The organism is Saccharothrix stipae, assembly GCF_054781895.1.
The window spans coordinates 114,945-172,442 of the sequence record NZ_BAAGTN010000027.1 but is presented as its reverse complement, the minus strand read 5'-3'; the positions used below and the strand labels follow the sequence as shown (position 1 = coordinate 172,442).

Below are 57,498 nucleotides of genomic sequence, written 5' to 3'. Positions count from 1 at the left end.
CGACGTCGTCACCACGGTGGGGTACAGCAGTGTCGGCACGTTCACCACGAGGTTCACCCGCGCGGTGGGCGTCTCGCCGACCCAGTACCGCGACCCCGAGATCAGCGGGCTGCTGGCGGCCACCGCGCTGCCCGACCTCGACGGCCCGGCGAGCGTGGGCGGCCACCAGGTCCCGATGCCCAGGCAGGGCGGCAGCGGGTCGATCGTCGGCACGCTGGCGATCCCGGCCCAGGCCGACCCGGCGGAGATCACCATCGGGCTCATCGACGACCTCATCCCGCAGAGCACGCCGGTGCACACCACGCTCGTCGAGGGCCCGATGGAGACCTCGCTCGTGGTGGGCGCGTTGCCCACCCGCTGCGTCGCGGTCGCGATGTACGGGCGCAACCCGCGCGCGTCCCGGTGCGCGATGAAGTTCGCCGGTGGTCGGAGCCACCTGATCGCCGTCGACCCGGGACAGCACCTGCGGGTGGACGTCCGGCTGCGCGAGCGGTCGGCGGGTCGGCCGGTCGCCGCGGTGACCGCGTGGTGAGCGGCCGGACCGCGTGCGACCACGGCATTCGGCGTGCACCCGCACCGCAAACGTGAAGTAGACCCACTGCCCGGAGAGGGGCACGCTCGACCCGACTGTCACACGTGAGCCCGGATGTCGACGGAGGAATACGTTGGCCAGCATGTACCGCACGCTGCGGCGCCGCATCCTGACGCCCTCCATGTCGGAGACCAAGCCTTCCGTGCGCGCCTTCCACGAGAAGACCGCGGAATCGACCGAACTGCTGGAGACGATCGGTCGGATGTTCCTGACGGGGTACGGGTACGCGGCCGAGTCGCGCCGCCCCCTCGACGTGGAGCCGCTGCTGGAGGAACTGCCGGTGCGCTTCCGCGGGTTCGCCTACGAGGGCGCGGCGATGGGGTTCGCGGTCCGCGACGGCCTGCCCCTCGGCGGCCGGCGCTGGGTGCGCGAGTTCCTCACCGGTCGGGCCGCCGCGCACGACTACATGGTCTACGTGGGGGTGGGCTGGGCGCTGGCCCGGGTGCCGAGGTTCCGCTGGCAGGCCGTGACCGCGAGCGTGTCCGACGACCTGCTGCGCTGGCTGGTCCTGGACGGCTACGGCTTCCACCAGGCCTACTTCCGGCCGGACGAGTACGTGTACGGGCACCACCGGGAGGCTTCGTTCCCGTGGCCGGCCGACGGACCGCAGTGGTACGCCGACCGGGTGATCGACCAGGGCATCGGTCGTGCCCTGTGGTTCGTCGCCGGCACCGACCCGACCGTCGTCGCCGACCTGATCGACAAGTTCCCGGAGTCGCGGCACGCCGACCTCTACAGCGGAGCCGGACTGGCCGCGACCTACGCCGGTGGCGTCGACGAGGACGAGCTCCGCGCGTTCTGGGACCGTGCGGGCGAACACCGCCCGCACGTCGCGCAGGGCTCCGCGTTCGGGGCGGGCGCGCGGGTCCAGGCGGGCCTCGTCGTGCCGCACAACGAGCTGGCGACCAGGATCTTCTGGGGGATGGGCGTGGAGGAGACCAACGACGTCAGCGTCCGCCACCGACCGCTGGGTCCGGTCGGCGGCGACGTGCCCGCCTACGAGGTGTGGCGTCGGCGGATCGCGGACGAGTTCCGCGCTCTCGGCCGAGGTTGACGGTGACCGCCGTCGGTCCTCGGCCGCGGCGGGTCGCCACCGCGGCGCCCGGTGCCAGGACGAAAGGTGCGCACCTTGCCGCGCGAGGTGCGCACCCGTTGGCGGCGTACCGCCGTCGTCGCTGCAGCGAGTGGAATGGGGGAATGTCGTGCAGGATGCGGTAGAGCGCGCGATCGACACGATGTGGAGTCGCTACGACGAGCCACTGTCGCTGGCCGACATGGCGGACATGGCGATCCTCAGCAAGTTCTACTTCTCCAGGGTCTTCCGGTCGCTGACCGGGACCTCGCCGGGGCGGTTCCTCACCGCCATCCGGCTGATGAAGGCCAAGCAGCTGCTGCTCGACACGTCGCTGAGCGTCACCGAGATCTCGTACATGGTGGGCTACAACAGCCTCGGCACGTTCACCAGCCGCTTCACCCGCAGCGTCGGGGTGCCACCCGCCCGCTTCCGCGCGCTGTCCTCCGAGGGGGAGCTGTCGCTCCCGGCGTTCCCGGGGTGCGCGCGCGAGCCGCGGTCGGGCGCGGTGTGCGGCTGGATCGGTGTGCCGGAGACCTCCATGCCGGTGCGCGTCTACGTGGCCGCGTTCAAGGACCCGATCGCCCAGGGCGTCCCGGTCGCCTGCGACATCCGCGACGGTTCGGGGCCGTACCGGCTCGACGCGGTGCCGGAGGGGCAGTGCTTCATCCGGGCGGCGGTGGTGGCGGTCGAGGACCTCGACCCCAACCCGTCGAGGCGTCGGCCGCTGTTCGTGGGCGCCGCCGCGCCGGTCCCGGTGCGGGCGGACCGGACCGTCGAGGCGGACATCGAGACCAGGACGTCCTGCCTGCTCGACCTGCCGATCCTGCTGGCCCTGCCCGAGCTGGACAGCCGCGAGGTACCGGCCGTCGCCCTGACCGCGGCGGCCAACCGCTAGCAGTACCGCCGGCACCGAGTCGGATCGGACGCGCCTGGTGCGCGGTCCACTGGGGTCGACCGTGGGCGCCGTGCCGCAACGGGCGCGTACACGGTGCGGCACCACGTTCGCCGGGCCGATCGAGCCGAGCACCCACGTCCACCACGCCGGCGGCTCCGTGATCGAGCGGAGCCGCTGGCGTGGTGCGTGGTGGTCGGTCTTCGTGATCCGGAACATGATCTGCCGGTCGGGTGGACCCGGTCAGCCGGTCCGGGGCGCGGGCGGCAGGGTCTCGGACGCCGCGGCCTCGGTGCGGACCTTCATCCAGCTGCCCACGCGCCGTGCCGCGGCCATGCTCGCCCAGGACGTGATGTCGATCAGCGACCGGTCGTCCGTCCGGAACGCGCGGAAGCGGTCGATCACCGACTGGTCGATCTGGTAGGAGGACAGCGCGGTGAGCAGTGCCAGCCGCCCGGCGTCCTGCTGCGCCGCGGGCAGCACGGCGATCGCGTCCTCCACCCACGCGCGGCTCACGCCCATCGGCTTGCCGTCCCACTTCGCCAGGTGTTCCAGCACCAGCTCCCGCACCTCGGTCGGCACGCAGCGGCGGCCGGCCTCGTCGAAGACGGCGACCGCGCGTGCGAACGCACCGGCGATCGCGTCGTGCCCCCGCGCCCACGCCAAGTCCTCGGGCAGCGGCGCGTCGGGCAGCAGGTCGAGGGACGCACCCGGCCGGGGGCCGCCGCGTTCGGCCGACTTGATCAGCCACACCAGCACCCGGCGCACCACGGTCATCGAGGCGACCGGTGCGCCCGGCGGCAGCGGCAGCTCGCCCAGGAAGATGTTCACCATGCGGTTGAGGTACTGCAGCACCACCGCGGTGCCGACCATCTCCGGCGCCTGGTCGACCGGGAACGGCACCGGGTGCGCGGCGGCACCGTCGACGGTCGCGTTGGCGGTGGCCCACTCGCCGGCGGCACGCGCCGCGGGCTCCGGGATCGCCCCGTCCTTGTAGCCGACCAGGTCGATCAGCATCGAGGAGTGCATCGAGATGCAGAACGGGCAGTTGTTGCCCACCGACACCGCGGTGGAGACCGCCTCCTTGTGCGCCCTCGGCACCGTGCCGGGCACGAGCAGCGTCTCGCGCAGCACCAGCCAGGCCGCGGCCAGCACGTCGGGTGAGGACGCGTGCAGCGCGATCGGCGGCGCGAGCACACCGAAATCCCGTTCGAGTTCCCGGTAGACCCGGGCCACGTCTTCATCGGCCGCGCCGTATCGCACCGCGCGCACCTGCCGGACCTGCGCGGTGGAAAGGCCGCGCAAGCCGGCCTGTACCAGTGTCGCTCGCATTGAAATCGATTCCTCCGCCGGCGCTTCAGGGATCGGGACGAGAAGGAACAACAGCGTAGTGGCGGCCCCGGCCGTTCCGGCACGTTTCGGCAGGTTCGAGGTCGGGTCCGGCCCGCTGTCGCTTCGGTGGCCACCGGGACGCGCATTCCCGGCGGCCACCGTCGGTGATTTCCCGTGTCCCGCCGCAACCGCGGGACGTGTCTTCGCACGACCCCGGCCGGTCCACGACGCGCCCGCCGTCACGTGGACGTCGGGACCCGCGTCGCGGTCAAGCGGTCTCCGGCGCCGGGGTGTCGGCGGCGCCCTCGCGCGCGGCGCCGACCGGCTGACGACCGCGGTCCGGACCGGGAGCCGCACCTGCCGGCGCGAGCCCGGAGCCGAGGCTCACGCGGCGGACCGCACGGTCATCGGCAACCCGCCGCGCACGCGCAGCGTCAGCATCGGCTCGGCGCGGGCCTGGTACCCCGGCAGCGTCGACAGCCGGAGCTCCCGCACCACGCTGGCGGTCACGATCGTGGCCTCCATCATCCCGAGGCCGCTGCCGACGCACACGCGCGGACCGGCGCCGAACGGGATGTAGGCGTAGCGCGACCGCCCGGACATGCGGCCGGGGGAGAACCGGTCCGGGTCGAACCGGTCCGGGTCCTCCCAGAAGCCGGGGTGCCGGTGCAGCGTGTAGGGGCAGATCAGCACGTCCGCCCCGGCCGGCACGTGGTACCCGCCGATCTCGTCCTCCTCGCGGGTCATCCGCGGCAGGATCCACACCGGCGGGTACAGCCGCATGACCTCCTGGATCACCATCGTGGTGTACCGCAACCGCGGGATGTCCTGGAACGTCGGCTGCCGGTCGCCCAGCACCTCGACCGCCTCGGCGTGCAGCCGCTCCCACACCTCGGGGTGCTTGTCGGCCAGGTAGAACGTCCAGCTGAGCGTGCTCGCGGTGGTCTCGTGCCCGGCCAGCAGCAGCGTCACCATCTCGTCGCGCATCCGCTGGTGCCCGGCCACCTGGTCGGGCTCCAGCCTGGTCGCCTCCACCAGTCGGGACAGGACGTCGTCGCCGTCGCCGGTGGGGTTCGCGCGGCGTTCGTCGGCCAGCTGGGCGACGATGCGGTCCAGGTCGGCCCTGGCGCGGTGGAACTTGCGCTGGATCGGCAGCGGCACCCAGTGGGGCACCGTGCTCAGCGACATCATCTCGAACATCGCCTGGTTCTGGACCGCCTCGAACGAGTGCCCGATGGACTCGAACGCGCCGAGGTCGGCGTCGAGCAGGGCACGCCCGAGGACGCCGAGCGTCAGCCCGGTCATCTCCTCGCTGATGTCGATCGGGTCACCGCCGCGGTACCCGCGCAGCTTGGCCACCAGCCCGGCGGCCTCCTGCGCGATCACGTCGGCCTTGCTCGCGATCCGCTTGGCCTGGAAGACCGGTTGGATCGTCTTGCGCTGGGCCTTCCACAGCTCGCCCTCGCTGGTGAGCAGGCCGTCGCCGAGCGCACGGCGGGCGTGCACCAGGCCGATGCCCTTGAGGAAGTTGCCGGGGTTGTCGGCCAGCACGTACTTGGCGTGCTCGGGGTTGTTGAAGAAGTACATCGACTTGGGCCCCAGCCGCAGCCGGACCGCGTCCCCGTACTGCTGCGACACCGAGGTCATCACGGCGAGCCGGTCGCGGACCATCCTGGCCAGCAGGCTCATCGTCTCGCTGCGAGGCGGTCCGGGCACTGCCCGGCGCGGGCTCGCCATGTCGATGGTGGTCATGCCGTCACATCCGCATCGGTGGTGAACGTCGCGGTGATGCGCCTGCGCCACACCTCGAAGGCCGGGATCCCGGGGTGCTCGGGCAGTTCGGCGACCGCCGGGGGCCGCGTGTCGTGGCACAACCGCGCCGCCTCTTGGGGCGTCATGTCGCAGAAGACGCCGGTCGCCACCGCCGTGTGGTCGACGACCAGGCCCTGGTCCACCCGCGCGGTGGCGGCGAACGCGCTGCCCTGCGCGACGTTGGGCAGGTAGGGACCGACCCGGTCCGCGTACCACCGCAGCTCGCTCTCGGGCAGGCCCCCCGCGTAGGTGGCGGCCAGCCCCGAGCCCGCGAACAGGTCGGCGTGGCGCTCCTGCGGGAACTTCTCGATCAGGTCCGCCACGACCTTCGGGTCGGCGCCGCCCACGAACCACATGGCCCGGCCGATGCCCTGGTCGATGCCGCGCGGCGAGTACCACGCCGAGCCGTCGGTCGGCCACGGGAAGCTCGGCTCGCGGTACTGCCGGCGCACGTACTTGTCGGTGTGGAAGTACGCCTGGTGGAACCCGTAGCCGTCCAGCGCGAGCCAGCGCAGCAGCGGGTCGTCCAGGCCGAGCTTGGACCAGCGGGACCGGGGCACCCGGGCCATGGCCCAGCCGACGCCCACGATGACCATGTAGTCGTGCGCCTTGGCCCGGCCTTGGAGGAACCGCCCGGTCCGCCCACCTCGACCGAACGGGAGCGCGTCACGTACCGCGAAGCCCATGCCGGCGCCTTCGTAGGCGAAGCCGCGGAACTTGTGCGGCATCTGTTCGAGCTTGTGCTCGGCCTCGTCCGGCGTGCGCGATTCCGCGGCGTAGCCGTAGCCTTCGAGGAAGGAGCGGCCGACGGTTTCCAGCAGTTCCTTCGCGGTTTCGTCCTTGTAGTGGAAACCGCGCACGTCGATTTTCGTGTTGGAAACGCTGGGCGTCAGGATGCGGCGTCTGAGCGCACGCCACGGGCTGGACAATGTGTGCTCCCTTCGTCCCGCTGCGGATGGCCGCAGCGATTCGGACTTAATGGAAATGGTCGGCGCAGCCGTCGGGGGTTGCCTACTCCCAACGTGCCCACCGGGCCGTGAAGTGGCGCTGGGGCAGGGAAGTCGGCATGATCGGAGAAGGCGCCGTGCGGGCGGGATATTCGTGGTGAGGGGTCCGATCCCGAGCGTCGCTCGGTCGGTGTAACCGAGCGGTACTCCCGTTGTGCCGCGCGATCGCGCGCGTGGAACACCACGCGGGGCAACGCGCGAGTAGCAAGGTCATCGCAGCCGGTGCGACGCTCGGCGGGTGGGTCGCAGAACCCTGCGGCCGAGGCGCCCAATCTTCGAGGACTGCTTATGACGGCTCAATATGACGACATCATCGTCGGCGCCGGATCGGCCGGTGCGGCGCTCGCGGCCCGGTTGACCGAGGATCCCGCGCGGCGCGTGCTGCTCTTGGAAGGCGGCCCGGACTACGCCGAGCCGGAGGAGCTGCCGGAGGAGATCTTCTACGGCCGTTCGATGTCGTTCGTCGGCAACGACTGGACCTTCCGGGCCGACGTGCACGACGGCCGCCGGATCCGCTACCCGCGGGGCAAGCTCGCCGGCGGTTCGTCGGCGGTCGGCGCGACGGTCGGCCTGCGCGGCGTCCCGGAGGACTACGACGACTGGGCCGCCGCCGGCAACCCGGGCTGGTCCTACTCCGACGTGCTGCCCTACTTCCGCAAGCTGGAGAACGACTACGACTACGGGGACAGCGAGTTCCACGGCCAGGGCGGCCCGATGCCGATCCGCCGCTGGTCGCCCGAGGAGCTGTCGCCGGGGCAGACGGCGTTCGTCGAGTCCTGCCTGGACGCGGGTTTCCCGGAGGTCAAGGACCACAACCACCCCGAGGCGACCGGCGTCGGCTCGATCCCGTCCACCCGGCACGACTCGGTGCACCGGGCCACCACCGGCACGACCTACCTGCGGATGATCCGCGGCCGGGCGAACCTGGAGATCAGGTCGCTCACGTCGGTCGAGCGGGTGGTGTTCGACGGCACGAAGGCGATCGGCGTCATGGCGGCGGCGCAGGGGGGCTCCTACGAGCTCGTCGAGGGCCGCCGGATCATCCTGGCCGCCGGCGCGGTCGCGTCGCCGGCGATCCTGCTGCGCTCCGGCATCGGCCCGGCCGAGGACCTGCGCCGGCTGGGCATCGACGTCCGCGCGGACCTCTCGGGGGTCGGCGGCAACCTGGTCGACCACCAGCGCACCGGCGCGTTCCTGGTGCCGCAGCCCGGCGTGGTCGACCCGACCGAGGCGTTCCTCCAGGAGATCCTCCGCACCACCTCGCCGATCTCCGGCGAGTTCAACGACCTGCAGTACTACATGGTCAACCACTTCTCGTTGGACCACTTCCCGGAACTGCAGATGTTGGCGGGCACCACCGAGATCCTCGGCGTGATGGTGGTGGCGCAGCGCCCCGGCTCGCGCGGCCGGATCACGCTGCCGTCCGCCGACCCGACCGCCCAGCCCCAGATCGTGCTGAACTTCCTCGACGACGAGCGCGAGATGGACATCCTCGTCGACGGCGTCCGCACGGCGTGGAAGCTGGCGCACCACCCCGACATCATGAAGCTGGGTCAGGGCTTCGTGGTGCTGCGGGACGCCATGATCGACAACGACGACATGGTGCGGCAGTTCGTGAAGACCAGTCTGGACAGCGCCTACCACCCGGTCGGCACGGTCCGGATGGGTCCGGCCTCGGACCCGGACTCGGTCGTGGACGAGCGGGGCGCGGTGCACGGCATCGAGTCCCTGTACGTGGCCGACTCGTCCATCATGCCGAGCACGGTGCGGGCCAACACCAACCTGTCCTCGATCATGATCGGCGAGCGGGTGGCGGACCTGCTGCGCGAGGGCTGATGCGCTCGCGACGAAGGGAAGCGGCTCCGGACCTGAGGTCCGGAGCCGCTTCGTCGTGCGGGTGGAGCGACGATCAGGGTTGCGGGAAGAACTTGGTGACGAACACCTCCCAGGCCCGGTCGCCGAAGATCGCCCGCTGCGGCTTCAGCAGGTGGGTCGGCAGGCCGAGCCGGTAGCGGATGCGCGGGTTGGGGTCCGTGATCGCCTTCTCGATGGTCTCCGCGACCTTGCCGGAGCGCACCGCCGTGCGGCCGCGGCCCTTGGGCTTGTCGACCTCGCGGTAGGCGCCGTGCCAGACGACGAAGCGCTCCCAGAAGTCGGCGTACAGGTCGCTGTCGGTGTCCAGGCCGAGGTCGCCGACGGTGGTCGGCACGAACGAGCCGAGGATCGGTGACGGCTCGATGATGGACACCTTGATGTCCCAGGGCTTCACCTCGAGCCGCAGCGAGTCGCTGATGGCCTCCAGGGCGTGCTTGGTCGCCTGGTAGTAGCCGCGGCCCGGGGTGGCGAACAGGCCGAAGATCGACGACATCATGATGATCCGGCCCGACCGCTGCTCGCGCATGCCGGGCAGCACCAGCTGCGTCATCCGGGACAGGCCGAAGAAGTTCGTCTCGAACTGCCGGCGCACCTGCTCGATCGGCGTCTCGCCGATGGTGCCGTTGAGGCTGTAGGCGGCGTTGTTCACCAGGACGCCGACCGCGCCGTGGTCCTCGGTGATCCGCTTCACCGCGGCGGCCATCGACTCCTCGTCGGTGACGTCGACCTGGAGCGTGGTGATGCCCTCGTCGGCCAGGTCCTTGAGCCCGTCCAGGTCGCGACCCGTGGCGTAGACCGGCCAGCCGGCGCGGTGCAGGCGCAGAGCTGTCGCCCGGCCGGTGCCGGACGACAGCCCACCCGAGGAGTTCACCCCGGTGATCAGCACCGCGCGGGAGGCGGTCACGCCTCACCCCCAGCCGGAACCTCCTGCTGCGACACCCGGCTCGCCGCCACCGAGAAGCCCAGGCCCAGGCCGTCCACCATGCGGGTGATGAAGTTGAACATGCCCGCGATGAAGAAGCCCTCCAGCAGCTCCTCGGAGGTCCAGCCGGCGTCCGTGGCCACCTTCCAGTCGGCGTCGGTGATCTTGTACGCCTCCTTGCTCAGCTTGGTCAGCAGGCGCAGCAGCACCTTGGTGCGCTCGTCCACCGGCAGCTCTTCGACCGACGCCGCGCGCTCGACGGCCTCGGCGGTCTCCTTGGGGCCGCCGAACGCCTGGAAGAAGAAGTTGTGCGTGCCCACGCAGTACGGGCACTCGTTGACCTTCGACGTCCACGCGGAGATCAGCTCCCGCGTCTGCCGCGGCAGCACACCGCCGAGGAACATGCCCTTGTACCCGGCCACCACGGCTTCGAGCAGGTCGGGCCTGGTGGACATCAGGCGGAACATGTCCGGCACGAACGGCAGGTTGGTGGACTGCTTGATGTTGTCGTACAGCTCGGCGAGGCGGCCTTCGGCCTGACCCTCGTCGACCAGCGGAACCCTGACGTGGGTGGTTGCGTCCATGCTCGACTCACCTTTCAACAGCGGTTTGAGCGTCACGAGGGATGTTGCGGCGTCGCAGGACCGGGATGGCCTCGGCCTGGAAGTCGAGATCGGAGTCGAAGCCCTTGATCATGCCCTCGATGACCAGCAGCGAGAGCAGTGGGAAGGCGAACTCCGGGGCGGGGAACAAGCCGAACCGGCGTTGCAGGTCGAACAGCCGGCCGGCGAAGCGGGCCAGGTCGAACTCGCCGGACTTCGCGCCGGAGGTCTCCGCCACGAGCTCGCCGAGCGCGGTGCGGAACCCCTCCAGGTCGCAGTCGTCGGCGACCTCGGCGGCGCTCTCGATGACGATCTGGGCGCACGACCAGCCGTCGCCCATCGCCATGTTGATGAAGAAGTCCGCGAACGACCGGCGCACCGGGTCGGGCAGTTGGATGACGAAACCGGCGTCCAGCATCACCAGGTCGGCGTTGAGGTCGAAGTAGAGGTTGCCCGGGTGCAGGTCGCAGTGCACGAACCCGTCGATGAACAGCATCTCGTAGACCGCACCGAGCACCGCCCGCTGGACCGAGCGCCGGGTGTCGGCGTCCAGCTCGCCGGGTTCGAAGCGCCTCAGGTCGCTGATGAAGTCCATCACGACGGTCTCCGTCGTGCACAGCTCCGGCAGCGGCGCGGGGATGGTCACGGCCCGGCCCGAGCGCACCAGGTTGGCCCGCAGCGCGGTCAGCGACGTCGCCTCGGCCTCGAAGTCGAGCTGGCGCAGGATCGCGCCGCCGACCTGGCCGTGCATGAGCTTGAACGGCATCTTGCGCAGCTTGGGCAGCAGGCCCATCATGCTCATCGCCGAGGCGGTCAGCGTGAAGTCCTGCCACATCACCTTCTCGATACCGGGACGCCGCACCTTGACCGCCACGTGGCGGCCGTCCAGCGTCACCGCCTCGTGGACGGTCGCGATGCTGCCCGAGGCGACCGGCTCCCACGAGAACTCCCGGAACGGCCAGGGCCGGTCGCGGTAGGCGTGCCGGACGGTGCGCTCGATCCGCCGCCTGCTCGGCGGCGACGCGCCGTCGGTGAGCCTGCCGAGCGGGGTGGTCACCTCCTCGGGCAACAGGTCCCGCCGGGTGCTCAGCAGTTGGCCGATCTTGATGTAGGAAGGCCCCAGGCGGGTCAGCATCCTGACCCAGCGGTCGCCGTCGCGCAGGCCACGTCCGTCCTTGGAGCGCCGGAAGCGCGCGCCGACCGCGGCGCCCGCGATGGCCAGGCTGTAGCAGAACACGATGACGCCGACCCATGCGCAGCGCAGCACCAGACCGGGCAGCTGCACCAGGCGGCCAGTGATCTTGTTCAACCTCGCCCCCTGTCGTTGGACTCGCGGGGACGGCACGACGCCGTCCGCCCTGATGGTGTCGACGCCGATGCCGCGCCGACTACTCCCTCCGTGCCTCGCCGGAGTGATTTGTCGAGGAAAGGGGCCGGGTTCGACCGAAACGTCATCGCGGGGGGCCGCCTTTCCGGAGGGGACATCGCCGGAAGCATTACACCGTTACGTGTAGGTGTCCCTCTTCTCGAATATTGCTTTTCGCGCCAACCGGCCGAAAAGTCCTGTGTGGACGGTGCCGGGCCGGTCGATCCGAGTGAGGTGGGAAAGGCCCCGGACGCGACGACGCCGGGCCTCCGTGCGGGTCGAAGGCGCCTCCCGTGGGAGTGCGTCGACTTCGGCCCGCGCGGCTGCCCGGCGTCGTGGAATTGCGCGATCAGACCCCGAGTTCGGCGGCGGCGAGCTCCGTCCCCCGGACCCTGGCGGCGATCTTGGCGAACGCCGTGTCACGCGTGGTGGACGTGTCGTCGGCGAACGGGGCGAACCCGCAGTCGTCGCAGGTGCCCAGCTGCCCGACGGGGATGAACTCGGCCGCCTCCAGCACGCGGTCGCGCACCTCCTCGGGCGTCTCCACGCGCGGGTCGATCGGATCGGTCACGCCGATGAACACCCGCGCGTCGGCGGGCAGGTGCTCCTTGATGATCGCCAGCACCCGACGGGGGTCGGACTCGCTGGCCAGCTGCACGTAGAACCGGCCGGCCTTGATCCGGAACAGGTCCGGCAGCAGGTCGGCGTAGTCGACGTCCGCGCTGTGCGTGGAGTCCCAGTCGCCGCCCGGGCAGGTGTGCAGGCCGATCCTGGCGCGCTCCTCGTCGGAGAACCGCTCCAGCACCGCGTTGTTGAGCGCCACGAAGTCGCGCAGCAGCCCGCCCGACGGGTCGAGCTTGAGCGACAGCCGCCCCTCCGTGAAGTCCAGCTGCACCGAGGCCGCCCCCGCGTCCAGGCAGGCGCGGATGTCGGCCTCGGTCTCGTTGACGAGGTCCGCGATGAACTCGTCGCGCGAGTAGCCGTCGATGCCGTCCGCCGGGTAGAGCAGGCTCAGCGCCGACGGGGCGATCACCGGCTGCTTCACCGGCAGCGACGTGAGCCGCTGCGCGGTGCGCAGCAGGTCGACGGCGCGCGCGGTGTAGCGGAACGGCCCGCTCGTGAGCACGGGCAGCTCACGGGTGTGGCCGTCGGCGAACGGCACGACCGCGCCGCCAGGCGCGAGGTCGGAGATGCCCGCCACCGGGTAGGTCAGGAAACTCGGCTTGTCCTGCTCGCCGTCGGTGACCACCGGCGAACCGGTGGCCTCCAACCGGCCGACCGTGTCGGTCAACGCCTTGTCCGTCAGCTCACGCAGCGCGGCCGCGTCGATGCGCCCCTCCGCGTGGTCCTTGAACCCCTGCACGAGATCCGCCGGACGCGGGATGCTGCCGATCGGCTCGGTCGGAATGCCCATTGCCCCCTCCAAGGGTTTGCTGCCTACTCAGTGTGATCAGGACCAGGGCGCCGTCGGGTACCACGGGATGATCTCCCGCCGGGCCAGGAGCCTGATGTCCCAGTACATGAAGGTGAAGACGCCGGCGACGATCAGCGCGACGGCCGTGAGGGTCGCGGCCCTCGCCGGTTTGGCGGCGAGCCACCGCTGCAAACGGCCGCCGGTGAAGTACGCCAGCGCGAGGAACAGTAGGGCCATGATGATGATGTTGCCTACCGACTGAAGGGTGAACGCCGCAGCCCCGTACAGGGGATTGTGGCTCTCCGCAGCGTCACGGAACATCTGCCGGAATAGCCCGAACGGGCGACCGATGAGGAACCCGCCGATCAGCACGCCCATGAACACCATCGGGGCGTTCGGGAAGCGCTGGGAGATCTTGCGGAACGGGTCCCGCACCAGGCCGAGCGCGGCGAGCCCCAGGTAGAACATCACCAGCCCGATGACGCCGAACACGATCAGCGACTGGATGCTGCGGCTGCTCAGCGTGCCCGGCGTGTTCGCCGCGGTGGAGAACTGCGGCATGCGCGTGCCGATGATCCCGACCAGCACGCCGTACAGCGCGGCCACCGGGATCATGCCCACCGAGAGCCACCCGATCGGCTTGAGCGTGTTGACCAGCTTCGCCCAGCGCGACCCGGCCGAGCCGAGCATCGGCGCGACGGCGCCGAACGCGGCGATGTTGCACGCGGTGAACGTGCCCGCGACACCGGTGGCGAACGCGAAGGCGATGCCCGCCGCGATGCCCTGGATCGGGGTCTCCTTGGCGTTGTGACCCAGCAGCGTGTTGGCCACGCTGTCGCCGATCACCGAGTCGACGAAGTGCGCCGACCACACCACGGTCAGCAGGAAGCCGGCGATCGAGCTCAGCAGGACGATGAGCCCACGCCTGCGCGGGAACTCACCCGTGACGAAGAGCGACGTGCCGACCGCCGCCCTCCTGGACTTCTCTTCGCGACTCTCGTTGGTTCTGGCGCTCGTCATGTGATCCCCCTCGGGAGTCGTGCGGGTCGGCGTCGTCAGGCGTCTTCCGGGCACGTTCTTGTAGGGCCGGTAAAGCATCCCAGGGTGTCCGGCATCTTCCTTCTTCAAATGTGCGGAGTTGCTGGGCCGAACGGGCCCCATGTCACCGGAGGCGAGCCGGCGCGCCGCCGGACGCCGGTTGACGGCGTCCGTGTCCGCAGGTCTGCGGTCTGCCGGAGTCGACGGGCCGAGAGGTCGCGTTGGTTCGCCGGGTACTCGCGCGAGGTGTAGGGAATTCGAATCACGCTGTTATGGAAAAAGTGCAGGTCAGGTGGGCAAACTCGGAGAAGCAAGGTCGTCGGGCGGTCGTGCAGTCTTACGTTGCGCACATTTTTCGAAGTGTCGCGTGTGTTGCCGCAATGGTGCACGGCGACATTTCCAGACCATCCGGAATTCCCGATGTCCTCAAAGACGGTGAAAGCATGAGCAGTGAGCGGATCGCAATCGTCGGCATCGGCCTGCGCTACCCCGATGCCGGTTCCACCGGGGAACTGTGGGAAAACGTCCTGGCCGGTCGTCGGGCCTTCCGCAGGCTGCCCGACGAGCGGATGAACCACGAGGACTACTACTCCCCCGACCCCGAAGCACCGGACCGCTTCTACACCACGAAAGCGGCGGTGCTGCGCGACTTCGAGTTCGACCGGGTCCGCTACCGCGTGGCGGGCAGCACGTTCCGCGCGACCGACATGACGCACTGGCTGGCGCTCGACGTGACCTCGCAGGCGCTGGCCGACGCGGGTTTCCCCGACGGCGAGGGCCTGCCGCGGCGGACGACCGGCGTGGTGCTGGGCAACAGCCTCACCGGTGAGTTCTCCCGCGCGAACGTCATGCGGCTGCGCTGGCCGTACGTGCGGCGCACGGTCGCCGCCGCGCTGACCGCGAAGGGCTGGCCCGAGGACGAGACCGCCGGTTTCCTGCGCGACCTCGAAGTGCAGTACAAGGCGCCGTTCCCGGAGACCAACGAGGACACCCTGGCGGGCGGCCTCGCCAACACCATCGCCGGCCGGATCTGCAACTACTACGACCTGCACGGCGGCGGCTTCACCGTCGACGGCGCGTGCTCCTCGTCGCTGCTGTCGGTCGCCACGGCCGCCAACTCGCTCGCCGAGCACGACCTGGACGTCGCCATCGCGGGTGGCGTCGACCTGTCGATCGACCCGTTCGAGGTCATCGGCTTCGCCAAGACCGGCGCGCTGGCCAAGTCCGTGATGAAGGTCTACGACAAGGACTCGAACGGCTTCTGGCCGGGCGAGGGCGCGGGCTCCCTCGTGCTGATGCGCGAGGACGACGCGCTGGCCCAGGGCAAGCGCATCTACGCGACCATCGCGGGCTGGGGCATCTCGTCGGACGGCAAGGGCGGCATCACCCGTCCCGAGGCCGAAGGCCACCGCCTGGCCCTGTACCGCGCCTACGGCCGCGCGGGCTACGGCCTGGAGTCGGTGTCCTACTTCGAGGGCCACGGCACCGGCACGGCGGTGGGTGACGAGACGGAGATCGAGGCGTTGTCCTCGGCCCGCCGCTCCGCCGACCCGAACGCCCGCCCCGCCGCGCTGAGCACCATCAAGGGCAACTTCGGGCACACCAAGGCCGCGGCGGGGGTCGCCGGGCTGATCAAGGCGACCCTCGCCGTGCACCACCAGGTCATCCCGCCGGGCACGGGGCACTACGACCCGCACCCGAAGCTGACCGCCGACGACGCGGTGATGTACGTGCCGTCGGAGGCCGAGCTGTGGCCGGAGGACCGCCCGGTCCGCGCCGGCGTGTCGGCCATGGGCTTCGGCGGTATCAACACGCACATCGCGCTGGAGGCGCCGCTCGACGCCGCCCGCCGCGCGGAGCTCGACGCCCGCACCAAGGCCATCGTCGCGGGCCGCCAGGACGCCGAGGTGCTGCTGTTCGACGCCACGGACCGCGCGACGCTGAAGGCCCGGCTGGCCGAGGTGGCCGCGCTGCTGCCGAAGCTGGCCTTCGCCGAGCTGGGCGACCTTGCCTCGGCCCTGGCCGCCCGGCTCACCGGCGCCTCGCTGCGCGGCGCCGTCGTGGCCCGCACGCCCGAGGAGGCCGAGCGCAAGGTCGCGAAGCTGATCGCGGCCGTGGACGAGGGCAAGAACGCGTTCGACGCCAATGACGGCGTGTTCCTGGACGACCGGCCGTCGGAGCCGCGCCTGGCGTTCCTGTTCCCCGGCCAGGGTTCCGGCCGCGGCGCGGTCGGCGCCATCCGCCGCCGCTTCCCGGTCGCGGAGGAGGTCTTCCGCAGCGCTGCGCTGCCCACCGACGGCGACCAGGTGGCCACCGAGGTCGCGCAGCCGCGCATCGTCGCGGGTTCGCTCGCCGCGCTGAAGGTGCTGCGCGAACTGGGCGTCGAGGCGCACACGGCGGTCGGGCACAGCCTCGGCGAGCTGACCGCGGTGCACTGGGGCGGCGCGCTGAGCGCCAACCGGGTGCTGTCGCTGGCCGCCGAGCGCGGCCGCGTCATGGCGAGCGCCAGCCAGGGCGGCGGCGCGATGGCCGGTCTGGCGACCGACCCCGAGCGGGCGAAGGAGCTGGCCGCCGGCGAGGACGTCGTGATCGCGGGCTACAACGGCCCCAAGCAGACCGTGCTGTCCGGCCCGGCCGAGGCCGTGGACCGGGTGTGCACGGCGGCACGGGCCGCGGGCGTGCACGCCACCCGCATCAACGTCTCCCACGCGTTCCACTCGCCGCTGGTGTCGCCGGCCGGGCAGGCCATGGCGGAGCGGCTGGTCGACTTCGACTTCGGCCGGCTGATCCGCCCGGTGCACTCCACCGTCACCGGCGACGTGCTGGAGGCGGGCACCGACCTGCGTGACCTGCTGCGCGACCAGATCACCCTCCCGGTCCGGTTCCACGAGGCCGCCGCCAAGGCCGCCGCCGTCACCGACCTGGTCGTCGAGGTCGGCCCCGGCCGCGTCCTCACCGGCCTGATGCAGGAGATCGCGCCCGACAAGGCCGTGCTCTCGGTGGACACCGACAGCGCGTCGCTCAGCTCGCTGCTGACCGTCGTCGCCGCCGCCCACGTGCTGGGCGCGTCGATCCGCACGGACGCCCTGTTCGGCGAGCGGGTCGCCCGCGACCTGCCGCTGGACGGCACGATGACGTTCCTGGCGAGCCCCTGCGAGACCGCTCCCGCCCTCGACACCGGTCTGCGCTCGATCGAGCAGAACCCGTCGAGCGGTGCGGCCGCGCCCGCCGCGGCCAAGGCGTCGGCGGACGCGACGGGTTCCGACGGCGAGTCCACGCTCGCACTGCTGCGCCGCCTGGCCGCGCAGCGCGTGGAACTGCCGCTGGAGGCCATCACCGCGGAGACGCACCCGCTGGACGACCTGCACCTGAGCTCCATCACGGTCGGCCAGCTGGTCAACGAGGTCACCCGCACCCTGGGCCGCCCGGCCCTGGAGGGCACGACCAACTTCGCCACCGTGCGGATGGGCGAGCTGGCGGAGCTGATCGACAACCTCGCCGACACGGCGCACGCCGACGAACGCGACAACGGCGAGGTGCCGGGTGTCGCGCCGTGGGTGCGGCCGTTCCTGGTCGAGCACGTCGAGCGCGAGCTGGTGTCGGCGAAGCCGGGCCCGGTGGGGGAGTGGACGGTCCACGCACCGCCCGGTCACCCGCTGGCCGAGCCGCTGAAGGCGGGCCTGCCCGGCGACGGCGTGCTCCTGCTGCTGCCGCCGGAGGGCGGTGACGCGCACGTGGGCCTGTTCCTGGAGGCCGCGCGCGACGTGTTGGCGTCCGGCCGCAGGCTCGCGGTCGTGCAGCACAAGCTGGGCGCGTCGGGCCTGGCCCGCACGCTGCACCTGGAGGCGCCGCACATCCCGGTGACCCTGGTCGACCTCGCACCCGAGCTGACCGCCTCGGACGCCGACGCGGTGCGGCGGGTGGCCGCGGAGGTCGCGGCCACGACCGACTTCTCCCAGGCGCGGTACGACGCCGACGGCGTGCGCACCGTGCCGGTGCTGCGGGCGGTGTCGGGTCAGGTCGAGCCGGGCTCCCCGGAGGCGTCCCCGCTCGGCTCCGACGACGTGCTGCTGGTCACCGGCGGCGGCAAGGGCATCACGGCCGAGTGCGCCATCGCGATGGCCACCGACTCGGGCGCGTCCCTGGCGTTGCTCGGCCGGGCTGACCCGGCCGCCGACGCGGAGCTCGCGGCCAACCTGGCCCGGATGACCGCGGCGGGCATCGAGCACCGCTACGTGCGGGCCGACGTGACCTCCCCCGAGCAGATCGCGGCCGCCGTGGAGCGGTTCCGCGCCGAGCTGGGCGAGGTGACCGCCGTGCTGCACGGCGCGGGCCGCAACGAGCCGAAGGGCCTGACCGGACTGTCCGAACAGGACTTCCACAGCACGTTGGCGCCGAAGATCAAGGGCCTCGAAGCGGTGCTCGACGCGGTCGACCCGGAGCGGATCAAGCTCCTGGTCACGTTCGGCAGCATCATCGGCCGGGCGGGTCTGCGCGGCGAGGCGCACTACTCCACCGCCAACGACTGGATGTCCGAGCTGACCGTCGACTTCGGCGTGAAGCACCCCCAGGCCAGGGTCCTCGCCCTGGAGTGGTCGGTCTGGTCCGGCGCGGGCATGGGCGAACGGCTGGGCGTGGTCGAGGCGCTGATGCGCGACGGCATCACGCCGATCTCCACCGACGCGGGCATCGCGGTGCTCCGCGAGGTGCTGGCCGACCCGACCGTGGGCCCCGTGCTCGTGGTCTCCGGTCGCGCCGCCGGCCTGCCGACGTTGGAGATGGCGCGCACCGACCTGCCGCTGGCCCGGTTCGTGGACCGCGTGCTGGTCCACTACCCGTCGGTCGAGCTGGTTACCGAGGCCGACCTGGCCGACGGCACCGACCCGTACCTGGGCGACCACCTGCTCGAAGGCGACCTGCTGTTCCCGGCCGTCATCGGCATGGAGGCCATGACCCAGGTGGCCAGTGCCCTCACCGGGCAGGACGCGCCCCCGCTGCTGGAGGACGTGGAGTTCCTGCGGCCGGTGGTGGTGCGGCCGGGCGGCTCGTTGACGGTGCGGATCGCGGCACTCGCCCGTGACGCCGAGACCGTGGACGTGGCGATCCGGGCCGAGGACACCGGGTACTCCGCCGACCACTTCCGGGCCCGACTGCGGTTCCCGCGGCCGGAGATCCCCGGCGAGGTGGTCGACGGCGCTCCCGTGCTGCCGCTGGTGCCGGTCGACCCGGTCACCGAGCTGTACGGCAGCGTGCTGTTCCAGGGCAAGCGGTTCCAGCGGTTGCAGGGCTACCGGCGGGCGAGCGCCCGGCACGCGGTGGCCGAGGTCGCCACGACGTCCGTGGCCTCCTGGTTCGCCCCGTTCCTGCCGCAGGACCGGATGCTGGCCGACCCGGGCACGCGCGACGTGATGATGCACGCCATCCAGTGCTGCGTCCCCGACGCCACGCTGCTGCCGCAGAGCGTGGAACGGCTCTACCTGTCCGCCCAGGTCGACCAGCTCGCGCAGTACGTCGTGCTGGACGCCCGTGAGCGTTCGCAGGACGGCGACAGCTACACCTACGACATCGACGTCCGGGACCCGGACGGGCGGCTGGTCGAGCGGTGGGAGGGTCTGGTCCTGCGGGCCGTGCGCAAGCGCGACGGCGCGGGGCCGTGGACGCCGACCATGCTCGGCTCGTACCTGGAGCGCTCGCTGGAGCGCGTCCTGGGCGGCAGCCGCGCGGTCGTGGTCGAGCCCGACCCGACCGACGCCACCCCGGAGCGCCGCGCGCAGACCGCGCTCGCGCTCGGCCGGGCGCTGAACCGCCCCGTCGAGGTGCGCTACCGGCCCGACGGCAAGCCGGAGGTCGACGGCGTCGAGGTGTCCGCCTCGCACAGCTCGGGCGTCACCTTCGCGGTGGCGGCCAAGGGCGGAGCCATCGGCGTCGACGTCGAGGCCGCCGAGGCCCGGTCCGAAGAGGACTGGGTCGGCCTGCTCGGCGAGGACCTGATCGCCGTGCGCGACCTGCTCACCACCGAGGCCGGCGAGACCGCGGCCATCGCGGGGACGCGGGTGTGGAGTGCTCTGGAGTGCCTGCGCAAGACCGGTTCCACCACGCAGGCGCTGACGGTCGACCGGGTCCACCCGGACGGCTGGGCCGTGCTGTCGACCGGCGACGCCAAGGTCGCCACCTGGGTGACCACCATCGTCGACCGGCCCGAGCCGGTGGTGTTCGCGGTGCTCGTCGGCAAGGAGGACTGACGTGTCGAACTACTACGAGATCCGCCACATCGTTGGTTTCGAGGAGACGAACCTCGTCGGCAACGTGTACTACGTGAACTACCTGCGCTGGCAGGGGCGGTGCCGCGAGATGTTCCTCAAGGAGAACGCGCCGAGCGTCCTGGCGGACCTGCAGGACGACCTCAAGTTGTTCACCCTCAAGGTGGAGTGCGAGTTCTTCTCGGAGATCACGCTGTTCGACGAGCTGTCGGTGCGGATGCGGTTGGAGGAGCTGACCCAGACGCAGATCCAGTTCAGCTTCGACTACGTCAAGGTCACCGACGGCCAGGAGGTCCTGGTCGCCAAGGGCAGGCAGCGGATCGCGTGCATGCGCGGCCCGAACACGAACACGGTTCCCTCCCGGGTGCCGGAAGATCTGCGCAAGGCGCTCGCGCCCTACGCCGAGGCCCCGGTGCTGGCCCGCGCCGGGCTGGGGGGATGACGGACATGTACGAGGCGGCACCCACGATGGAGGAGACCTCGCTGCGGGACGCCATGTCCCTGTTCGCGACCGGGGTCACGGTGTTGACGGTCGGTGGCCGGCACGCGCACGGCATGACGGCGAACTCGTTCACCTCGGTGTCGCTGGACCCGCCGCTCGTGCTGTGCTGCATCTCCCACTCGGCGGTGATGCACGAGGCGATCAGCAACACCAAGCGGTTCGGCGTGTCGATCATGGGCGCCGACCAGCGGGACACGGCGAAGTACTTCGCCGACAAGCGCCGGCCGCTCGGCCAGGAGCAGTTCGACGCGGTGGACTGGATGGAGGGGCCGCACACCGGCGCGCCGCTGCTGAACGGTTCACTGGCCTGGCTGGAGTGCGAGCTGGTGCAGGTCTACGACGGCGGGGACCACACGATCTTCGTGGGCCAGGTCCTCGGCTGCAGCCGAGGCGCGGGCTCGGAGGCGTTGTTGTTCTACGGCAGCGCGTTCCACCGGGTCTGACGTCCAAGTCCGCTCGCATCGGGAAGGAGTGCACATGCTGGTGACCGTCACCGGGGGCACCGGTCTCGTCGGCTCGCACACGGTGGCGGAGCTCGTGCGCGCCGGCCACCGGGTCCGACTGCTGGTCCGGGACGCGAACGCGGTGGAAGCCGCCACGCGACCCTTGGAGGTGCCACCCGACGCGTTGGACGTCGTGGTCGGTGACGTGACCGACGAGCGGTCGGTCGCCGCGGCGGTGCGCGGCGCGGACGCCGTGGTCCACGCGGCGTCGGTGTACTCGTTCGACCGGCGCAAGCGGGCCGAGATGGTGCGCACCAACGCCCACGGCACGGAGGTGGTGCTCGGCGCCGCCCGCCGTGCCGGGGCGGGGCGCATCGTCCACGTGTCGAGCATCGCGGCGTTGTTCAGCCCCGGTGTGCGGGTGATCCGCGAGCAATCGCCCGTCGGCACGACCCGCGAGCCGTACGCGGCGACCAAGGCCGCGTCGGAAGCCATCGCGCGGCGGCACCAGGACGAGGGGGCGCCGGTGGTCGTCAGCTACCCGCCGGCCCTCCTCGGGCCGCACGACCCGAAGCTCGGCGACCAGACCGAGCGGCTGCGCAACACCTTGCGCGGGATCATGCCGATGTGGCCCGCCGGTGGGCTGCAGATCGGCGACGTCCGGGACACGGCGGCGCTGCACCTGGCGCTGCTGTCCCCGGACGCGACCGGGCCGGGCTCGGTCGGGCGGCACTTCGGGCCCGGGCGTTACCTGAGCATGCGGGAGTACCTGGACGGGATCAGGGAGGCCACCGGGCGGACGTTGCCCGCGGTCTTCCTGCCCCCGGCGATGATGACGCCCGTCGGGCGGTTCGTCGACCTGGTGCAGCCGGCCTGGCCGTGGCACATCCCCGCCGAGTACGGGGCGATCGCCACGGTCGGCGCGGCGGTCCGGGTCGACCCGGCCGCGAGCACGCTCGACCTGAAGCCCCGCCCGTTCACCGACACGGTCACCGACACCGTGCGGTGGCTCGCCGACACCGGAGCCTTGACCGAACGCCAGGCAGGACGCCGATGACCACTTCAGGGATCGAACACGTCAACGGCCACTCGGACTTCCGGCCCGAGTTGCCGATCCGCACCATGGAACTGCTCCGGGAGCGCAACGACGACCTGCGCGACCGGGCGGTGTCCAACGCCGACTCCGTGCGCCGACAGCGCGCGCTGGGCAAGCGCACCGCGCGTGAACGCCTGGAGATGTTGCTGGACAAGGGCTCGTTCACCGAGGTGGAGCTGTACCGGCGGCACCAGGCGCACGGGCTGAAGGTGTCCGAGCACCGCCCCCACACCGACGGCGTGGTGGCGGGCTCGGGCACGATCGACGGGCGGCGCGTGTTCGTCTACGCGCAGGACTTCACCATCTTCGGCGGCTCGCTCGGCCAGGCGCACGCGGCGAAGATCCACAAGGTGATGGACATGGCCGTCGACACCGGCTCGCCGATCATCGCCCTGAACGACAGCGGCGGCGCGCGCATCCAGGAAGGCGTGATGGCGCTGGACGGCTACGGCGGCATCTTCCGCCGCCAGGTCGCGGCGTCCGGTGTCATCCCGCAGATCGCCGTGGTGCTCGGACCGTCCGCGGGCGGCGCCGCGTACTCGCCGGCGTTGGCCGACTTCACGTTCATGGTCCGGGGTACCGCGCAGATGTACCTGACCGGTCCCGACGTGGTGCAGGCCGTGTCGGGGGAGAAGGTCAGCCACGACGAGCTGGGCGGCGCGGCGGTGCACGGCGAGCTGTCCGGCGTGGCGTCGTTCGTGCACGACGACGAGGAGTCGTGCCTGGAGGACGTCCGGTACCTGGTGTCGATGCTGCCGTCGAACAACCTGGAGCCGCCGCCCGCCTACGAGCCGGTGGGTGCGGTGGACGACGTGCGGCCGGAGTTCGCCTCGATCGTGCCCGTGGAGCCCAACAAGCCCTACGACATGCGCACGCTCATCGAGGAACTGGTGGACGACGGGGAGTTCCTCGAAGTCCACGAGGGGTGGGCGCGCAACGTGGTCGTGGCGCTCGGCCGGATCGACGGCGCGGTCGTGGGCATGGTCGGCAACCAGCCGATTGTGTCCGCGGGTGTGCTGGACATCGAGGCGTCCCAGAAGGCCGCGAGGTTCGTGCGATTCTGCGACGCGTTCGGCATCCCCCTCGTGTCGCTGGTCGACGTGCCCGGCTTCCTGCCCGGCACGGCGCAGGAGCACTCGGGCGTCATCCGGCACGGCGCGAAGCTGCTCTACGCCTACTGCGAGGCGTCCGTGCCGCGCATCCAGGTGATCGTGCGCAAGGCCTACGGCGGGGCGTACATCGTGATGGACTCGCGGTCCATCGGGACGGACCTGTCGCTGGCCTGGCCGACCAACGAGATCGCGGTGATGGGCGCGGAAGGGGCGGTGAACGTCATCTTCCGCAAGGAGCTGGCGGCCGCGGCCGACCCGGACGTGTTGCGGGCGGAGTTGATAGCGGAGTACTCCGAGCAACTGGTGCACCCCTACTACGCGGCCGAGCGCGGCCTGGTGGACGACGTGATCGACCCGTCGCACACCCGGTCCGCGGTGGCCCGTGGCCTGGAGATGCTGCGCAACAAGCGCCGCCCGACCCCGGCGCGCAAGCACGGCAACGTGCCGCTGTAACGAGGCACTCCACGACAGCACTCCACGACGGCACCCCACCAGCCCGGTGGGGTGCCGTCGTGCGTCCGAGCCATCCCCAGTGCGTCCGCCGCATCCCTTGTCCCCGCCGATCCGACAGCGCCTGGGCGCTCTCGGCACTCCGGCGCGGACGCATGGCACCTCCCTGCGCCGGGTACCCGGAATGCGCAGGTCAGAGCACCGCGCGAACGGGTGACGGCCGGTCGGTCGCGGTGTTCTACGGGTCGTCGCCGGGTAGGGGCAATACGCCATGTGGGTATACCTGCCGGAGCGGGGCCGTTCGACTTGACGACGTTCCATAACGCCGCTATAAATAGAAGCAAGACAGTGTTATGGAATCTCCGGACGGGGTGGTGGCCGTGGTCGCGTCGGTGCGGGAAGCCGCTGAAGCGCTGGTGGTGCGAGGTGCACTGCCCGCCGAGCTGGACGGTGCCATCGTCTGGTCCGGCAAGTACGGTGTGTCCGGAGTCCACCTGGGCCCCGACGGCGCGCGGTGGTACCGCGGCCCGCGGCCCGCCGGCCTCGCGCCGGCCGACTGGCCCTCCGGCGCCACGATGGCCCGCCCGGTCTACGACGGCGCGGAGTGGCACACGGCCATGTCGCACCCGGAGCTCGGCTACGCGGAGCACGTGACCCTCGGCCCGGACGGCGACGTGCTGCGCGCCGAGCCCTTCCCGCTGGACGGCGCGCCGCGGATGCGCGCGATCGGCGTCACGGACCGCTTCGTCGTCGTCTTCGACTCGGCGCCCTACTACAGCCGCGCGGCCGACCTCGTCGGCGTGCGCGACCCGTACTCCGGCCCGGCCACCGGCCCCGCCCGCATCGGCCTGCTCGCCTACGGCCGGCCGACCTGGTTCGAGGTCGGCGAGGGCCAGGTGCTGTCCTTGGTCAACGCCTACGAAGACCTCGGCCGGGTGGTCGTGGACGCGGTGTGGGCGCCCGGCGTGCTGCGTCGCCACACGCTCGACCTCGCCACCGGGGCGGTGCGCCGGATCGACCTGCCCGCGATGGACGTCGGCGGCGTCGACCACCGCATGACGGGCCGCAGGCACCGCTTCGTCTTCGGCACGTCGGGCACCGCGATCGTCCGCCACGACGTGGCGCTGGGCTGCACGTGGCGGCGCGAACTGGGTGTCACCCCCGGCCAGCCGGTGTTCGTGCCGCGCGGCACGGAGGAGGGTGACGGCTGGGTCGTCGTCGTCGCGGGCGACGAGGTGCTGGTGCTGGACGCGGCCGACCTGGCCGGTCCGCCGGTCGCGGTGGTGCGGCTGCCGTTCGCGGTGCGCGCGTCGCAGTGCGCCACCTGGCTCACCGACCGCGCCGCGGCCTGACCCCGCGCCCGCGGTTCGGCCGGCGCGCCGTCGCCGGGTGGCCTGACGGCGATCACCGCAAGAAGTCCGGGCCCACCGGGGCCGGGGCGGATGTCGCGCCCACCACCCCGTACCGCCCGTTCGCCTCCAGGGACGACCTCGAAGCCGCCCACGCCGACCTCGACCTCCGCGGCCGGATCACCGTCGCGGTCGAGCTCGCCGACCTCCGCAGCCGGATCACCGCCGCAGGCCCCGCGCCGCGGTCGGACGGATCCTGACGGCCCTGTCGGAACAACGGCCCCTGCCGACGCAATCTGTCCGCAATACTGCGGTTACGCTGCCGTGCTCCGACGCCTTGCAACCTCACGCGGAATTGTCAAGTGCCCGTGTGCGAATGCCTTCGGGAATGCGCGGGTATCCACCGCGATCAACTCCTCGTCCGCCGCCGGTCCCGCTCCGGTGCGGTGACCTCGGAGGATCCGGCGACCGGCCCCGGCTGCGGCGCACATGAAATCCGAAGCACGATTGGGTCACGCGCGCCACTCGGCTCGTTCATCTCACCTGATCGCCGGTATTCTGCTGGTCGATCAACCCAATGCGCGGTGCGGCGCGGCACGGCTTCGGCCGGGCCGCGCCGACTTCGGCGGGTAGCGCCAGAGGGGACAGAGGTGGCATGGTGAAAAACTTCGACCGGTTCCGCAGAGTTGTCGTCGTAGGAGCGGGTTTGGCCGGTACCGCGACTGCCATCCGCCTTCTCCGGTTCGCCCGCGAGCCGTTAGAGGTGGTGTTGCTCGAACGTCGTCCGGAATACCGGAATTCCGGGGTGGCGTACCAGCGCGAGAGCAATCACTGGTATCACGTCTTCAACATCCAGGCGGGCCGCATGTCGGCATTCCGCGAAGACGTCGACGACTTCGTGAGCTGGGCCAACCACGAGGCGGACCGGTCGGACTGGCCGGCGGACTGGCGCGATTTCAAGTTCACCGAATCCGGTCCCGCGCCGCGCCGGATCTACCCCGACTACCTGGCCAGCCGCCTGGCCGAGGCGGTGCGGGAAGCGGCGGAGGGCGTGACGCTGGTCGAGGCCGACGGTGAAGCGGTCGACGTCGAGGTGTTCGACGACTGGGCGCGCGTCGTGGTGGAGGACCTCGTCATGCCGGCCGGCGGGGAGGAAACCGGAAACGGCGTGATCGACGCCGACCACGTGGTCCTCGCCACCGGTCTGGAAACGAAGTACCCGGCTTTCGCGGCGGAGGTGCTCGAACACCCGGCATTCGTGCGGAGCCCGTATTCGAAGAGCGGCATCGAGCGGCTCCTCGAAATCCCGAAGAACGGCGTCGTGGCCATCATCGGCACATTGCTCAGCGCGTACGACTCGGCAACGCTCCTGCTGCGCCGCGGCCACGAAGGCCGGATCCACATGATTTCGGGTTCCGGCTTGACGCCCCGCACCTATCCGCCGGACCACCGGCACCACGTACTGGAATTGCCGGCACCGCAACTCCTCGGTGACACCTACGAAGGTCGGGAGGAATTCATCCGCCGGTTCCGCGAGGAATGGGAGCGGGCCTGCGCGATCGTCACCCGCGAGCACCCCGAAGTATCGCCGGACGTGGTGACGGAACGGGTGGCGAAGTCCTGGGAGCCGTACCTCCCGGCGGTCCTGGAGCGCATTCCCACCGACGAACTCCGCGCGTTGCTGGACAGCTACGGCAGCCTCTTGGCGGTGCTGCGGGTGAGCGCCATGGCCTACACCACCGACGTGGTCGAGGCGGCGATGGTCGAGGGCGGGCAGGTCGTGCTCACCACGGGACGGGTGCAGCACATCAGCGCGACCGGGTCCGGCAGGCTCGTCCTGTCCGTGGCGGCTCCGGACGCGACGCACACCATCGAGGCGGACCTCGTCGTCTCGAACTTCGGGCGGGAGTCCAACTACGAGCGCGCCGACTCGACGCTGTGGGCGAACCTGCTGCGCAGCGGGGTTGCCGTCGCGCACGAACGCACCGGGCGCGGTGTCGAGGTGGACACCTGCGGCAGGCTCCTCGGACCCGACGGCTCGCCGTCCGCCGCCGTCTCGGTCGTCGGCAGCCCGCGCGAGGGCGACGAGATCGTGCGCAACGGCCGGACCGGTGCGTTCACCTTCAACCTGGCCGCGATCAAGAACCACTCCGTCGAGGTCGCGGCCACCACGCTGCACCGGCTGGAATCGTGCTACGACGAGCGGACCCGCGAACTGGTCGGGACGTTGTCCGACTCGGCGGACCCCGAATTGACCGAGACCTTCTCGCATTCGGTCATGCTCGACGTACGCCGAATGGCCACCCGGAGCCATGCCGACCGCCAATCGCTCGCTGTCCTCCTCGAAAGGAATATCCAGCGAATTCGTGACATCGCCACGCGCAACGGCACTCCGGTCACCGATCGCGAGGTGCGGTTCGCGGTGAGCGCGGCGGCCACCACCAAGATGACCGACCTCTCCGTGACCCCGCGCGAGCTCCGTTTCGTGCTCGGACTTGAGGGATCGGTGGAGCCGATCGGGTGAGCCCCGCTCGGCGCTCAGCCCTCCGCCATTATTTCTACGCACATCCGGAGGTGGCGGCTACTCCGCCGTTGCCCAGCACCGGACCGCGCTGACCTGTTCGAACGCCGCGAGCCGACCGGTGTTCGGAACGGATTTCGCTCGAATGGACCAGGACCTCGCACACGAGAAGATGCGTGGCGGGTCGCATCACGGCGAAGCTCGTGTCATGGCCCGACGTGTTCGACGCAAACCCGGGGCCGACGTCGCGCAAACCGACGTCGGCCTCGAAGGTCGGCAGCTTGGCCGACTCGCTGGCCCTGTCCGCAAACCGACCGCATTCGGTAGGAGGATGCCGTGAGCCCGCGCGAAATTCCAGGGGTCTTGCTCGTCGGTTCGCCGACGACGAGCGTTCGCGGCGTCGTCAATCACACCGGCCGCCCCCTGCCCGGTTCCGTCCTCGTGGTCGACTCGCTCGGCCCCGAGCTCTACGACACCATCGTGCGGTCCGCCGCCGTGGTGTGTTCCGGCGGCGGCCGAACCGGTCACATGGAATCCCTGTGCCGCTCACGGGGAATCCCGGTGCTCCGGGTGCCCCACGACGAGCTGGTCGGGCTGGTCGGTCACGTGACCGTCCGGACCGATCGCGAATCGGTCACGCTCGGTGACATCGAACCCCTCGGGCAAACCGCGGAGTTCCCGACCATCACCCCGGACGACCTCCGCTCGGTGTGCGTGGTCATCGCCGACGCGACCGACATCCAGACCACCAACGCGATCACCCCCCGCGTCGACCAGGTGACCTCGTTCTTCATCCGCGAGGAGTTCGTCTGCCTGTCGTCCGGGTTGAGCCCGCTCGACGCGCTCCGCGCGGGCGTCGCCGAGGCCGAGCGCTACGGCGCGGCCATCGGCGCGGAGCTGTGCGCGATCGTCAAGGAGCTGCTCCCGGGCCAACGCCTGGTGATGAGGCTGCTCGACCTGCGGTCCGACGACGCCGCCCAGATCACCAGCGTGGTCGACGTCGACCACGAGACCAACCCGGAACTCGGCCTGCACGGCGCGCGGTGGCTGCTGAACGAACCCCACTACCCGCACGCCTTCCGGGCGCTGCGCGCCTACGTGCGGGAACAGCTCGGCCCGGACGTGGACCGGCTGAGCTTCGCGGTGCCGTTCATCAACGACCAGGACGAGTTCCTGCGCCTGCGGGTCCGGCTCGACCTGCCCGACGACGTGCCCCTGTCGGTCTTCGTCGAGACACCCGCCGCGGTCCACTCCGCGGCCGAGTTCTGCGCGGCCGGCGCGAGCGAGATCTTCATGGGCACCAAGGACTTGACGCAGTTCTACCTCGCCGCGGACCGGGGCAACCACCGGGTCGCCTCGTCCTACCAGACCAGGCACCCGGCCGTCATGTCCGGGCTGCGCCAATCCGTCGAGGCGGGCCGGCGGGCGGGCGTTCCCGTCCACGTGTTCGCCCTGGGGGCGGATGTGGCGTTCTACTTCAAGGACCTGCCGGCGGACCGGTTCATGATGTGCACGGCCGAACTGGAGCAACTCGCCCGGGAGGCGCGCGAACCACGGTGACGGGTTCCCCGGTCGCCCTCCGCAGCACGACCGCGCCGCGGCCACGGCGGACGGTCCGGTGCTGCGCCCGGGGTGGCCTCCGATGTAGACCCCCAGGTCGGAGGCCACCCCGTGTGGCGGATCAGCCGAGCGGGTTGTCCTTGTCCCGCAACGCTTCCAACGCCGACGAGTACATGCGGGACTTGATGGTGCCCAGCGTGGGGCCCGCCTTGCCCGCCTGCGCGACGGCGATCCCGACGGCGGCCGGCCGCACGGCGTGCTCCTCGACCGCGTGGTCGACGATGCCGGCGGCCAGGGCGTCCTCGCCGCCGTAGCGGCGGGCGGTCGTCATGGCCTCGTGCGCGATCCGCGGCGCGAGGCGGCCCTGGATCAACGCGGACATGCCCGGTGTGAACGGGATGTCGATGTCGGCCTCGGGCAGGCACCAGAAACCGCGGTCGGCGCGCATCACGCGGAAGTCGTGCGCCAGGGACAACATCGCACCGGCGGCGAAGGTGTGACCCTGCAGGGCGGCCACCGTGATCAGCGGCAGCGACAGCACCCGCGCGAAGAGGTCGTGCACGGACACCACGTACTCGTGGTACCGGTCGCCGTTGGCCGTCAACCAGTCCAGGTCGAGGCCGTTGGAGAAGAACTTGCCGGTGGCCGTGGTGACCAGGGCACGGGCGCCCTCCGCCCGCTCCACCTCGTCCAGCGCGGCGCCGACCGAGGCGATCCAGTCGGGGTGGAACCGGTTCTCGGTGCCCCCGATGTCGAGGGTGAAGACTTCGTCCTGGCGGTCGAGCGTCGGCATGGCGGGTTCCTCCGGGTCGGATGGTGCTACCAGTCGGTAACTTAGTCGCCGTCACGGCGGACGTCACCCCGCTCTATCATCCCGCAGGTGACCGCCTACGACGATCTTGACGCGTTCGAGCACCTGGACACCTCCACCCTGCCGCCCCGCCAGCAGCGGATCCTGGCGGCGATCCGCGACTGGGTGGTCCGGCACGGGTACTCGCCGAGCACGCGGGAGATCGGTGACGCGGTCGGCCTGCGGTCGTCGTCATCGGTGTCCAAGCACCTGGCGGCCTTGGAGGACAAGGGTTTCCTGCGGCGCGGCGCCACCGTGTCGCGGCCGATCGACGTGCGCCTGTTCCTGCACGAGCCGTCCGCGCGGGAGTCCGCCGACGACTCGGTGTCCGTGCCCGTGGTCGGTCACATCGCCGCGGGCACGCCCATCGCGGCCGAGGAGCACGTGGACGACGTCCTCACCCTGCCGCGCGGGCTCACCGGGCGCGGCACCGTCTTCGGCCTGCGGGTGCGCGGCGACTCGATGGTCGACGCCGCGATCTGCGACGGCGACATCGTCGTGGTGCGGCAGCAGCAGGAGGCGCACTCGGGTCAGATCGTCGCCGCGATGATCGACGGCGAGGCCACCGTCAAGGTGTACCGGCGCCGCAACGGGCACGTCTTCCTGGAACCGCGCAACCCGGCCTACGACGTCATCGACGGGGACCGGGCCGTCGTGCTCGGCGCCGTCGTGTCGGTGCTCCGCAGCGTCTGACAGCTCAGCGTCTGACACCTCGGCGTTCGACACCTCGCGCTACGGCGATCGGCGGACACGCGGCGTCACCTTCTCTCATCCGATCGGTCTAATGCCCTCGGTCGTCGAGTGGATGCAGACTGAGCCGATCGAGACGGAGCCCTTGGCCTGGATCGAGGGCGTTCGCGCTGGTCGCGCGGGTGGAGGTCGGCATGGTCGGGATCGAGGCGGACGGCCCGGAGGACCGGGGCCTGCGGCAGTACCTGCGCCTGATCGCCCGGAGGCTGGGGATCGACCTGGAGTCGTGCTGGTACGAGTGCGCACCGGACGCCACCGCCTACATCGCCCTGGACCAGCGACTGCCGCGGCACCCGGACAACGACCTGGCGCTCGTCTGGGACGAGCACACCGGGTGGTGCGCGGGGATCGAGGTCGGCCGGGGAGCGGACCTGGTCGCGTTGACCTACCTGGGCCCTCCGGTGCTGCCGTCGCCGGAGGCGGTCACGGTGTTCGTCTCGGACCTGGTCGCCGGCCGCCGGCCCGACCGCCCCGAGCCGCCCGCCATGCCCGCGGACGACGGCCTGGCCCGCCTGCTGGTGCAGTACGCCGACGACGACGCGCCGGCCACGGTCCCCTAGTCGACGCGCGGTCAGTCGGCGGGTCCGCGCAGCGTCAACACCACCCGCAGCACGTGCTCGACGGCGGACGGGAACGCCGCGCCCCGCAGTTCACCCCGGGCGGCGAGGTTGCGGGCGGCGAAGTGGAGCATCCGGTCGGGACCCACCCGGCGGACCACGAGCGCCGCGATCTCCTCCAGGTCGAGGCCGGGGTTGTCCAACCGGGTCAGGGCGAACTCGACCACGAGCTCCTCGTCCGTCACGGCCTCTCCCTCCGACCCCGTCGAGCGTAGTGGAGCCGGGGCGGCGGCGGAGTCCTTCAGCGGGCCGGTCCGAGGCGCGGGCTCAGGAGGACCACCAGGAGAACTCGGCGTCCCCCGGGTCCTCGTCGTGCCCGGACCGGCCGCGCACGACGGTCAACGCCTCGTCCCGGGTGCGGCGCAACCGGAGCAGGTCCCCGGTGTCGGTCAGGCGGATCGGCCGCGCCACCGTGCGCCGGCCCGCGACCACCGAGAACCCGGCGCCCACCACGTCGGCGCGCTGCCGCGCCTCCACCAGCACCGCGATGCCCATGGACCCGAAGAACCCGACGTCGCCCAGGTCGACCACCAGGGCGGAGGCGCGGCCGTTGAGGCAGGTGAACAGCGCTTCACGCACCTGGCGGAAGGTGTCGACGTCGAGGTCGCCGTGCACGGCGGCGACCACCACGCCGTCGTTCCCGACGTCCTCGACCGTCACCGACGGCTGATCGACATCCCCGTGCACGTCGCTCCCTCGCACCGACTCCGGCCCCGGACCCGTCCTCCACCCTTACCCGTTCGGCGGCCGCCCGACACCGCCAACGTGACGGTGTCGGCTGTGACGAAGACCCGGCTACCTGCCGCCGTCGACCGCACCGCCCGGTCGCGGCCGCAGGTCCCGCCACGCCAACGCGCCGTACCAGATCATGATCGGCAGGTGGAGCGCGTAGCCGAGTTGCTCGGCCGCCGCGGACAGGCCGTCGGCGCCGGTCGTCCACGGCAGCACGACCGCCACCAGGCCCGACAGCGCGGCGAGCACCCCGGCCCGACGCATCCCGGCCGACATGGGCACACCGCCCCACACCGGCACCCACAGCACGGCGGCCGCGGTCGCCGCCACCCACAGCAGCCCGGCCAGGTTGACCATCCACTTGGCCGTGAGCAGCACCGCCACGGCCACCTCGGCGGCACCGGGTCGGGCCGCCAACCCGGTCAGCGCCAGGTTGCCCGCGTCGTGCAGCACGCCCGCCAACCCGGCACCGGCGAGCAGCCCGGCGGGCAGCAGCGCGAGGCGCGGTCCGGTCGCGGCCGACCGGGCGGCCAGGGTGAGCGCGGCGGCGAGGAGCGCGACCCAGCCGACCACGTCGAGGCCCAGCTCGATCCGGTGCAACCAGGGCTCGGCGCGCACCGCGGCCAACGCGGCGGCCGGGTCGGCGGGATTCAGGGTCAACCCCGATGGCACGACGATGGCCGCACCGGCGACCATGGCCGTCAACGCGGTCGTCATCAGCACACCCGTGAGCCGGGTCATCGCGGTCTGGTGAGTGGTGTCCATGGCAGGCGACCGTAGGAACCTGACGCAGGGGGAAGGTCAACCCCCGAGGGGGAGTGCCGCGTGTGGCGCATCGGGCAGTTGGCGCGGATGGCCGGGGTCTCCGACCGGACCCTGCGCCACTACGACCGGATCGGGCTGCTGCGCCCGGCCGCGGTGGATCCCGCCTCCGGTTACCGCTGGTACGGCGCGGCGGAGCTGACCCGGCTGGAGCGCATCCGCGGCCTGCGCCGCCTCGGGTTGCCCCTGCGCCGGATCGCCGACCTCGTCGACGCGCCCGACGCGCAGCTGCGCGCCGCCCTGGCCGAAACGGTCGACGACCTGCGCCGTGACATGGCCGCGATGGCCACGGCCGTGGCGGCCGCCGAGGACCGACTCGCGGTCGAGACCTCGATCCTGCCGCAGGAGACCGACGTCGCCGCGCGCCGCCTGCGCGTCCACTACCTCGACGTCGCGCACCCGTCCGAGCTGAGCGCCTGGTGCTCGTCCCCGACCACGCTGGTGACCTGGCTCCAGGAGCGCCCGGCGGACGGGTTCGTCGCCGCCGTGGCGACCGGCGGCGGCGGCGAGACCCTCACGCTGCCCGCCCGGAGCGTGGTGCGCGCGGTGGTCCCGCCGACGCGGGGCGTCGTCCACGCCGGGCAGGAGCTGTTCGACTGGGTGCGCCGCCACGACCTGGTCGTCGCGGGCCCGACCGTGGAGGAGCACCTGGTGGACGCCGACGGTGACACCGCCACGGTGCTGGAGATCCCGGTGCGCCCCGCCGGGCCCGGTCCGCGCCGGTGAACCCGAGGACCGCGCCTACCCGCTGCCGAGGCAGACGAACGGGCGCCGCAGCGGGTCGACGGCGATGGCGTCCGCGAGCGCCACGGACGGTCGGGCGCCGGCGGCCAGGCTGCGGTGGTAGTCGTCCATCGCGGCGGCGCACGCCTGGTCTCCCACCCGGCTCAGCGGGGCGACGACCATCTGCGAGCCGCTGGCGAGCAGGGCGCTGGCGAAGCCCAGCGGCTCGTCACCGGGTCGGATCCGGTTCAGGGCCAGTTCGCACGCGGCCAGCACCACCTGCCGGGGCGGGTGGGCCAGGCCTGCCATCTCGTGCGCGTAGAGCGGTCCGTCCCGCAGCTCCAGCCGGGAGAACAAGGCGTTCTCCGGCTCGTGGACGCCGTGCGCGGCGAGGTGCGCGATCTCCGCGCCGTCCAGCGCCTCCAGCACCGTGGCGACGGTGGCCTGCCCGCCCGACATCAGCGCGGCGGTCGTGTAGTGCGCGCCCAGCTTGTCGATCTCACCGACCGCGGCGGGCAGCCCGGGACCGCGGACCAGCACGGTCCGCCCCGTCGACGCGGTCTCGGCGCGATCGGCGACCAGCCACGCGGTGGCCGACGGCGCGACGACGGTCGGCCGGCCGTGCAGCGACGGCAGCACGCCCCACGGGACCGCGTACAGCGCCCCGGTCGGCACGACGACGAGCTCGCGCTCGCCGACCAGCTCCGCCAACGGCTGGATCAGCTGCGCGTCGAGCCGGTCCGCCTGCTTGCGGGCCGAGGTCGACATCACCCGCACCAACGGCTCCGGCAGGTGGTCCGGCGCGAGGGCGTTGAGGTCCGCGTTGAGCATCCGGGCGCTCTCCGCCGCCTGCTCGGCCGACCCGAGCCGGGCCAGCCGCACGTCGGAGTCCACCACGACCACCGCGACCAGGCAGTCCTTGGACGAGGCGAAGCTGACCAGCGCCCGGTCACCCAGCCGCGCCATCACGTCGGTCAGCCGGGCGACCGGGCGCGGGCTGCCCCACCGGCCGGTGTGCCAGCCCAGCCGGTTGGCCTCGCGCAGGCGTTCGGCGCGGCGGTTGCGCAGCACGGCGGTCGAGTGGCCGTCGTGCTCGGCCTGGTGGATCGACTGGGTGAGGCTGCGGACCTCGGCGATCCGCTCGGCCAGCTCGGGGTTGTCGACGTGGGTCACCGGTTCGTAGCGGTAGGTCTGCGCCCGCGTGCGCTCCAACCAGGAGAACAACCGGCGGGCGTTGCCGCCGTCGAGCACCAGGCGGACCGCGAGCTCGGTCAGCTCCCGGCCGTGCAGCGCGGTCCCGGACAGCAGCTCCAGCCCGGCCATCCGGTCGCGCACGTGCTCCAGGTCGGTCAGACCGGCCCTGATCTCGGCCAGTGCGACCGCGCGCCGGCCGCGGGCGACGGCGAGCTCGGCCCGGCACAGCCGGCGCAGCATCCGGTAGTCGATCGGCGTGAGCTTCCCGGGTCGCGGCACCCGGTCCAGGATGGCCGCGGCGGCGTCGAGGTCACCGCGCCGGATCTCCAACCGCACCGCCAGCATCCGCGCCAGCGCCGCCTGCTCGGCGAGCCTGGGCTCGGGCAACCCGTCGGCGAACCGCAAGGCCCGCCGCGGCAGCGACCGCGTGACGTGGCCGGACCGCAACGCGAGCCGGGTGTCCACGCGCAGGCCGATGAGCGTCGCGTTCGCGACGCACGTCTCGCAGCCCCAGCGGCGCATCCGCTGCCGGGCGGAGGTCGCCATGGTGCGGGCCAGGTCGAGGTCGTCGGTCATGTACGCGGCCACGGCGCGGTACAGCTCCACGTCGGCCAGGTTCCTGGTGATGGTGTGCTCGGCTCGCATCACCGGGAGGGTGCCGTCGAGCTGGCTGCCCGCCTCGTCCGCGAGCCCGGCCGCCATCAGCGCCTGCGCCCGGTGCAGGCCGAGCAGCACCGGCACGTCGAGCCCCTGCTCGTGGTACGAGCGCTCGCCGTGCTCATATCGGCGCAGGGCCGCCGGGACGTCGCCGACCCGCAGGTCGAGCAGGCCTAGGCTGTGGATCGCGTCCGCCGCGCGGTCCATCAGCCCGTGCTCGGTGGCCAACGCGAAGGCCCGGGTCAGGTCCGTCCGCGCCTGGCGCACCGACCCGAGCCGGGTGTGCGCCGTGCCCCTGCTCCACAGCGTCTTCACCATCGACTCGACCAGCGACGGCGTCACCGCGCCGGCCGCGAGCCGGCGCTCCCAGTGGTCGAGCGCGGAGTCGAAGACGGTGATGGCGTCCTCGATCAACCCTGCGTTCAGCAACAGCAGGCCGCGGTTGTGCTCGACGCCGCCGCGCAGTTCGTCCTTCACGAGCGGATCCGCCACGTCTTCGACCAGGCGGCGCACCTCGGCCAGCCCGTCCAGCCCGGCGGCCGGGCCGGAGGACTCCGCCGCCAGCGCCGCGAGCGTCGACGACAACCGGATCCGGGTCACGTACCAATCCGACCGAACGTCCGGTTCGACCGGTTCGACCGATTCCGCGAGGCGTTGTCCGCGACGCAACAATCGCACCGCGTCGTGGTGCCTGCCGGCGCACGACGCGTCCACCCCTCGGCGGTGCAGTTCGCTCGCTGCACGGATGACAACGGCTTCGTCACGGGTGACGGTCACTGGCACCTGTCCATGACATCACAGAATGCGACGGGAAAGCGCCCGCCGACCGGGAGACCCGGTCGGCGGGCGCATCACGGTTGACAGGTCAGGCCGGCGTCTTCGTCACGCAGCCCCCACCGGAGCACATCGGCGACACTTCGCCGTCCTCGTGCTCGTGGTCGTGCTCGTGGTGGTGGTGTTCGTGCTGGTCCGACTCGACCTCCGGCACGACCGGCGCCGCGGTGTCGTCCTGCGCGCCGTCCTGCGTGCCTTCCTGCGGGACTTCCTCTTCCAAGAACTCGGTTTCCGTTGGCGTAGACAAAATGATCTCCCTCCCCTGGGATCTGTCTTGGCCGTACTTGCGACTCAACCGACTGCGCTGAGTCAAGTTCGGCGGACCCCTCGTACCGCTCGAACAGGGCAATAGTGGCACAACGGCCTAACGATGGAGAGTGAATTCCACACATCCGGTAGGCGGTGCACTCCGACCGTGCCTGAACCCCGGCCGACTATCACCCGTTCGAGTGGCGAGGCGCCCTCACCTCCGCCGAGATCAGGCCTCGTTCGGCCGGTAGCAGTCCTTGAAGCCGTCCGGCTTGGGCTGGTCGCCCGCGAACGCGCTCACCACGTCCTGCTGCTTGAGGTTCTCCGGGTAGCCGGGCCAGTCCACCTCGCGGCCGCCGACGTGCAGCTCGTCCAGCCAGTAGCCGGACTGGCCGGACACCTTCTCGAACTCCAGGTCACAGCCCTTGACCCGCACCGTGACCTCGAGCACCTTCTGCGACGACTTGACCGTCCGCTTGCCGACCTTCTTCGACTTCTTCTCCGACTCGCTGCGCGGCTCGCCGACGTTGCCGAAGCCCGCGGCCCTCAACTCCTCGACGAACTTGTCCTCGTTGTCGGCGCACGCGACCAGGGAAGCGGTCAGACCCAGGGCCAGCAGCACGGACGCGACCTTCGTGTTCATGGCGCACAGCAAACATGGGCGCCCGCGACCCCGTGCGCGGGCCCGGCAACCGTTACCCCGCCGTGATGTCGGACGACGATCCCGGTTCGATCACGGCGTGGTCGCACCCGCGCGGACGGCGATGCGAGGAGGTCGGTATTCGCGTCCCGGAATACCGCGCGCTTGGAATACCGCTGTTTATCACGCAAGGCGGCGGGGTGATCTTGGAATACGGTCCTGAATGGACATCGCGGTGGTTGTAGGCCGAAAGGGCGATAGTGGAGACGTTGCAGCACATTGACCTGTTCGGCCCTACGTGCGGTGGTACGTCGTCACTAGCGTCTCCGGTCGGGCGGCCAGGTGACGTGCGTGACAACACCGTTGTTCAATGCCATACTTCCGGATGAACGGATAGACGGATACGCGGATATGTCATTGCGTTGGACGGCCTGGGGGAGAGGCGCCATGTGGAGCCATGTGTTGTCCAATCGCGCCGCCACCGACGCGGACAATTGTCCGACCTGCCTCGAACACGGCACGCACCACGCGGAGAACGCGCCGATGGCCTTGCGCGTGCTGGGCACGTTCGAGTTGACCTCGGGCGGGCGGCCGGTGACGGTCGGGCTCACCGGCCAGCGGTTGCTGACCCTGCTCGCCATCCGGTCCCGTCAGGTGCCGCGGGTCCAGGCGGCGAGCACCCTCTGGCCGGACACCGGTCGGGCCAAGGCGATGGCGAACCTCCGGTCCGCGTTGTGGCGGTTGCAGCAGTGCTGCCGCGGTGTCGTCGACGCCTCGCAGTACGACATCCGCCTGAGCGCCCACGTCGAGGTCGACGTCCAGCGGACCTCCGGCGTCGCCCACCGGTTGCTCGACAAGTCGGCGCACATCGGCGAGGGCGAGCTGGACGAGATCATGCGCAGCAACCTCCAGGAGGACATCGCCGAGGACATCGGTGACGACGAGTGGTTGACCGCCGAACGCGAGCGCTTCCGCCGGCTGCGGGTGCACGCGCTCGAAACCCTCGCCGAGAAGCTCCTGTCGTTGGGGTGGCACGGCGCGGCGATCGAAGCGGCCGCCGGCGCCGTGCGGGTCGACCCGTTCCGCGAGTGCGCGTACCGGCTGCTGATCCAGGCGCACTTGGCGGAGGGCAGCCAGCTGGAGGCGCGGCGCCAGCACTCGGCGTACGTCGACCTCCTGCGCACCGAACTCGGCCTCGCCCCCTCCGACGACTTCCTCCGGCTCTTGGGTGAGCCGGAACGGGCTGACGCCGTCGGCACCAAGTGGCGCGGCGGCGCGGCGATCGGCTTCCGCCAGACCGCGGCCTTCTAGTGCCGCATCTCGGAACGTTGACCCGGTAATCGGCTCGGTCTGCTGACGGTCCAGGCTGGTCCTCCCATGTCGAGCGGGGCGAGTGCGGTGCTGACGATCGCTCCGATGCGCGTCGTACATCTTCTGCGCGTCGACGAACTCGCAGCTCTTGCGCCCTGATTGCACGCCATGGGGCTGTAACCTGCACAAATGATCAATCCGTTCGGGGTGAGTCTCGGCGCCAAGGCCGCACGCCTGCTGGCCCGGCTCGGACGCGCCGAGATCCGCCCAGGGTTGACGGAGCAGGAGTTGACCGGTATCGAAGCGCGGTTCGGGTTCGCGTTCGCCGACGACCACCGCGCTTTTCTCGCGGCGGGGCTGCCCACGGGAGGGGCATGGCCCGACTGGCGCCACGGCAACGCCGCACAGCTTCGTTCCTGGCTCGACAGACCGGTCGAGGACGTGGTATTCGCGGTGGCGGAGGCGGACTTCTGGCATCCGAGCTGGGGCACGCGCCCTGCCCGGCAGACCGACGCCGTAGCCGGCGCGAGGGCGCACTTGGCGTCAGTGCCGCAGCTGGTTCCGGTCTACTCCCATCGCTACCTGCCCGCGGGCCAGGCGACATTCGCTCACCCGGTGTTGTCGATCCGCGGCGCCGACATCATCCCCTACGGGTACGACCTCATCGACTACGTGCACCAGGAGTTCGGCGGCCCGCAGGGCAGAGCCGACGAGGAGCGGCACGTCGTTGCCGCCACAGCAGCGTTCTGGTCGGATTTCCTGTCCTGGTCGAACCGGGAAGGGTAGGGGGACCACGCACCGCTCGGCACGGATGAGCCATGAGCACCGCGCCGACCGGGTCCGCCCCACGGTTGGGCTCTGCGGGATGGGACGCCCTCGCGGAAACCTCCGTCAACGCGCCTCAGCCTGAGCTGAAAGACCCAGCTAGTGCTGCGTCACGCAACCTTGATCAGGTAATCGGTCCAGGTGCGGATGGGTGAATCGGTGGCGAAGCCGGTCTTGGGTGAAGTAGCGCAGGGCGGTGAACTCGGCCTCGATCCAGTTCAACCAGCTGGAGTAGGTCGGCAGGAACACCAATTCGACGTCGTTGGCGGCGGCCCAGGCGTGGACATCGGGGTGGCGGTGGGGCGAGAAGTTGTCCATGACCAGGTGGAGTCGTTGGTCCGGCCACCGTGTCCGCAGGCTTCTGAGCAGCTCCAGAAGCTCCCCGTGCCGCTTGCGACGGCGGATGCGGTAGTGGATCTTCCCGGTGGTCAGATCCAGGGCGGCGAGCATGTGCATCACGCCGTGGTGGCGGTTGTAGGTGGCCCGTAATCGGCGCGGCGCCCCGGTCGGCCGCCATGCCTTGCCCTTGCGTGGCTGGAGGTTGAGCGGCCCGACCTCGTCGACGCAGATCACCCGCCCCTGCTCCGGCGGATGGTCGTAGAGGTCCAGGATCCGGTGCATTTTCACCATGAAGTCCGGGTCGGTGGACGTCTTCCAGGTGGAGGTGCTCTGCCAGGACACGCCGCCTGCATGCAGGATGCGACGCAGGGTCTCGCGGCTGATCGTCGCGACGGTGCCGCGGTCGAGCAGGTGGTCGCGCAGCTTCGCGAGCGACCAGGTCGAGAACGCCGTGATGCCCCAGGAGGCGGGGGACGTCCGGGCGATCAGGCAGATCCGCTCACGGACCGCCTCACCGATCGTCCTGGGACGTCCCCCGCTCCATTTTGGGTCCAGCGCCGCGAACCCCCGCTCGTTGAACGCATGGATCACATCACGCACATAGTCGGCGCTGACCTGCATCAACGACGTGATGTCCGGGACCGCCTGACCCTGGGCCGACATCAACACCACGATCGCCCGACGCAACCGCACCCGGTCCTTCGCGGTCCGACCGACCCGGGCCAACTTCCGGCCCTCCTCCATGGACAACGGCCGGACGAACACCTCCGGACGACGACCCACGACCACCTCCCAATCGACATGGGAGGACCAGCCTGGACGGTCAGCCCAACGGGGCGATTACCGGGTCAACGTTCCGAGATGCAGCACTAGGCCGACCCGGTCCGCACATCCGGTGGACCGCCGCACGGCCCACGGGCGCGCGGGCGGGACGCCGAGGTGTGACCCCGGCCGGTCAGCGGCCTTTCCGACCGTGCTCGCCCCGTGCCGACGGCTCGTGCCGGTCGGCCCGGGCCTTGAGCCGGTGGGCGTGCCGGTGCCCGTTCGCCCGTCGGACACCGGCGACACCGACCCCTGCGCCGGCCCGGTCACGTGACCGTGCACCGCCCGCCTCACACCCGCGTGACGCCTAGGCCACGGCCGCCTCACGGCACGTTTGCTTTGTTTGCGCTGCGCCACCGGGTCCACCCGACCCGGTGCCCGCGTCCCCCGACCGCACGAGCACGAGGTGATGTGGATGGACCGCGGTGCGGCCCCGCTCGAACAAGAGCTCGCGAGCCTGTGGCAGGGCGTGCTCGGCCTGCCGCGTGTCGGCGTGGACGACAACTTCGTCGCGTTGGGCGGGACGTCGGTCCTGGCCGGCGAGATGGTCGCCCGGGTGCGGCGGTCGTTCGGGCTCGACGTGGCGGTGCGCGACGTCCTGGCGGGCATGACGATCTCGGAGATGTCCAAGCGACCCAAGCGTTTCGAGCGGACCGCGGTGGCCGGAGTGGAAGCGTCGGACGCGTTGTGGATGCCGTCGGTGTTGCAGGAGGTCATGCTCGAACGAGGCCGGCCCAGCTTCGTCGCGTTCCTCTCCCACCTCACCGGGAAGGTGGACCCGGACCGGATGCGCGCCGCGCTGGACGACCTCACCACCCGGCACGAGTCCCTGCGCCTGGAGTTCGTCGACACCGACGAGGGCTGGCGATTGCGGCTCAGGCCACCGGCACCGGGCCTCATCCCGTTCAGCGCCGAGCCGCGCGACCCGGAGTGGTCCACCGAGGAGCTGGTGGCCCGGGCGAGGCTGCGGTTCCGCGCGTTCCGCGAGTCGCGCCGCTCACTGGCCGAGGTCGTGCACTACGACGGCGGACCCGAGCACTCGGCGCTGCTGGTGCTGTTCGAGCACCTGGTGTTCGACGGCGAGGCCATCCGCGTCTTCCTCAAGGAGCTGGCCCGGTGCTACACCGGCACCCCCGCGGATCCCGACGAACCGTTCGTCAGCTTCCTCCGGCACGCCCAAGCCGAGCGCACCGCCGTGCGGGACCACCCGGAGACCGTGGCGTACTGGCGCGAGGTCATGCGCGAACTCGGCCCCTACCCGCGCATCGACCTGCCCGGCCTCGCGGAACGCGTCCCCGACGCGGTCCCCGCCGCCGCCCGCGCCGAGCACCCGCTCGACCCCGCGGTGCTGCACCGCCTGCACGAGCGCTGCCGCGAGGCGGCGACCACACCGCTCATCGGCTACCTCGCGACGTTGCTGGTGGCGCTGCACCACAAGATCGGTCGACCGCAGCGGATCGGGATCAACACGGCCGCCTCCCGGCGCAGCGCCCCCGGCAGCGAGAACGTCATCGGCCTGTTCGCCGACGAGATGACGCTCGACCTCGGTGTCGGCACGCCCGACTTCGACGTCGCCCTGGCGCAGGTGCGACAACGCGTGCTCGGTGCGGTCGAGCACGACGTCGTGGCGCGCCGGGATCTCATGCGAGCGCTCAGCCCGGACGCGCAGATCATCCGCCGCAGCACGCCGTACCTGTGGTTCAGCCACCCCGTCGGGTACGAGGCGCTGGAGGTCTCGCTGGGCGGCGATGCCACGCTCTCGCGCACCCGGCTGGTGGAGGACCTGGCCGTGCGCGGCCGCCCGTACCCCGGCCTGGGCCTGGAGGTGGAGCGGTACGCGGGGGAGACGCCGCGACTGGTCTGCGAGTACGCGCCGGTCGAGTACCCGGCCGAGGAGGCCGCGAGCCTGCTGGCCGAATGGGCCGCGGCGATGGCCCGGGCGGCGGAACGCTGAGATGGCGCGGTCGCCGGGGACCACCGGGCGCGCGGCGGTGCGCATCCCGGGCGGTGAGGTGCTGCTCGGCTCACCGGGGTGGGTGCTGGACTGGCTGGAGGCGCAGGAGCAGGCGTACTCCCGCGACTGGTTCGCCGACGAGGTCCCGCAGGTGTCGACCCTGTTGCGTCCCTACGAGATCGACCGCGACCCGGTGACGGTGGGACGGTTCGCGCGCTTCACCGAGGAGACCGGCTACCGCACCGACGCCGAGGAACGCGGGTACGGCTTCGTCTTCACGCACGGCTGGGAGGCGCTGCCCGGCGCGTGCTGGCGACGTCCGGGTGGGCTCGGCACGTCGGTCGACGGGCGGGCCGACCACCCGGTCGTGCACATCTCCTACCGCGACGCGCGCAGCTACGCCGCCTGGCGCGGCAGGAGGTTGCCCACCGAGGCCGAGTGGGAGTTGGCGGCCCGCGGGTACGACTTCCGCCTGTGGCCCTGGGGCGACGAGTGGTCGCGGCACCGGGCCAACACCGCCGAGCACTGGGCGGGCGCCGACATCCACACCGTCGGCCCGTGGTCGCGGTGGTGGCGCGACCACCGCGCGCGGGCCGGTCCGATGCCCCTCACCACGGCCGTCGGCGCGTTCGACGGCCTGGGCGACAGCGCCTTCGGCGTCAGCGACATGGCGGGCAACGTCTACGAGTGGACGTCCTCGCTCTGCTCGCTGCGCGGCGACCGGAGGCGGTACGACCCGATGTACCTCGCGATCGAAGGCGTGTACCGGGTGGTCCGCGGCGGTTCCTGGATGAACCTGCGCTACCAGACCCGGTGCGCCGAGCGCATCTACGGCGATCCGGACGGCTGGTCGAACTTCGCCACCGGCTTCCGCTGCGCCGGCGACGTGGACGACGGATGAACGGGAGGGCCGACGTGCCGATCACCACGGTGGTGGACCTCGTGCGCGCACAGGTGCTGCTCCGGCCGGAGGCCGCGGCCGTGGTCGACGCGCGACGACGGCTGAGCTACTCGGCGGTCTGGCACGGCGCCGGGCGGGTGGCGCGGGCGCTGCACGACCTCGGGGTCGGCGCCGGGCACGTCGTCGGGCTCTGCACCGACCGGTCGGTCGACCTGGTCGTCGGGATGCTGGGCGTGCTCCGCGCCGGTGCGGGCTACCTCCCGCTCGACGTCGACCACCCGGAGCGGTACCTGCGCGCGCTGATCGGCGGCACGGGCCTGCGCGCGGTGGTGGGTCACCGCGACCGGGTGGACCGGCTGCCCGACACCGGATCGCTCGACCGGGTGACGCTCGACGGCGTCGACGACCTCGACCTCGTCGCCGGCGATCCCGCGGACGGCATCCCCGGCCCCGGCCCGGGCGACCTGTGCTACGTGCTCTTCACGTCCGGCTCGACCGGGACGCCGAAGGGCGTGGTCCACCGGCACGCGGCACTGGCCAACCTCGTCGGCTGGCAGCTCGGCGACTCCCGGTGCCGACCGGGTCACCGCACCGCCCAGTTCGCGCCGACGTCGTTCGACGTCTCGTTCCAAGAGGTCTTCTCGACGCTGTGCGGCGGCGGGACGCTCGTCTGCGTCGGCGAGCGGGAGCGAGCGGATCCCGAGCTGCTGTGGGAGTTCATCGTCGACCGCGAGGTGCACCGGATCTTCCTCCCGCCGGTCGCGCTGCAACTGCTCGCCGGGTTCGCCGACCCGGCCGCGGTCGCCCGGTCGCTGCTGCTGGAGGTCGTCACCGCCGGTGAGCAGCTGCGGTGCGGCCGGGACGTCCGCGAGCTCTTCGCCGCGCTGCCGCACTGCCGGCTGGTCAACCAGTACGGGCCGACGGAGACCCACGTCGTGACGCGGCACGCGTTGAGCGGACCGCCGCGCACCTGGCCGGAGCTCCCACCCATCGGCACGCCGATCGACCACGTGCGGCTGCACGTGATCGGCGCCGACGGGCGGCCGGTGCGGCCCGGTGACGTCGGCGAGCTGGCCGTCTCCGGCGTGGCGCTCGCGGACGGCTACTGGGCCGACGACGACCTGACCGCGCAGCGGTTCGTCACCGTCGGGGGCGAGCGGGTGTACCGCACCGGCGACCTCGGCTTCCGCAACACCGACGGCGAGTTCGAGTTCCTCGGGCGCATCGACGAGCAGGTGAAGGTGCAGGGCTACCGGGTGGAGCCGGCGCAGGTCGAGCTGGCGCTGCTGGACCTGCCCGCGGTGCGCGCGGCCGTGGCCGCGGCGGTGGAACCCGCGCGGCTCGGTCGGGTCCTGGTGGCGCACGTCGTGGTCGCCGACGGCACTGGGCAGGTGAGCGAGGCGGACCTGAAGGCGGCCCTGCGCGACCGGCTGCCCGCGTACATGGTGCCGAGCCGCATCCGCGTCGTGGCGAGCCTGCCGCGCACGCGCAACGGGAAGGTCGACCGCCGCGCCGTGCAGGTGGCGGAGGAGGCCACCTGGGGTCGTGCCTGACCGTGATCCACGGATCCCGACCCGACTCACCCGACCCGACTCACCCGACCCGACTCACCCGACCCGATCCCCACGGCCCGATCCCGACGACCCGATCCCGACGACCCGATCCCGACGACCCGGACGGAGCACACCATGGCGCGACTCATCACACCGCTGAGCTGGCGGCAGCAGACCGGTGGGAAGACGACGTTCGAGGTGGCCGACGGGCCCCTGGACCACCTGCTCGTCGGGTTCGCCGAGCGCTTCCCGGCGGTGCGGGGCAGGTTGATCGACGGCAACGGCGAGGTGCACCGGTACTTCAAGGTCTTTGTGGACGACGAGGTCGTGCGCTACGACGACTTCGCCCTGATCAGCACCCGACCGGCCACCGTCGTGCTGATCGTGCCGCCCATGGCGGGCGGCTGAGCGCCGCACGCGGACGACCGACGTCCGCCCGGGTCGAAGCCGGGCGGACGTCGGCCGCTCCTCGGCGTCAGGCGTTGACGCCGCCGAGCGGGGTCCCCGTCACGGCGGCGGTCGCGACGTTGCCGCCGAACCGGGCCCAGCCGGGACGCAGCGAGGACGGCGTCGCCATGGGCTGCAACAGCCCGGGCGTCCAGAACGGCGTCACGAAGTGCACGTCGAACCGGTCGGAGCCGACGCCGTTGTTGTTCGTGGCGACCGCGATGAAGTCGTGCTCGACGCTCTCCGTGACCACGCCGAGCGCGATCATCGTGATGGACCGCATCCGGCCGGTCGCGGTGATCGTGCGGGATCCGGGGTCCACGGTGTAGCGGTCGATGCGGGTGGAGTACATCAACATCGCGAACGGGCCGGTCAGCGCGAGCTGCCCCACGCCGAAGGTGCCGACGCCGCAGGTCACCAGCTGCGGCGTGATGCTGAACGTGGACATCTGCTGCGCGGTGGACTGGTCCACGTAGATGCCGGTGCCCATGTTCCGCATGTACGGCCCGGCGCCCGGACCGGTCAGCAGGCCCGCCTGGGCCGGTGGCGCCAGCACGGCGGGCACGGTCACGGCCGCCACCGCGCCCGCGGCGAGCGTCTTCAACGCCTGTCGTCGCTCCATCTTCCGGGACTCCTCATCGTTGCTGTGAACGGTTCCCGCCCGATCGGTCTCGAACGGTGCAGCCCCGCCCACTTTCCGAACCACGCGTTGCCGCGGCGTCGTGGAGGCGTTGCGCGGGGGTTGTCCGAGCGACACCGACCGTGGTGAGCACCCCGCCCGGCGGTGGGCCGACGCGCAAATCACCCGGTTGCCGCAGTCCGCTCCGCCGGATCCCGCAGCGGCCGGGCGCCAACCGGCATCACGCCCGCTCCACGTCGCCGTGTCGGTCGCGTGACGCCTGGTGTGAACAGTGGCGGCGACACCCCTACGGCGAACGAGGAGGCGGTCCATGGGCTGGTCGGGGAGCAAGTGGAGCGGCATCGGGCGGTTGAGGGCGGTGCTGGCCACCGTCCTGGTGTCGGTGACGAGCGCGGTCGGCGCGTCGGCGGTGCCGGGCGACGGCGACACCGTCGTGGTCCGGTGGAACGAGGTGGTGCTGGACAGCACGCGCAACTCGGCCCTCGGACCGCCCGCGGTGGCCAGGGCGCTGGCGGTCGTGCACACGTGCATGTACGACGCCTGGGCGGCGTACGACCTGCTGGCCGCCGGCACCGGCCACGGCGGCGCCCTCCGGCGTCCGCCCACCGAGCACACGGCGGAGAACAAGGCGAAGGCCATGAGCTACGCCGCGCACCGGGCCGTCGTCGACCTGTTCCCCGGTCGCCGGCGGCAGTCCGACGCGCTCATGACCTCCCTCGGCTACGACCCCGCGGTCGACCCGGTCGGAACCACCTCACCGGAAGGCGTCGGCGCGACCGCGTGCGCCGCCGTCCTCGCGGCCCGCCACGGCGACGCGTCCAACCAGACCGGGGTGCTCAACCCCGGCTCCTACTCGGACTGGACCGGCTACCGCCCGCTGAACCGGCCGATGGTCGTGGCGCAGCCCCTCGACCCCGCGACCGTCGTGGACCCGGACAAGTGGCAACCGCTCGTGCACCCCGACCGGTCGGGCGTGGTGCGCACCCAGACGTTCCTGGCCGGTCACTGGGCCAACGTGAAGCCGTTCTCGGTGCTCTCCGGTTCGGTCCACCGGCCCCTGGTCGGTCCGGCGAAGCACGGCACCGACGCGTACGCCGCGCAGGCCGCCGAGACGGTGCGGTTGACCGCCGCGCTGACCGACCGGCACAAGGCGATCGCCGAGTACTGGGCGGACGGCCCGGACTCGGAGACCCCACCGGGCCACTGGGCCGGTCTGTTCGCCCAGTTCGTCTCGCGGCGCGACCACCACACCGACGACCAGGACGTGAAGATGTTCTTCATGGTCGCGAACGCGGTGCTGGACGCGAGCATCGCCGCGTGGGACGCCAAGCGGGCCTTCGACTCGGTGCGACCGATCACCGCCGTGCGGTACCTCTACCGGGGTCGGCAGATACCGGGGTGGGGTGGGCCCGCCCAGGGCATGATCACCGCGGACGGCGCGCTGTGGCGGCCCTACCAGCCCAGTTGGTTCCCCACGCCGCCATTCCCCGAGTTCGTGTCCGGCCACAGCGCCTTCAGCGCCGCGGCGGCCGAGGTGTTGCGGTCCTTCACCGGCAGCGACGCGTTCGGCGGTTCGGCCACGGTCCGGGCGGGCTCGTCCGCCGTGGAACCCGGTGTGGCGCCCACGACCGACGTGCCGCTCGCGTGGTCCACGTTCTCGGCGGCGGCCGAGGAGGCGGGGATGTCCCGGCGGTACGGCGGGATCCACTTCGCGCGGGCCGACCTGGACGGCAGGGCGCTCGGCAGGCTGGTCGGCACCCAGGTGTGGCTCAAGGCGACGCGTTGCTTCGCGGGCGTCTGCTGATCGCGGTCGCCCGGGCCGGGTTCAGGCCTCGGCCTCGATGCGCAGGCACGCGTCGAGCGCGCTCGCGTTGTCCGCCGCCAGCGACCGGGCCAGCAGCACGAGCTCCGCGACGCGGGGGTCGACGACGCGGTAGAAGGCGTACCGGCCTTCCCGGCGCACCTGCACGTAACCGCAGTCGGCCAGGCAACCCAGGTGGGTCGACACCCTGCCCTGGGACAACCCGATGTGCGCCACGCACTCGCCGACGCTGTGCTCCTCGTGCATGAGGTAGTCGAGCAGCCGCAGGCGGACGGGGTCGGCCAGGGCCCGGAAGAACTTGGCCACCATCTCCACGCCGTTCAGGTCGGGCGGCAGCAGGGCGGCTCTCGGTTTCCGTTGCGGCATCGGCCACGTCCTCGCAATCCGGACCGGGCGGGCTCGACCGGTGCAGCTGACGGCCCCAGCTTAAGTCAGCATTTTTGTATCCGCCAGCGCGAATGCGACGTGCGACGACCGCACCGGTGCGGTCGGCTGGGAGGATGGGGGCGGGCCGACTCGTCGGTCCGCCGAGGCCGGTGGTGAGCGGGCCAGGGTCAAGCTGGCCCGCTCACCACCGGTTGCCCGCGCCGACGACCTGGTCCAGCTTGTCCGGCGCGCCGTCGCCGCTCAGCGCGTCGGTGCGGTGCTGCGGCGGGAACGGGCCAGGGCCACGCCGCCGAGGACCGCCGCGACCAGCCCGACCACCAGGGCGATGTACCCGCCGACGATCCCGTAGCCGGTGCCGGGACCACCTTCGGCGGCGGCCACCACCAGCACGCCGACGACCGCGCCGACCAGTCCCGCCGCCAGCGACGCGGTGGCGCTCCCGCGGCCCGCGCCGGTCCGACGGGCGGAGCGGACCAGTGCCGACACCCCGACGGCCACGCCGACCAGCCCCAGCAACGCGCCCACCAGCGACCAGGTGCGCCCGGCCGTCATGGCGTAGGGGTCGGCGTTCGGCTGGGCCAGGATCTGCGCGGCCGCCGGTGCGGCGAGCGTGAGGACTCCGAGCAGGGCGGCGGCCGCGGCGGACAGGTGGCGGACGGACGTGCGGACGGACATGAGGTGCTCCCTGGAACTTCGGCGACTCCGATGCCGCCGATCATGTCCGCCGGACCCACCTCCGGTCGTTGTGCGCACGCAGGCACTTCACCCTGCCGCGCCGGCCGCAGGAACCGCGAAAGTACTGCGTGCGCGGTATGCGGTCGATCATCCGCCGGTAGGAGTCGCCCTGGCGGCGACGCGGTTAGGGTGCACGCATGGGCAGGGGACGGATCGCTTTCCGGGACTGGGCGATCGCGGTCGGCGTGGCGGTGACCATGGTGGTCGCCGGGCTGTCCTGGGAACACCCGTCCACGGGGCTGGCGCCGCTGGGTCACGGGTTGCTGGCCGCCGGGGGGCTGGCGCTGGTCGCCCGCCGCCGGGCTCCGGTGACCGTGCTGGCCCTGACCGGGTTGTGCGCGCTCGGCTACCAGGCCGTCGGGTTCGACGTGCCCGTCGTCGCCTACCTGTTCGCGGTGTACGCGACCGTCCGGGCGGGACACCGCCTGGTCGCGGTGGTCGGTTCGGTGCTCATGCTGGCCGCCCTGCCGCTCGCGATCCTGCTCGCGCCGCAGGACTGGGCCGTCGCCGAGGCGTTCACGCAGTCCCGCAACGTCCTCGAACTGGCCTGGCTGGTCGCCGCCGGTGCGGCGGGTGAGGCGCTGCGGCAGGCCGAGCGCCGGGCCGACGAGGCCGAACGCACCCGTGAGGAGACCGCGCGGCGGCGTGCCGACGAGGAGCGGCTGCACATCGCGCGGGAGTTGCACGACTCGCTCACCCACCAGATCTCCGTGATCAAGGTGCAGGCCGAGGTCGCCGTCCACCTGGCGCACAAGCGGGGCGAGCAGGTGCCCGACGCCCTGCTGGCGATCCGGGACGCCGGCCGTGAGGCGGCCCGTGAACTGCGGGCGACGCTGGAGGCGTTGCGGGACGACGACAAGACGCCGCCGCACGGGCTCGCCGACGTCCCGGAACTCGTGCAACGGGCCCGGACCACCGGCCTGGACGCGACGCTGACGATCGGGGGACACCGCGACGCCGTGCCCACCGCCGTGGACCGGACCGGCTACCGGATCGTGCAGGAGTCGCTGACCAACATCGCCCGGCACGCCGCCGCGGCCACCGCCTCGGTCCGCATCGACTACCTCCCCGACGCCGTGGTCATCCGGGTCGAGGACGACGGCAAGGCCACGCCCGACGCCGCGCCGGTGCCCGGCGTCGGCCTGCTCGGGATGCGCGAGCGGGTCACCGCCCTGGGCGGGCGGCTGCGTGCGGCGCCGCGCGGCGACGGCGGCTTCGCCGTCCAGGCCGAACTCCCCGTGGCCGGGACGTCGTGATCCGGGTCCTGCTGGTCGACGACCAGCCGCTCATCCGCAGCGGGTTCCGCGCGCTGCTCGACGCCGAGGACGACATCGAGGTGGTCGCCGAGGCCGCCGACGGTGGCCGGGGCGTGGCGCTGGCCAGGCAACACCTGCCCGACATCGCCCTCGTCGACATCCAGATGCCGGTCGTGGACGGCATCGAGGCGACCCGGCGCATCGCCGCGGACCCCGCCCTGGCCTCGGTGCACGTGGTGATCCTGACCAACTACGGGCTGGACGAGCACGTCTTCAACGCGCTGCGCGCCGGCGCGGCCGGTTTCCTGGTCAAGGACGTCGAGCCCGAGGACTTCCTGCACGCCGTGCGCGTCGCGGCGCGCGGCGACGCGCTGCTCGCACCGTCGATCACCCGCAAGCTGATCGACCGGTACGTCGCCCAGCCGCTCGACGACGCCACCGGCACCGGGCTCGCGGAGCTGACCAACCGCGAGCGCGAGGCCGTCGTCCTGGTCGCGCGCGGCCTGTCCAACGACGAGATCGCCCACCGCATGGTGATCAGCCCGTTGACCGCCAAGACCCACGTCAACCGGGCGATGACCAAGCTCCACGCCCGCGACCGCGCCCAACTGGTCGTGCTGGCCTACGAATCCGGCCTGGTCACCCCGCGCAACCCCGGGCCACCGCGGTCCGGATGATCCCGGGGGTTGATCAGCGGCCTGCTCTTCGGCGGAGCGGTTCAGCACCCCCTGATCGGCGCACCCGCGACGGGCCCTACCGGCGGGCGACGGCCGCGCGGCGGGCGAACCAGGTGGCGGCACCGAGCGCGAGCACCGCGCCACCGGCGAGCACGGCGCTGCCGGGCAGGGTGAAGGCCAGCACGAGGCAGCCGAGCAGGCCGGTGGCGGGCACGATGCGGGGCGGGCGGCCCTCGTCGCGGCGGAGGGTCCACGCGGAGGCGTTGGCGATGGCGTAGTAGACGAGCACCGCGAACGACGAGAAGCCGATGGCGCCACGCAGGTCGACCACGCTCACGAGGACCGCGACCGCGACGCCGACCGCGATCTCGGCGTGGTGGGGCACCCGGAACCGGGGGTGCACGACGGCGAGGGTCCGGGGCAGGTGGCCGTCGCGGGCCATGGCCAGGGCGGTGCGCGAGACGCCGAGCACGAGCGCGAGCAGCGAACCCAGCGCGGCCACGGCCGCGCCGACCCGCACCACGGGCTCCAGCCAGGACCACGAGCCCGCGGCGACGGCGCCCGCCAGCGGGTCGGCGACGGCGGCCAGCCCCTCTGGGCCGAGCGCGGTCAGCGCCGCGACCGCGACCAGCGCGTAGACGACGAGCGTGATGCCCAGCGCGATCGGGATCGCCCGCGGGATGGTGCGCCGGGGATCGCGCACCTCCTCGCCGAGCGTGGCGATGCGGGCGTAACCGGCGAAGGCGAAGAACAGCAGGCCGGCGGACTGGAGGATGCCGAGCGGGCCGCCACCGGGGAACGGCCGGAGGTGGTCGGCGGTGGCGGTGCCGCCGGTGAACGAGGCGATCACCGCGAGGGCGAGCACGGCCAGGGTGATCGTCACGATGATCCCGGTCAGCCGGACGGACTTGCGCACCCCGCGGTAGTTCAGCGCGGTCAACGCCACCACCACGCCCACCGCGAGCGCGGTCCGGGTGGGCCGCCCGGCGTCGGGCAGGGCGTAGGCGGCGACCGTCAGGGCCATCGCCGCGCAGGACGCGGTCTTGCCGACCACGAAACCCCACCCGGCCAGGTAACCCCAGAACGGGCCGAGCCGTTCCCGCCCGTAGACGTAGGTGCCGCCGGACTCGGGGTAACGGGCGGCCAACCGGGCCGAGGACGTCGCGTTGCAGTACGCCACCACGGCCGCGATCGCCAAGCCGACCAGCAGCCCGGCACCCGCCGCGCGTGCGGCGGGACCGATCGCGGCGAACACCCCGGCCCCGACCATGGCGCCGAGACCGAGGACGACGGCGCTGCCGGTGCCCAGTCGCCGGTCGAGCCGAGGCGCGTCGCCGTGGTCGGTGGGGGAGGGCACTGGTGGTCCTTTCGCCGGGCGGCCACGATCACCCGGTGATGTTCCCAGGTCGAGCCGGACGGCCGCGGACCGCACGACCTCAGGCGGTGGTGCGTCAGGACCTGCTGCGGGCCGGGCGGTGCGGGCGTCGGTCGGACGGCTCCGCCGGGACGCGGTGCGCCACGAGGACGGGGCAGCGGGCGTGGTGCAGGGCCGCGCGGGCGGTCGGACCCCGGTCGCCGAGCACGAGCAGGTCGGTGTCGGCGAACCGGGCGACGGCCTCGTTCGGGTGCATCCGGGCCAGCACCGAGGTGTGCGGGATCCCCCGCAACGCCCGGTCGGCGTGGGCGACGAGCGCGTCGGGGCTGTCGGCGCGCACCGGCAGCGGCGGCGAGGCGTGCAGCACCCGCAACGCGGAGCCGCGGCGCGCGGCGAGGTCGATCGCCCGGGCCAGCGCCAGGTCGTCGTGCTCGTCACCGGTGATCAGGGCGGTGACGCGGTGGTGGGCCCCGTGCATGCCCTCGGGCGTGCCGCGGACCACCACGACGTCGGACGCGGCGTGCTGCACCAGCGGCAGCACGAACCGGCCGAGGCCGAACGACGTGCCGTCGTCACCGCGGTGCGCCACCACGACCACCTCGGCACGCGTGCTGGCCAGCAGCAGGTCGCGCACGTGGTCCGCGGTGGCCGGGTGCACCTCCAGCGGCGCACCGACCAGGCGAGCGTGCGCCTCGGCCCAGCGCAGCGCCGCCAAGCCCCAGCCGGAGCCGTCACGCACCGTGACGACCGGTGCGGGTATCCCCTGGTTGCTCATCTGTCCACCGCCGTTCCGGATCGACCGCGGGGCGAAGCGCCTCACCGGGAAGGGTCCACCAGCAACCCGCCGACCGCACGGTGAGGTGACGACCCGGTCGCCACCTCCGTGCCGCGCGAACGCTCAGCGGTACGCCTTCGCCTGGAGCGCGAACAACTCGGCGTACAGGCCGGCCGCCGCCGTGAGCGAGGCGTGGTCACCGGTTTCCACCACCCGCCCGTCCCGGACCACGATGATCAGGTCGGCCATGCGCACCGTGGAGAACCGGTGGGACACGAAGACGGTGATCCCCCCGGTCCTGCGGGCGACCCGCCGCGCGTGGTCGGCGTACCGCTGGAACAGGACGTGCTCCGCCTCCGGGTCCAACGCCGACGTCGGCTCGTCCAGGACGAGGAGCAGGGGAGCCTCGCGCATCATGGCCCGGCCGAGCGCCAGCTTCTGCCACTGGCCCCCGGACGGCTCCGCGCCGTCGGCGTAGCTCTTCCCGAGGTGGGTGCGCAGGCCGTCGGGCAGGTCGTGCACCACGCCGGTGGCGCCGGCGCGGTCCAGTGCCGCGAGGACGGCCGGCTCCGACGACACCCTGGGCAGGTCGCCGAGGCCGACCACCTGCTGGGCCGGGAACTCGTAGCGGACGAAGTCCTGGAACCCGGCCGCGATCCGGCCGCGCCACTCGTCCACCGGCATGTCGTGCAGGTCCGTGCCGTCGACCAGGATCCGGCCCTCGGACGGCCGGTAGAACCCGCAGAGCAACTTGACCAGGGTCGACTTGCCGGCGCCGTTCTCGCCGACGATCGCGACGGTGGCGCCGGCCGGGAGGTGCAGGTCGACCTTGTGCAGCACCGCGACGTCGGTGCCCGGGTAGGTGAAGGCCACCCCGGCGAGCTCGATCCCGTCTCGCAGCCGTCGCGGCGGCGACCCGGGACGCGGAGCCGGATCGGTCGCGGTCACCAACGCGGTGACCTCGGTGAGGCGCCGGTACGCGCCGGCCATCCGCTGGAGGTCCTGCAGGAGCGTGACGGCCGTGGCGACCTGCTGGTTGACCTGCGCGGCGAGCACGATCACCAGCACCACGTCGCCGACCCCACGCCGTCCCGCGATCGCGTCACGCACCACGAGCAGCACGCCCGCGATGTACGCGAGCGCGAAGAAGACCTGTCCCGCCGCGCGCATCCACGTCGCGGTCAGCTGTGCGCGCCACAGCCCCTGTGTCGCCTTCGCCCACAGCCGCTCGTGCCGGGCACGCAGTTCGCCCTGGACCCGGGACACCCTCAACTCGCCCGCCACGCGGGCGGAGGTGGCCAGGTGGAACAGGTTGAGCGCGGTCCTGGTCGGCTCGGCGGTCGCCGTCCTGGCCCGGTCGAGCACCCGCTCGGCCGCTCGGCCCGCGAGCAGGGGCGGCACCGCGGCGACGGGCAGCAACAGCAGCAACGGGTTCTGCACGGCCAGCAGCACCGCGGTGAGCACCACCGCGAGGACGAGGCCGACACCGTTGAGCAGCGCTTCGAGCCCGGTGCGGAACTGCCTGCCCTCCTGCCGCAGCACGGTCCACGTGTCGGCGTGCTCGGCCCGCTCGTGGTGCTCGATGCCGGCCGAACCGTTCGACACCTCGATCACGCGCTCGTCGAAGTCCAGCTCGGCCAGCTCCGAGAGCTCGTAGTACGCCAGGTGGGCGAAGTGCCCGAAGGCCAGCACCACCACCGCCAGCACGGCGACGGTCACGCCGGCGAGCACCGCCCGTCCCGCGGCGCCCGCGACGACCTCGCGGGTCATCCACCCGAGCGCGGCCGCCAGCAGCGGGGCGGCGACGGCGCCCGCCGTCATCAGGACCACCGCCAGGGCCGTCTTGCGCCGGTTCAACCGCCACGCCGTGGTGATCATGGTCCACGCGCCGGCCAGGAGGACCTTCACCGGACCGGCTCCTCGACCGCGCCGCCGAACCGGTCGGCCTGCAACCGGAACAGCTCCGCGTAACGCCCGTCGCGCGCCAGCAGGTCCGCGTGGTCGCCCTGCTCGGTGACCCGGCCGTGCTCCAGGACGACGATGAGGTCGGCGTGGCGCACGGTGGAGAACCGGTGCGAGATCAGCAGGGTGGTCGCGCCCTCCGCGAGGCCCGCGAACTCCTCGAAGAAGCCGGTCTCCGCGCGCACGTCCAGGCTCGCCGTCGGTTCGTCCAGCACCACGACCCGGGCACCGTGGCGCAGCGCGAACAACGCCCGCGCCAGCGCGACGCGCTGCCACTGGCCACCGGACAGCTCCGCGCCGTCGGTGAGGTGCCGCGCCAGCGGCGTGTCCAGACCGAGGGGCAGGCGGGCCACCGCCGGGCCCAGACCCACCGAGCCGACCACCTCGCCGATCGTCGCCCGGTCGTCCAGGGAGCCGACGGCGCCGAGCCCGACGTTGTCCGCCACGGACGACTCGTACCGCACGAAGTCCTGGAAGATCACGCCCAGCCGGGCGCGCCACTCGTCCACCGGGAACTCGCGGATGTCGACGCCGTCCAGCGTGATCCGGCCCGAGGTCGGCTCGTGGAGCCGGGCGAGCAGCTTGACCAGGGTGGTCTTGCCGGCGCCGTTCACGCCCACGATGGCCGTGCAGCGGCCGACGGGGATCGTCAGGTCCAGCCCGTCGAAGATCAGCCGCGGCCGGCCGGGGTAGCGGAAGCCGACCTGCTCGAACCGGATGGCGCCGACCGGCTCGGGCACCACCGGCCGCCGCACCGGACCGGTGTGCTCCTCGTGCGCGTCGACGTGCTCGGCGAACCGCCGCACCGAGTCGTAGGCCCTCATGCCGATCGCGGTCGGCAGGTCCGCCTCCGGGTAGTGCTCGGCCAGCCGCAGCAGGCCCAGCGCCGCCGTCGCGACGAGGACGAACCCGGTGAGCGTCAGCTCGTGCGCCGTCGCGCCGACGACCGCGAAGACCACGCCCGTCACCGCCAGGCCCACGACCGAGAACCGGACGAACGGCCACAGGTAGATGCCGCGGCGCTCGGCCCACAGGGGTTCGAGGAAGCGGAGGTGGGTGTCGCGCAAACGTTGCCGCAGCCAGCCGGCCAGGCCGAAGACCCGGATCTCCTTGCTCGCGGCGGCGCCACCGGCCAGCTCGCGCAGGTAGTCGATCTCGCGCTGGTCGGCGGCGAGCAGCTGCCGGGTCCGGGCGTACCGGCGCAACCCGCCGCGTTGGCCGTGGCGGAACAGCAGCACGGTGGCGACCAGCGCCGCCGACGCCGGCCACGAGAACACCACCCCCACCGCGACCGCGAGGCCGACGAGCTCGGTGTACCGCGCGATCAGCGCGAGCAGGCCGGCGGCCGCCCGGCCGGGGCTCTGCACGCCGAACTCCACCTCCCTCGCCGCGGACCGCAGCGCGTCGAGCGCCCGCTGGTCCTCCAACGGGCCGAGGCCGGGGCTGCGCAGCGACGCGGCCATCAGCTCGTCGAACACCCGGCCGTCGATCCGGCGCGTCAGCAGCTCGCCCATCGCCCGTTCCACCGGGGAGATCAGCTGCCTGGCGACGAAGGCGCCGGCCGCCACGCCGAACACCGCGACCAACGAGTCCCACGCGCCCGAGTCCAGCCCCGCGTCGACGGCCGCCGGAACCCGTCCCAGCACCATCGCCGTCGCCACGGTGAACACCACCGGGAGGCACCCGAGCAGCACGTCGACCACGACCAGGGCGGCGACGAGCCGGCCGCCGGCACGGGGGAGGAGCCGGACGATGTCCCGTCGTGCGGCGAACTGCTCGCGCGCGACGCCGGCCCAGGAGCGGATTCCCATGCCGGCCCTCTACCCGGCTGTCGGGTAGTCGGCGCAGCGGGGCAGCCCGCGCTCCTCGATGACCTCGTTGAACGCCGAGAAGCGGATCGCGGGCACCTCGGTCAGCATCCGGGTGATCGGCGTCCGGTACTTCTCCGCGATGTAGCGGTAGTTCTCCAGCGCGGACTTGGCGTTGTCGCCGTGGTCCTTGTCGTGCGGGTAGTGGATGGAGCTCGCCTCGCGGAGCACGCCGAACCGGGCGCCGTCGCGGTGCAGCCGGTAGGCGAGGTCGAGGTCCTCACCGCCCCACTGCCGGAACGCCTCGTCGTACATGCCGATCGAACGCACCTGCTCCGTGCGGGCCGACGCGTGGCAGGTCCAGTACATCAGCCACGGGGCGGGGAGGTGGCCGAAGTCGTCGGAGTACCGCTCGTAGAACGGTTCGCGCACGTCCGGCCATGCCTGCGCGCGCTCCAACGACGCGATGGTCGAGTCGACGTCGTCGACGTCGACGAACTTGCGGATCAGCTGGGCGTCCTCGTTGTCGAGGTTGAAGCAGTACACGTACCCGTTGAGCGCCAACGGTTCCGTGGCGGCCTCGTGGGCGGTCACGTGCGCGCGCAGGCTCGCGGAGTGCAG

At 72.1% G+C, this 57,498-nt stretch carries 49 protein-coding genes (2 of these 49 running past the window's edge); 25 read left to right on the top strand and 24 right to left on the bottom strand.

Annotated elements, in window-relative coordinates; all coding sequences use genetic code 11:
* The 3 genes from ACYVLT_RS38225 to ACYVLT_RS38215 all read left to right on the top strand — a co-directional run.
* Window positions 1–532, top strand: the 3' portion of a protein-coding gene (locus tag ACYVLT_RS38225) for a helix-turn-helix transcriptional regulator (protein WP_461125040.1). The gene continues 215 nt to the left of window position 1, outside the view; 532 of the gene's 747 nt are visible here — the last part of the coding sequence; the start codon falls outside the window, past its left edge; it ends in the stop codon at window positions 530–532.
* A 142-nt stretch (window positions 533–674) separates the two neighbouring features.
* A complete protein-coding gene (locus ACYVLT_RS38220) occupies window positions 675–1,646 on the top strand; it encodes a DUF1702 family protein (RefSeq protein WP_461125039.1) in 972 nt (323 codons plus the stop codon).
* A 148-nt stretch (window positions 1,647–1,794) separates the two neighbouring features.
* The gene (locus ACYVLT_RS38215) at window positions 1,795–2,562 is read left to right on the top strand and encodes a helix-turn-helix transcriptional regulator (protein WP_461125038.1); all 768 of its coding nucleotides are present in this window, start codon (window positions 1,795–1,797) and stop codon (window positions 2,560–2,562) included.
* Window positions 2,563–2,802: 240 nt separating this feature from the next.
* Here the strand turns inward: ACYVLT_RS38215 and ACYVLT_RS38210 are convergent, their stop codons facing one another.
* From ACYVLT_RS38210 to ACYVLT_RS38200, 3 genes are all read right to left on the bottom strand, one after another.
* Window positions 2,803–3,831, bottom strand: a complete 1,029-nt coding sequence (locus tag ACYVLT_RS38210; RefSeq protein WP_461125037.1) for a carboxymuconolactone decarboxylase family protein — start codon at window positions 3,829–3,831, stop codon at window positions 2,803–2,805.
* A gap of 444 nt (window positions 3,832–4,275) precedes the next feature.
* The gene (locus ACYVLT_RS38205) at window positions 4,276–5,643 is read right to left on the bottom strand and encodes a cytochrome P450 (protein WP_461125036.1); all 1,368 of its coding nucleotides are present in this window, start codon (window positions 5,641–5,643) and stop codon (window positions 4,276–4,278) included.
* Window positions 5,640–6,632 carry a DUF1702 family protein gene (locus tag ACYVLT_RS38200; RefSeq protein WP_461125035.1) on the bottom strand — a complete coding sequence of 331 codons (993 nt, stop codon included), beginning with the start codon at window positions 6,630–6,632 and terminating at the stop codon, window positions 5,640–5,642. The genes ACYVLT_RS38205 and ACYVLT_RS38200 overlap by 4 nt, the downstream gene beginning before the upstream one ends.
* A 366-nt stretch (window positions 6,633–6,998) precedes the next feature.
* On the opposite strand from ACYVLT_RS38200, the gene ACYVLT_RS38195 reads away from it, so the two are divergent.
* Complete coding sequence (locus tag ACYVLT_RS38195; protein ID WP_461125034.1) at window positions 6,999–8,546, top strand: GMC family oxidoreductase; 1,548 nt, start codon at window positions 6,999–7,001, stop codon at window positions 8,544–8,546.
* 73 nt (window positions 8,547–8,619) lie between these two features.
* On the opposite strand, the gene ACYVLT_RS38190 is transcribed toward ACYVLT_RS38195, so the two are convergent.
* The 5 genes from ACYVLT_RS38190 to ACYVLT_RS38170 form a co-directional block, all read right to left on the bottom strand.
* Window positions 8,620–9,489 (bottom strand): SDR family oxidoreductase, encoded by an 870-nt coding sequence (locus ACYVLT_RS38190; RefSeq protein WP_461125033.1) that lies wholly within the window; start codon window positions 9,487–9,489, stop codon window positions 8,620–8,622.
* A complete protein-coding gene (locus ACYVLT_RS38185; RefSeq protein ID WP_461125032.1) occupies window positions 9,486–10,091 on the bottom strand; it encodes a carboxymuconolactone decarboxylase family protein in 606 nt (201 codons plus the stop codon). The genes ACYVLT_RS38190 and ACYVLT_RS38185 overlap by 4 nt, the downstream gene beginning before the upstream one ends.
* Before the next feature lie 7 nt (window positions 10,092–10,098).
* A complete protein-coding gene (locus ACYVLT_RS38180; protein WP_461125031.1) occupies window positions 10,099–11,418 on the bottom strand; it encodes an ABC1 kinase family protein in 1,320 nt (439 codons plus the stop codon).
* A 406-nt stretch (window positions 11,419–11,824) separates the two neighbouring features.
* Entirely contained in the window at window positions 11,825–12,889 is a 1,065-nt protein-coding gene (locus ACYVLT_RS38175) for a cobalamin-independent methionine synthase II family protein (RefSeq protein WP_461125030.1), read from the bottom strand.
* A gap of 36 nt (window positions 12,890–12,925) precedes the next feature.
* On the bottom strand, window positions 12,926–13,909 hold the full coding sequence (locus ACYVLT_RS38170) for a hypothetical protein (protein ID WP_461125029.1): 984 nt from the start codon (window positions 13,907–13,909) through the stop codon (window positions 12,926–12,928).
* A 461-nt stretch (window positions 13,910–14,370) separates the two neighbouring features.
* Here ACYVLT_RS38170 and ACYVLT_RS38165 point away from each other — a divergent pair, with 461 nt between their 5' ends.
* The 9 genes from ACYVLT_RS38165 (at window position 14,371) to ACYVLT_RS38125 (ending at window position 29,220) form a co-directional block, all read left to right on the top strand.
* On the top strand, window positions 14,371–20,169 hold the full coding sequence (locus tag ACYVLT_RS38165) for an SDR family NAD(P)-dependent oxidoreductase (protein WP_461125028.1): 5,799 nt from the start codon (window positions 14,371–14,373) through the stop codon (window positions 20,167–20,169).
* Between the two features lies 1 nt (window position 20,170).
* Window positions 20,171–20,629, top strand: a complete 459-nt coding sequence (locus ACYVLT_RS38160) for an acyl-CoA thioesterase (protein ID WP_360462205.1) — start codon at window positions 20,171–20,173, stop codon at window positions 20,627–20,629.
* The gene (locus ACYVLT_RS38155) at window positions 20,626–21,132 is read left to right on the top strand and encodes a flavin reductase family protein (protein ID WP_461125027.1); all 507 of its coding nucleotides are present in this window, start codon (window positions 20,626–20,628) and stop codon (window positions 21,130–21,132) included. The genes ACYVLT_RS38160 and ACYVLT_RS38155 overlap by 4 nt, the downstream gene beginning before the upstream one ends.
* A gap of 34 nt (window positions 21,133–21,166) precedes the next feature.
* Complete coding sequence (locus tag ACYVLT_RS38150; protein ID WP_461125026.1) at window positions 21,167–22,189, top strand: SDR family NAD(P)-dependent oxidoreductase; 1,023 nt, start codon at window positions 21,167–21,169, stop codon at window positions 22,187–22,189.
* Complete coding sequence (locus ACYVLT_RS38145; RefSeq protein WP_461125025.1) at window positions 22,186–23,793, top strand: acyl-CoA carboxylase subunit beta; 1,608 nt, start codon at window positions 22,186–22,188, stop codon at window positions 23,791–23,793. Before ACYVLT_RS38150 ends, ACYVLT_RS38145 begins: the two co-directional genes overlap by 4 nt.
* A 350-nt stretch (window positions 23,794–24,143) precedes the next feature.
* Window positions 24,144–25,142 carry a carotenoid oxygenase family protein gene (locus tag ACYVLT_RS38140; protein ID WP_461125024.1) on the top strand — a complete coding sequence of 333 codons (999 nt, stop codon included), beginning with the start codon at window positions 24,144–24,146 and terminating at the stop codon, window positions 25,140–25,142.
* Window positions 25,106–25,399 carry a hypothetical protein gene (locus tag ACYVLT_RS38135; protein WP_461125023.1) on the top strand — a complete coding sequence of 98 codons (294 nt, stop codon included), beginning with the start codon at window positions 25,106–25,108 and terminating at the stop codon, window positions 25,397–25,399. Before ACYVLT_RS38140 ends, ACYVLT_RS38135 begins: the two co-directional genes overlap by 37 nt.
* A gap of 395 nt (window positions 25,400–25,794) precedes the next feature.
* Entirely contained in the window at window positions 25,795–27,663 is a 1,869-nt protein-coding gene (locus ACYVLT_RS38130; protein ID WP_461125022.1) for an FAD/NAD(P)-binding protein, read from the top strand.
* 333 nt (window positions 27,664–27,996) lie between these two features.
* On the top strand, window positions 27,997–29,220 hold the full coding sequence (locus ACYVLT_RS38125; protein ID WP_461125021.1) for a putative PEP-binding protein: 1,224 nt from the start codon (window positions 27,997–27,999) through the stop codon (window positions 29,218–29,220).
* A 121-nt stretch (window positions 29,221–29,341) separates the two neighbouring features.
* Here ACYVLT_RS38125 and ACYVLT_RS38120 read toward each other — a convergent pair whose 3' ends face one another.
* The gene (locus ACYVLT_RS38120) at window positions 29,342–30,013 is read right to left on the bottom strand and encodes an enoyl-CoA hydratase-related protein (protein ID WP_461125020.1); all 672 of its coding nucleotides are present in this window, start codon (window positions 30,011–30,013) and stop codon (window positions 29,342–29,344) included.
* Window positions 30,014–30,100: 87 nt separating this feature from the next.
* Between ACYVLT_RS38120 and lexA the strand changes: the two genes are divergently transcribed.
* Both lexA and ACYVLT_RS38110 read left to right on the top strand, forming a co-directional pair.
* Window positions 30,101–30,763 (top strand): transcriptional repressor LexA, encoded by a 663-nt coding sequence (gene lexA, locus ACYVLT_RS38115; RefSeq protein WP_461125019.1) that lies wholly within the window; start codon window positions 30,101–30,103, stop codon window positions 30,761–30,763.
* Window positions 30,764–30,954: 191 nt separating this feature from the next.
* Complete coding sequence (locus tag ACYVLT_RS38110) at window positions 30,955–31,380, top strand: DUF6292 family protein (protein ID WP_461125018.1); 426 nt, start codon at window positions 30,955–30,957, stop codon at window positions 31,378–31,380.
* A gap of 11 nt (window positions 31,381–31,391) precedes the next feature.
* Here ACYVLT_RS38110 and ACYVLT_RS38105 read toward each other — a convergent pair whose 3' ends face one another.
* From ACYVLT_RS38105 to ACYVLT_RS38095, 3 genes are all read right to left on the bottom strand, one after another.
* The gene (locus ACYVLT_RS38105; protein ID WP_360462229.1) at window positions 31,392–31,622 is read right to left on the bottom strand and encodes a hypothetical protein; all 231 of its coding nucleotides are present in this window, start codon (window positions 31,620–31,622) and stop codon (window positions 31,392–31,394) included.
* Between the two features lie 82 nt (window positions 31,623–31,704).
* Window positions 31,705–32,124: an STAS domain-containing protein gene (locus tag ACYVLT_RS38100; protein WP_461125017.1), complete on the bottom strand. Its 420-nt coding sequence runs from the start codon at window positions 32,122–32,124 to the stop codon at window positions 31,705–31,707.
* Window positions 32,125–32,232: 108 nt separating this feature from the next.
* Window positions 32,233–32,934: a hypothetical protein gene (locus ACYVLT_RS38095; RefSeq protein ID WP_461125016.1), complete on the bottom strand. Its 702-nt coding sequence runs from the start codon at window positions 32,932–32,934 to the stop codon at window positions 32,233–32,235.
* 60 nt (window positions 32,935–32,994) lie between these two features.
* On the opposite strand from ACYVLT_RS38095, the gene ACYVLT_RS38090 reads away from it, so the two are divergent.
* On the top strand, window positions 32,995–33,717 hold the full coding sequence (locus tag ACYVLT_RS38090; RefSeq protein WP_461125015.1) for a MerR family transcriptional regulator: 723 nt from the start codon (window positions 32,995–32,997) through the stop codon (window positions 33,715–33,717).
* Window positions 33,718–33,732: 15 nt separating this feature from the next.
* On the opposite strand, the gene ACYVLT_RS38085 is transcribed toward ACYVLT_RS38090, so the two are convergent.
* The 3 genes from ACYVLT_RS38085 to ACYVLT_RS38075 all read right to left on the bottom strand — a co-directional run bounded on the left by ACYVLT_RS38085 (window position 33,733) and on the right by ACYVLT_RS38075 (window position 37,291).
* Complete coding sequence (locus tag ACYVLT_RS38085; protein ID WP_461125050.1) at window positions 33,733–36,342, bottom strand: CHAT domain-containing protein; 2,610 nt, start codon at window positions 36,340–36,342, stop codon at window positions 33,733–33,735.
* 88 nt (window positions 36,343–36,430) lie between these two features.
* Window positions 36,431–36,619, bottom strand: coding sequence for a hypothetical protein (locus ACYVLT_RS38080; RefSeq protein WP_461125014.1), 189 nt, complete (start codon window positions 36,617–36,619; stop codon window positions 36,431–36,433).
* Between the two features lie 258 nt (window positions 36,620–36,877).
* Complete coding sequence (locus tag ACYVLT_RS38075; protein WP_461125013.1) at window positions 36,878–37,291, bottom strand: hypothetical protein; 414 nt, start codon at window positions 37,289–37,291, stop codon at window positions 36,878–36,880.
* A 459-nt stretch (window positions 37,292–37,750) separates the two neighbouring features.
* On the opposite strand from ACYVLT_RS38075, the gene ACYVLT_RS38070 reads away from it, so the two are divergent.
* On the top strand, window positions 37,751–38,599 hold the full coding sequence (locus ACYVLT_RS38070; RefSeq protein ID WP_461125012.1) for an AfsR/SARP family transcriptional regulator: 849 nt from the start codon (window positions 37,751–37,753) through the stop codon (window positions 38,597–38,599).
* Between the two features lie 189 nt (window positions 38,600–38,788).
* Window positions 38,789–39,385: a hypothetical protein gene (locus tag ACYVLT_RS38065; RefSeq protein ID WP_461125011.1), complete on the top strand. Its 597-nt coding sequence runs from the start codon at window positions 38,789–38,791 to the stop codon at window positions 39,383–39,385.
* Window positions 39,386–39,523: 138 nt separating this feature from the next.
* Here ACYVLT_RS38065 and ACYVLT_RS38060 read toward each other — a convergent pair whose 3' ends face one another.
* A complete protein-coding gene (locus ACYVLT_RS38060; RefSeq protein WP_461125010.1) occupies window positions 39,524–40,450 on the bottom strand; it encodes an IS630 family transposase in 927 nt (308 codons plus the stop codon).
* Window positions 40,451–41,000: 550 nt separating this feature from the next.
* Here ACYVLT_RS38060 and ACYVLT_RS38055 point away from each other — a divergent pair.
* From ACYVLT_RS38055 to ACYVLT_RS38040, 4 genes are all read left to right on the top strand, one after another.
* Window positions 41,001–42,539, top strand: coding sequence for a condensation domain-containing protein (locus ACYVLT_RS38055; RefSeq protein WP_461125009.1), 1,539 nt, complete (start codon window positions 41,001–41,003; stop codon window positions 42,537–42,539).
* Window position 42,540: 1 nt separating this feature from the next.
* Window positions 42,541–43,440 (top strand): formylglycine-generating enzyme family protein, encoded by a 900-nt coding sequence (locus tag ACYVLT_RS38050; protein WP_461125008.1) that lies wholly within the window; start codon window positions 42,541–42,543, stop codon window positions 43,438–43,440.
* The gene (locus tag ACYVLT_RS38045) at window positions 43,437–44,993 is read left to right on the top strand and encodes an amino acid adenylation domain-containing protein (RefSeq protein WP_461125007.1); all 1,557 of its coding nucleotides are present in this window, start codon (window positions 43,437–43,439) and stop codon (window positions 44,991–44,993) included. The genes ACYVLT_RS38050 and ACYVLT_RS38045 overlap by 4 nt, the downstream gene beginning before the upstream one ends.
* A gap of 135 nt (window positions 44,994–45,128) precedes the next feature.
* Window positions 45,129–45,401 (top strand): ubiquitin family protein, encoded by a 273-nt coding sequence (locus ACYVLT_RS38040; RefSeq protein WP_461125006.1) that lies wholly within the window; start codon window positions 45,129–45,131, stop codon window positions 45,399–45,401.
* 67 nt (window positions 45,402–45,468) lie between these two features.
* On the opposite strand, the gene ACYVLT_RS38035 is transcribed toward ACYVLT_RS38040, so the two are convergent.
* Entirely contained in the window at window positions 45,469–46,062 is a 594-nt protein-coding gene (locus ACYVLT_RS38035) for a twin-arginine translocation signal domain-containing protein (RefSeq protein WP_461125005.1), read from the bottom strand.
* Between the two features lie 328 nt (window positions 46,063–46,390).
* Here ACYVLT_RS38035 and ACYVLT_RS38030 point away from each other — a divergent pair, with 328 nt between their 5' ends.
* Entirely contained in the window at window positions 46,391–47,884 is a 1,494-nt protein-coding gene (locus ACYVLT_RS38030) for a vanadium-dependent haloperoxidase (protein ID WP_461125004.1), read from the top strand.
* 21 nt (window positions 47,885–47,905) lie between these two features.
* Here ACYVLT_RS38030 and ACYVLT_RS38025 read toward each other — a convergent pair whose 3' ends face one another.
* Both ACYVLT_RS38025 and ACYVLT_RS38020 read right to left on the bottom strand, forming a co-directional pair.
* A complete protein-coding gene (locus ACYVLT_RS38025) occupies window positions 47,906–48,268 on the bottom strand; it encodes an ArsR/SmtB family transcription factor (protein WP_461125003.1) in 363 nt (120 codons plus the stop codon).
* A 261-nt stretch (window positions 48,269–48,529) separates the two neighbouring features.
* Complete coding sequence (locus tag ACYVLT_RS38020) at window positions 48,530–48,964, bottom strand: DUF6223 family protein (RefSeq protein ID WP_461125002.1); 435 nt, start codon at window positions 48,962–48,964, stop codon at window positions 48,530–48,532.
* Window positions 48,965–49,161: 197 nt separating this feature from the next.
* On the opposite strand from ACYVLT_RS38020, the gene ACYVLT_RS38015 reads away from it, so the two are divergent.
* The gene (locus tag ACYVLT_RS38015) at window positions 49,162–50,280 is read left to right on the top strand and encodes a sensor histidine kinase (RefSeq protein WP_461125001.1); all 1,119 of its coding nucleotides are present in this window, start codon (window positions 49,162–49,164) and stop codon (window positions 50,278–50,280) included.
* Window positions 50,277–50,957 (top strand): response regulator, encoded by a 681-nt coding sequence (locus ACYVLT_RS38010; RefSeq protein WP_461125000.1) that lies wholly within the window; start codon window positions 50,277–50,279, stop codon window positions 50,955–50,957. Before ACYVLT_RS38015 ends, ACYVLT_RS38010 begins: the two co-directional genes overlap by 4 nt.
* A gap of 76 nt (window positions 50,958–51,033) precedes the next feature.
* Here ACYVLT_RS38010 and ACYVLT_RS38005 read toward each other — a convergent pair whose 3' ends face one another.
* The 5 genes from ACYVLT_RS38005 to ACYVLT_RS37985 form a co-directional block, all read right to left on the bottom strand.
* The gene (locus tag ACYVLT_RS38005; RefSeq protein WP_461125049.1) at window positions 51,034–52,227 is read right to left on the bottom strand and encodes an APC family permease; all 1,194 of its coding nucleotides are present in this window, start codon (window positions 52,225–52,227) and stop codon (window positions 51,034–51,036) included.
* Between the two features lie 181 nt (window positions 52,228–52,408).
* Complete coding sequence (locus tag ACYVLT_RS38000) at window positions 52,409–53,107, bottom strand: universal stress protein (RefSeq protein WP_461124999.1); 699 nt, start codon at window positions 53,105–53,107, stop codon at window positions 52,409–52,411.
* Between the two features lie 123 nt (window positions 53,108–53,230).
* Window positions 53,231–55,015 carry an ABC transporter ATP-binding protein gene (locus ACYVLT_RS37995; RefSeq protein WP_461124998.1) on the bottom strand — a complete coding sequence of 595 codons (1,785 nt, stop codon included), beginning with the start codon at window positions 55,013–55,015 and terminating at the stop codon, window positions 53,231–53,233.
* Entirely contained in the window at window positions 55,012–56,880 is a 1,869-nt protein-coding gene (locus tag ACYVLT_RS37990; RefSeq protein WP_461124997.1) for an ABC transporter ATP-binding protein, read from the bottom strand. Before ACYVLT_RS37990 ends, ACYVLT_RS37995 begins: the two co-directional genes overlap by 4 nt.
* Window positions 56,881–56,889: 9 nt before the next feature.
* Window positions 56,890–57,498: the 3' portion of a glycosyltransferase gene (locus ACYVLT_RS37985; protein WP_461124996.1), read on the bottom strand. 297 nt of this gene lie beyond the right edge of the window; 609 of the gene's 906 nt are visible here — the last part of the coding sequence; its start codon lies off the right edge, out of view; it ends in the stop codon at window positions 56,890–56,892.

What these genes read in the sequence shown, in the direction of transcription:
- ACYVLT_RS38140 (WP_461125024.1), top strand. Translation starts at nt 24,144, where the DNA reads ATGGAATCTCCGGACGGGGTGGTGGCCGTGGTCGCGTCGGTGCGGGAA.
- ACYVLT_RS38045 (WP_461125007.1), top strand. Translation starts at nt 43,437, where the DNA reads ATGAACGGGAGGGCCGACGTGCCGATCACCACGGTGGTGGACCTCGTG.
- ACYVLT_RS38150 (WP_461125026.1), top strand. Translation starts at nt 21,167, where the DNA reads ATGCTGGTGACCGTCACCGGGGGCACCGGTCTCGTCGGCTCGCACACG.
- ACYVLT_RS38025 (WP_461125003.1), bottom strand. Translation starts at nt 48,268, where the DNA reads ATGCCGCAACGGAAACCGAGAGCCGCCCTGCTGCCGCCCGACCTGAAC.
- ACYVLT_RS38015 (WP_461125001.1), top strand. Translation starts at nt 49,162, where the DNA reads ATGGGCAGGGGACGGATCGCTTTCCGGGACTGGGCGATCGCGGTCGGC.
- ACYVLT_RS38165 (WP_461125028.1), top strand. Translation starts at nt 14,371, where the DNA reads ATGAGCAGTGAGCGGATCGCAATCGTCGGCATCGGCCTGCGCTACCCC.
- ACYVLT_RS38040 (WP_461125006.1), top strand. Translation starts at nt 45,129, where the DNA reads ATGGCGCGACTCATCACACCGCTGAGCTGGCGGCAGCAGACCGGTGGG.
- ACYVLT_RS38220 (WP_461125039.1), top strand. Translation starts at nt 675, where the DNA reads ATGTACCGCACGCTGCGGCGCCGCATCCTGACGCCCTCCATGTCGGAG.
- ACYVLT_RS38065 (WP_461125011.1), top strand. Translation starts at nt 38,789, where the DNA reads ATGATCAATCCGTTCGGGGTGAGTCTCGGCGCCAAGGCCGCACGCCTG.
- ACYVLT_RS38155 (WP_461125027.1), top strand. Translation starts at nt 20,626, where the DNA reads ATGACGGACATGTACGAGGCGGCACCCACGATGGAGGAGACCTCGCTG.
- ACYVLT_RS38000 (WP_461124999.1), bottom strand. Translation starts at nt 53,107, where the DNA reads ATGAGCAACCAGGGGATACCCGCACCGGTCGTCACGGTGCGTGACGGC.
- ACYVLT_RS38035 (WP_461125005.1), bottom strand. Translation starts at nt 46,062, where the DNA reads ATGGAGCGACGACAGGCGTTGAAGACGCTCGCCGCGGGCGCGGTGGCG.
- ACYVLT_RS38175 (WP_461125030.1), bottom strand. Translation starts at nt 12,889, where the DNA reads ATGGGCATTCCGACCGAGCCGATCGGCAGCATCCCGCGTCCGGCGGAT.
- ACYVLT_RS37990 (WP_461124997.1), bottom strand. Translation starts at nt 56,880, where the DNA reads ATGGGAATCCGCTCCTGGGCCGGCGTCGCGCGCGAGCAGTTCGCCGCA.
- ACYVLT_RS38145 (WP_461125025.1), top strand. Translation starts at nt 22,186, where the DNA reads ATGACCACTTCAGGGATCGAACACGTCAACGGCCACTCGGACTTCCGG.
- ACYVLT_RS38020 (WP_461125002.1), bottom strand. Translation starts at nt 48,964, where the DNA reads ATGTCCGTCCGCACGTCCGTCCGCCACCTGTCCGCCGCGGCCGCCGCC.
- ACYVLT_RS38110 (WP_461125018.1), top strand. Translation starts at nt 30,955, where the DNA reads ATGGTCGGGATCGAGGCGGACGGCCCGGAGGACCGGGGCCTGCGGCAG.
- ACYVLT_RS38075 (WP_461125013.1), bottom strand. Translation starts at nt 37,291, where the DNA reads ATGAACACGAAGGTCGCGTCCGTGCTGCTGGCCCTGGGTCTGACCGCT.
- ACYVLT_RS38130 (WP_461125022.1), top strand. Translation starts at nt 25,795, where the DNA reads ATGGTGAAAAACTTCGACCGGTTCCGCAGAGTTGTCGTCGTAGGAGCG.
- ACYVLT_RS38005 (WP_461125049.1), bottom strand. Translation starts at nt 52,227, where the DNA reads ATGGTCGGGGCCGGGGTGTTCGCCGCGATCGGTCCCGCCGCACGCGCG.
- ACYVLT_RS38120 (WP_461125020.1), bottom strand. Translation starts at nt 30,013, where the DNA reads ATGCCGACGCTCGACCGCCAGGACGAAGTCTTCACCCTCGACATCGGG.
- ACYVLT_RS38195 (WP_461125034.1), top strand. Translation starts at nt 6,999, where the DNA reads ATGACGGCTCAATATGACGACATCATCGTCGGCGCCGGATCGGCCGGT.
- ACYVLT_RS38050 (WP_461125008.1), top strand. Translation starts at nt 42,541, where the DNA reads ATGGCGCGGTCGCCGGGGACCACCGGGCGCGCGGCGGTGCGCATCCCG.
- ACYVLT_RS38185 (WP_461125032.1), bottom strand. Translation starts at nt 10,091, where the DNA reads ATGGACGCAACCACCCACGTCAGGGTTCCGCTGGTCGACGAGGGTCAG.
- ACYVLT_RS38055 (WP_461125009.1), top strand. Translation starts at nt 41,001, where the DNA reads ATGGACCGCGGTGCGGCCCCGCTCGAACAAGAGCTCGCGAGCCTGTGG.
- ACYVLT_RS38095 (WP_461125016.1), bottom strand. Translation starts at nt 32,934, where the DNA reads ATGGACACCACTCACCAGACCGCGATGACCCGGCTCACGGGTGTGCTG.
- ACYVLT_RS38170 (WP_461125029.1), bottom strand. Translation starts at nt 13,909, where the DNA reads ATGACGAGCGCCAGAACCAACGAGAGTCGCGAAGAGAAGTCCAGGAGG.
- ACYVLT_RS38205 (WP_461125036.1), bottom strand. Translation starts at nt 5,643, where the DNA reads ATGACCACCATCGACATGGCGAGCCCGCGCCGGGCAGTGCCCGGACCG.
- ACYVLT_RS38030 (WP_461125004.1), top strand. Translation starts at nt 46,391, where the DNA reads ATGGGCTGGTCGGGGAGCAAGTGGAGCGGCATCGGGCGGTTGAGGGCG.